Source organism: Candidatus Methylomirabilota bacterium (assembly GCA_035764725.1).
Taxonomy (GTDB): Bacteria; Methylomirabilota; Methylomirabilia; order Rokubacteriales; family CSP1-6; genus DASRWT01.
Genome location: DASTYT010000043.1, coordinates 1 through 40,722, shown reverse-complemented (window position 1 = coordinate 40,722; position 40,722 = coordinate 1). Strand labels below are relative to the sequence as shown.

At 70.7% G+C, this 40,722-nt stretch carries 46 protein-coding genes and 2 pseudogenes; 33 read left to right on the top strand and 15 right to left on the bottom strand.

Annotated elements, in window-relative coordinates; translation table 11 throughout:
- Positions 1-103 precede the first annotated feature (103 nt).
- Complete coding sequence (locus tag VFX14_05990; protein HEU5189222.1) at positions 104-307, top strand: hypothetical protein; 204 nt, start codon at positions 104-106, stop codon at positions 305-307.
- Complete coding sequence (locus tag VFX14_05985; protein HEU5189221.1) at positions 304-1,398, top strand: hypothetical protein; 1,095 nt, start codon at positions 304-306, stop codon at positions 1,396-1,398. Before VFX14_05990 ends, VFX14_05985 begins: the two co-directional genes overlap by 4 nt.
- A gap of 57 nt (positions 1,399-1,455) precedes the next feature.
- Here the strand turns inward: VFX14_05985 and VFX14_05980 are convergent, their stop codons facing one another.
- Genes VFX14_05980 through VFX14_05970 form a run of 3 tightly spaced genes read right to left on the bottom strand, consistent with a single transcriptional unit; the run spans position 1,456 to position 4,511 of the window.
- Positions 1,456-2,301 (bottom strand): carbohydrate ABC transporter permease, encoded by an 846-nt coding sequence (locus VFX14_05980; GenBank protein ID HEU5189220.1) that lies wholly within the window; start codon positions 2,299-2,301, stop codon positions 1,456-1,458.
- Positions 2,301-3,233: a sugar ABC transporter permease gene (locus tag VFX14_05975; protein HEU5189219.1), complete on the bottom strand. Its 933-nt coding sequence runs from the start codon at positions 3,231-3,233 to the stop codon at positions 2,301-2,303. The genes VFX14_05980 and VFX14_05975 overlap by 1 nt, the downstream gene beginning before the upstream one ends.
- Before the next feature lie 3 nt (positions 3,234-3,236).
- Positions 3,237-4,511: an extracellular solute-binding protein gene (locus VFX14_05970; GenBank protein ID HEU5189218.1), complete on the bottom strand. Its 1,275-nt coding sequence runs from the start codon at positions 4,509-4,511 to the stop codon at positions 3,237-3,239.
- A gap of 312 nt (positions 4,512-4,823) precedes the next feature.
- Here VFX14_05970 and VFX14_05965 point away from each other — a divergent pair, with 312 nt between their 5' ends.
- The 7 genes from VFX14_05965 (at position 4,824) to VFX14_05935 (ending at position 11,099) form a co-directional block, all read left to right on the top strand.
- Positions 4,824-5,030: a YMGG-like glycine zipper-containing protein gene (locus VFX14_05965; GenBank protein ID HEU5189217.1), complete on the top strand. Its 207-nt coding sequence runs from the start codon at positions 4,824-4,826 to the stop codon at positions 5,028-5,030.
- Between the two features lie 26 nt (positions 5,031-5,056).
- Positions 5,057-5,350: a hypothetical protein gene (locus VFX14_05960; GenBank protein ID HEU5189216.1), complete on the top strand. Its 294-nt coding sequence runs from the start codon at positions 5,057-5,059 to the stop codon at positions 5,348-5,350.
- A 94-nt stretch (positions 5,351-5,444) separates the two neighbouring features.
- Positions 5,445-6,644: a Gfo/Idh/MocA family oxidoreductase gene (locus tag VFX14_05955; protein ID HEU5189215.1), complete on the top strand. Its 1,200-nt coding sequence runs from the start codon at positions 5,445-5,447 to the stop codon at positions 6,642-6,644.
- Positions 6,645-6,674: 30 nt separating this feature from the next.
- Positions 6,675-8,426, top strand: a complete 1,752-nt coding sequence (locus VFX14_05950) for a PHP domain-containing protein (GenBank protein ID HEU5189214.1) — start codon at positions 6,675-6,677, stop codon at positions 8,424-8,426.
- A complete protein-coding gene (locus tag VFX14_05945) occupies positions 8,423-9,037 on the top strand; it encodes a hypothetical protein (protein HEU5189213.1) in 615 nt (204 codons plus the stop codon). Before VFX14_05950 ends, VFX14_05945 begins: the two co-directional genes overlap by 4 nt.
- A complete protein-coding gene (gene ligD / locus VFX14_05940) occupies positions 9,034-9,996 on the top strand; it encodes a non-homologous end-joining DNA ligase (GenBank protein HEU5189212.1) in 963 nt (320 codons plus the stop codon). Before VFX14_05945 ends, ligD begins: the two co-directional genes overlap by 4 nt.
- A 29-nt stretch (positions 9,997-10,025) precedes the next feature.
- Positions 10,026-11,099 carry an ATP-dependent DNA ligase gene (locus VFX14_05935; GenBank protein HEU5189211.1) on the top strand — a complete coding sequence of 358 codons (1,074 nt, stop codon included), beginning with the start codon at positions 10,026-10,028 and terminating at the stop codon, positions 11,097-11,099.
- Here the strand turns inward: VFX14_05935 and VFX14_05930 are convergent.
- Positions 11,044-11,928, bottom strand: coding sequence for a TAXI family TRAP transporter solute-binding subunit (locus VFX14_05930; GenBank protein HEU5189210.1), 885 nt, complete (start codon positions 11,926-11,928; stop codon positions 11,044-11,046). The genes VFX14_05935 and VFX14_05930 overlap by 56 nt on opposite strands.
- Positions 11,929-12,104: 176 nt before the next feature.
- Between VFX14_05930 and VFX14_05925 the strand changes: the two genes are divergently transcribed.
- Complete coding sequence (locus VFX14_05925; protein HEU5189209.1) at positions 12,105-13,136, top strand: rod shape-determining protein; 1,032 nt, start codon at positions 12,105-12,107, stop codon at positions 13,134-13,136.
- A gap of 12 nt (positions 13,137-13,148) precedes the next feature.
- Here VFX14_05925 and VFX14_05920 read toward each other — a convergent pair whose 3' ends face one another.
- The gene (locus VFX14_05920; GenBank protein HEU5189208.1) at positions 13,149-14,195 is read right to left on the bottom strand and encodes a hypothetical protein; all 1,047 of its coding nucleotides are present in this window, start codon (positions 14,193-14,195) and stop codon (positions 13,149-13,151) included.
- A gap of 41 nt (positions 14,196-14,236) precedes the next feature.
- Here VFX14_05920 and VFX14_05915 point away from each other — a divergent pair, with 41 nt between their 5' ends.
- The 4 genes from VFX14_05915 (at position 14,237) to VFX14_05900 (ending at position 19,187) form a co-directional block, all read left to right on the top strand.
- Positions 14,237-15,688, top strand: coding sequence for an amidase (locus tag VFX14_05915; protein ID HEU5189207.1), 1,452 nt, complete (start codon positions 14,237-14,239; stop codon positions 15,686-15,688).
- An 86-nt stretch (positions 15,689-15,774) separates the two neighbouring features.
- A complete protein-coding gene (locus VFX14_05910) occupies positions 15,775-17,340 on the top strand; it encodes an ABC transporter substrate-binding protein (GenBank protein ID HEU5189206.1) in 1,566 nt (521 codons plus the stop codon).
- 64 nt (positions 17,341-17,404) lie between these two features.
- Positions 17,405-18,349: an ABC transporter permease gene (locus VFX14_05905; GenBank protein ID HEU5189205.1), complete on the top strand. Its 945-nt coding sequence runs from the start codon at positions 17,405-17,407 to the stop codon at positions 18,347-18,349.
- The gene (locus tag VFX14_05900; GenBank protein HEU5189204.1) at positions 18,342-19,187 is read left to right on the top strand and encodes an ABC transporter permease; all 846 of its coding nucleotides are present in this window, start codon (positions 18,342-18,344) and stop codon (positions 19,185-19,187) included. The genes VFX14_05905 and VFX14_05900 overlap by 8 nt, the downstream gene beginning before the upstream one ends.
- 9 nt (positions 19,188-19,196) lie before the next feature.
- Here the strand turns inward: VFX14_05900 and VFX14_05895 are convergent, their stop codons facing one another.
- Positions 19,197-19,946 (bottom strand): inositol oxygenase family protein, encoded by a 750-nt coding sequence (locus tag VFX14_05895; protein HEU5189203.1) that lies wholly within the window; start codon positions 19,944-19,946, stop codon positions 19,197-19,199.
- A 91-nt stretch (positions 19,947-20,037) separates the two neighbouring features.
- Here VFX14_05895 and VFX14_05890 point away from each other — a divergent pair, with 91 nt between their 5' ends.
- The 5 genes and pseudogenes from VFX14_05890 (at position 20,038) to VFX14_05870 (ending at position 24,672) form a co-directional block, all read left to right on the top strand.
- Positions 20,038-20,970, top strand: coding sequence for an ABC transporter substrate-binding protein (locus VFX14_05890; protein HEU5189202.1), 933 nt, complete (start codon positions 20,038-20,040; stop codon positions 20,968-20,970).
- Positions 20,971-21,197: 227 nt separating this feature from the next.
- Positions 21,198-21,491, top strand: a pseudogene (locus VFX14_05885) (thioesterase domain-containing protein).
- A gap of 14 nt (positions 21,492-21,505) precedes the next feature.
- On the top strand, positions 21,506-22,402 hold the full coding sequence (locus VFX14_05880) for an alpha/beta hydrolase (GenBank protein HEU5189201.1): 897 nt from the start codon (positions 21,506-21,508) through the stop codon (positions 22,400-22,402).
- Positions 22,399-23,568, top strand: coding sequence for a CaiB/BaiF CoA-transferase family protein (locus VFX14_05875; protein ID HEU5189200.1), 1,170 nt, complete (start codon positions 22,399-22,401; stop codon positions 23,566-23,568). The genes VFX14_05880 and VFX14_05875 overlap by 4 nt, the downstream gene beginning before the upstream one ends.
- A 249-nt stretch (positions 23,569-23,817) precedes the next feature.
- The gene (locus VFX14_05870; GenBank protein ID HEU5189199.1) at positions 23,818-24,672 is read left to right on the top strand and encodes a PEP-CTERM sorting domain-containing protein; all 855 of its coding nucleotides are present in this window, start codon (positions 23,818-23,820) and stop codon (positions 24,670-24,672) included.
- Here VFX14_05870 and VFX14_05865 read toward each other — a convergent pair.
- Positions 24,657-25,109, bottom strand: a complete 453-nt coding sequence (locus tag VFX14_05865) for a DUF3237 family protein (GenBank protein HEU5189198.1) — start codon at positions 25,107-25,109, stop codon at positions 24,657-24,659. The two genes, VFX14_05870 and VFX14_05865, sit on opposite strands and share 16 nt — an antisense overlap.
- Positions 25,110-25,113: 4 nt before the next feature.
- On the bottom strand, positions 25,114-26,118 hold the full coding sequence (locus tag VFX14_05860; protein ID HEU5189197.1) for an LLM class flavin-dependent oxidoreductase: 1,005 nt from the start codon (positions 26,116-26,118) through the stop codon (positions 25,114-25,116).
- A gap of 79 nt (positions 26,119-26,197) precedes the next feature.
- Between VFX14_05860 and VFX14_05855 the strand changes: the two genes are divergently transcribed.
- Genes VFX14_05855 through VFX14_05845 form a run of 3 tightly spaced genes read left to right on the top strand, consistent with a single transcriptional unit; the run spans position 26,198 to position 28,349 of the window.
- Complete coding sequence (locus VFX14_05855) at positions 26,198-27,277, top strand: UDP-N-acetylmuramate dehydrogenase (protein ID HEU5189196.1); 1,080 nt, start codon at positions 26,198-26,200, stop codon at positions 27,275-27,277.
- On the top strand, positions 27,274-27,834 hold the full coding sequence (locus VFX14_05850; GenBank protein ID HEU5189195.1) for a chromate transporter: 561 nt from the start codon (positions 27,274-27,276) through the stop codon (positions 27,832-27,834). Before VFX14_05855 ends, VFX14_05850 begins: the two co-directional genes overlap by 4 nt.
- Positions 27,834-28,349, top strand: coding sequence for a chromate transporter (locus tag VFX14_05845; protein ID HEU5189194.1), 516 nt, complete (start codon positions 27,834-27,836; stop codon positions 28,347-28,349). Before VFX14_05850 ends, VFX14_05845 begins: the two co-directional genes overlap by 1 nt.
- A gap of 24 nt (positions 28,350-28,373) precedes the next feature.
- Here VFX14_05845 and VFX14_05840 read toward each other — a convergent pair whose 3' ends face one another.
- Positions 28,374-29,108 (bottom strand): DUF1499 domain-containing protein, encoded by a 735-nt coding sequence (locus VFX14_05840; GenBank protein ID HEU5189193.1) that lies wholly within the window; start codon positions 29,106-29,108, stop codon positions 28,374-28,376.
- Positions 29,109-29,207: 99 nt separating this feature from the next.
- On the opposite strand from VFX14_05840, the gene VFX14_05835 reads away from it, so the two are divergent.
- From VFX14_05835 to VFX14_05825, 3 genes are read left to right on the top strand one after another with little or no spacing between them, the layout of a single operon-like run.
- Positions 29,208-29,534: a cupin domain-containing protein gene (locus tag VFX14_05835; GenBank protein HEU5189192.1), complete on the top strand. Its 327-nt coding sequence runs from the start codon at positions 29,208-29,210 to the stop codon at positions 29,532-29,534.
- The gene (locus tag VFX14_05830) at positions 29,534-29,890 is read left to right on the top strand and encodes a hypothetical protein (GenBank protein HEU5189191.1); all 357 of its coding nucleotides are present in this window, start codon (positions 29,534-29,536) and stop codon (positions 29,888-29,890) included. The genes VFX14_05835 and VFX14_05830 overlap by 1 nt, the downstream gene beginning before the upstream one ends.
- Positions 29,862-30,770: a DMT family transporter gene (locus VFX14_05825; protein ID HEU5189190.1), complete on the top strand. Its 909-nt coding sequence runs from the start codon at positions 29,862-29,864 to the stop codon at positions 30,768-30,770. Before VFX14_05830 ends, VFX14_05825 begins: the two co-directional genes overlap by 29 nt.
- A gap of 541 nt (positions 30,771-31,311) precedes the next feature.
- Here the strand turns inward: VFX14_05825 and VFX14_05820 are convergent.
- Positions 31,312-32,349 carry an alpha-hydroxy acid oxidase gene (locus VFX14_05820; protein HEU5189189.1) on the bottom strand — a complete coding sequence of 346 codons (1,038 nt, stop codon included), beginning with the start codon at positions 32,347-32,349 and terminating at the stop codon, positions 31,312-31,314.
- 163 nt (positions 32,350-32,512) lie between these two features.
- On the opposite strand from VFX14_05820, the gene VFX14_05815 reads away from it, so the two are divergent.
- Together VFX14_05815 and VFX14_05810 are read left to right on the top strand one after the other, a co-directional pair.
- Positions 32,513-32,839 carry an NIPSNAP family protein gene (locus VFX14_05815; GenBank protein HEU5189188.1) on the top strand — a complete coding sequence of 109 codons (327 nt, stop codon included), beginning with the start codon at positions 32,513-32,515 and terminating at the stop codon, positions 32,837-32,839.
- 34 nt (positions 32,840-32,873) lie between these two features.
- Positions 32,874-33,203, top strand: a pseudogene (locus VFX14_05810) (FKBP-type peptidyl-prolyl cis-trans isomerase).
- Here the strand turns inward: VFX14_05810 and VFX14_05805 are convergent.
- The 4 genes from VFX14_05805 to VFX14_05790 are packed head-to-tail and all read right to left on the bottom strand — an operon-like array spanning position 33,200 to position 35,579.
- Complete coding sequence (locus VFX14_05805) at positions 33,200-34,003, bottom strand: sugar phosphate isomerase/epimerase family protein (GenBank protein ID HEU5189187.1); 804 nt, start codon at positions 34,001-34,003, stop codon at positions 33,200-33,202. The pseudogene VFX14_05810 and the gene VFX14_05805 sit on opposite strands and share 4 nt — an antisense overlap.
- Before the next feature lie 16 nt (positions 34,004-34,019).
- Positions 34,020-34,220 (bottom strand): hypothetical protein, encoded by a 201-nt coding sequence (locus VFX14_05800; protein HEU5189186.1) that lies wholly within the window; start codon positions 34,218-34,220, stop codon positions 34,020-34,022.
- A 33-nt stretch (positions 34,221-34,253) separates the two neighbouring features.
- A complete protein-coding gene (locus tag VFX14_05795) occupies positions 34,254-34,703 on the bottom strand; it encodes a nitroreductase family deazaflavin-dependent oxidoreductase (protein HEU5189185.1) in 450 nt (149 codons plus the stop codon).
- Between the two features lie 15 nt (positions 34,704-34,718).
- Complete coding sequence (locus VFX14_05790; GenBank protein HEU5189184.1) at positions 34,719-35,579, bottom strand: LLM class F420-dependent oxidoreductase; 861 nt, start codon at positions 35,577-35,579, stop codon at positions 34,719-34,721.
- A gap of 41 nt (positions 35,580-35,620) precedes the next feature.
- Between VFX14_05790 and VFX14_05785 the strand changes: the two genes are divergently transcribed.
- Genes VFX14_05785 through VFX14_05770 form a run of 4 tightly spaced genes read left to right on the top strand, consistent with a single transcriptional unit; the run spans position 35,621 to position 38,265 of the window.
- Positions 35,621-36,253, top strand: coding sequence for a CoA pyrophosphatase (locus VFX14_05785; protein ID HEU5189183.1), 633 nt, complete (start codon positions 35,621-35,623; stop codon positions 36,251-36,253).
- Positions 36,254-36,278: 25 nt separating this feature from the next.
- Positions 36,279-37,361, top strand: a complete 1,083-nt coding sequence (locus VFX14_05780) for a TlpA disulfide reductase family protein (protein HEU5189182.1) — start codon at positions 36,279-36,281, stop codon at positions 37,359-37,361.
- Positions 37,358-37,840: a hypothetical protein gene (locus VFX14_05775; GenBank protein ID HEU5189181.1), complete on the top strand. Its 483-nt coding sequence runs from the start codon at positions 37,358-37,360 to the stop codon at positions 37,838-37,840. The genes VFX14_05780 and VFX14_05775 overlap by 4 nt, the downstream gene beginning before the upstream one ends.
- A complete protein-coding gene (locus tag VFX14_05770; GenBank protein HEU5189180.1) occupies positions 37,837-38,265 on the top strand; it encodes a nuclear transport factor 2 family protein in 429 nt (142 codons plus the stop codon). The genes VFX14_05775 and VFX14_05770 overlap by 4 nt, the downstream gene beginning before the upstream one ends.
- On the opposite strand, the gene VFX14_05765 is transcribed toward VFX14_05770, so the two are convergent.
- Positions 38,262-39,011: a DUF3750 domain-containing protein gene (locus tag VFX14_05765; protein ID HEU5189179.1), complete on the bottom strand. Its 750-nt coding sequence runs from the start codon at positions 39,009-39,011 to the stop codon at positions 38,262-38,264. The genes VFX14_05770 and VFX14_05765 overlap by 4 nt on opposite strands.
- Positions 39,012-39,026: 15 nt before the next feature.
- Here VFX14_05765 and VFX14_05760 point away from each other — a divergent pair, with 15 nt between their 5' ends.
- Complete coding sequence (locus VFX14_05760; protein HEU5189178.1) at positions 39,027-39,896, top strand: MaoC family dehydratase N-terminal domain-containing protein; 870 nt, start codon at positions 39,027-39,029, stop codon at positions 39,894-39,896.
- Positions 39,893-40,722 (top strand): AMP-binding protein (locus VFX14_05755; GenBank protein HEU5189177.1); only part of this gene is annotated, 830 nt, incomplete at its 3' end. The genes VFX14_05760 and VFX14_05755, both read left to right, overlap by 4 nt.

The following is a 40,722-nucleotide window of genomic DNA, read 5'->3' as shown; positions in this document are numbered from 1 at the left end:
GCCGTCGCCCACGATCCTGGAGGCGCTCACGACGTGCGACGTCGCCCTGGTCGGCAGCGCCGACTGAGGGTCGTGCACGTCGTGGAGTATCCACGGCGCCATCGTGCTGGAGCAGAAGGGGATTCCGTCCGTCGTCATGGGCACCCACGAGTTCGAGCAGCTCGCGCGGCTCGAGTCGAAGAACCGCGGCATGGCTGACCTGCCGCTCGCGCTCGTTCCCCATCCGCTCGGGGGCATCCCCGCGGAGGAGGCCGCCGCGAAGGCGGATCTCGTGATCGATGTCGTGGTGAAGGCGCTGACCCGATGACCCTCCATACTGGACCCGCGGCGAAGACGTTCAAGATGGACGAGTCGTACGCCGCCATCAACCGGCTCTATCAGGAGCGGGGCTGGACGGACGGACTCCCGATCGTGCCGCCCACCGAGGAGGCGGTGGCGGCGATGCTGCGCTACACGGACCGCCAGCCGCGCGACGTGATCGCGGTGCTGCCGCCGCGGCAGGGCGAGGCCACGATGGAACGCATGGCCATCAACGCGGTGATGGCGGGCTGCCGCCCGGAGTTCTTCCCGGTGGTGGTGACCGCGATCGAGGCGCTGTCGGATCCCGCCTTCAACCTCGATTCCGTGCAGGCCACCACGCACCCGGTGGCCCCGCTCATGATCGTGAACGGGCCCATCGCCCGCGAGCTCGGCATCAACGGCGGCTACAACGCGTTCGGCCAGGGTTTCGCGCCGAACCTCACCATCGGCCGCGCCGTCCGCCTCATCCTCATGAACGTGGGCGGTGGCCTGCCCGGCACGGGCGACCGTTCCACCCAGGGCAGCCCGGCGAAGATTTCGTACTGCGTGGCGGAGAACGAGGAAGCCAACCCATGGGAGCCGCTGCAGGTGGAGCTGGGCTATCCGCGGGAGACGAGCACCGTCACCGTGTTCGGCTGCGAGGGCCCGCACAACATCCAGGACCACTACAGCTACACCGGCCTCGGTATCTTGAAGGTGGTGGCGGGCGCCATGGGGCAGGCGGGCAGCAACAATCTCCTGTCTGGCGGCGCGCCGCTGCTCACGCTCGGCCCCGAGCACGCGGCGACGATCGCGCGCGACGGGTTCAGCAAGAAGGAAGTGAAGGCCTTCATCTTCGAGCACGCCCGCTACCCGCTGGGGCGGCTCCACCACGAGTTCCGCAAGTTCCTCGTGGAGGGCCGGAAGAATCCCGACCGCGACGACGCCATGGTCCCCATCGTGAAGTCGCCCGAGGACATCACGATCATCGTGGCGGGCGGGGCGGGCAAGCACTCGTGCTGGCAGCCGACGTTCGGCGACCAGACCCGGCCCGCGCACCGGGTGATCCGCCGCCGCGACGACACGCCACTCCAGCGCGTCGCGGATATCGTCCGCTAGACACTTCGAAGCATCGCGGGGGGGCCGCGCCGACGCTCGGCGCGGCCCCCGCGACCTTCAGCTCTTCACCGACCCCGCGGTGAGGCCTTCCACGTAGTACTCCACGAAGAACGAGTAGATCAGCGCCACCGGGATCGAGCCCAGCAGGGCCGCCGCCATGAGCTGCCCCCAGTAAAAGACGTCGCCGCGGATCAGCTCGGTGATGGCGCCCACCGGCACCGTGCGGACGTCCGACTTGGCGAGGAAGATCAGGGCGTAAAGGAACTCGTTCTGTGCCAGCGTGAAGGCGAAGATCCCGGCGGAGAGGAGGCCGGGCACGCAGAGGGGCAGCACCACGCGGGTCATGGCCTGGAGCCGGCTGGCCCCGTCGATGCGCGCCGCCTCCTCCAACTCGCGCGGCACGCTCTTGAAGTATCCCATGAGGAGCCACGCACAGAAGGGGATGAGCAGCGTGGGGTAGGTGAGCATCACCGCGGAGAGCGTGTTCCCGAGGTCGAGCCGGTTGATGATGTCGGCCATGGGGATGAAGAGGAGCGGCTGCGGCACGAGATAGGTCGCGGCCACCCCGATGGCCACGAGGGCCGCGCCGGGGAAGCGCATGCGGGCGAGGGGATACGCCATCATCGTGCCGATCACCAGCGACACCACCGTGGTGACCACCGCGACCAGCATGGTGTTGTAGGTCCAGGTGAGGAAGTTGGTCTCGGTGAGGAGGTCGTAGTAGTGCTTCAGCGTGGGCTGATGCACGATCAGCGGCATGATCTTCGCGTTGTAGAGCTCCCGGTTCGGCTTGATGGACGTGATGGCCATCCAGTAGAACGGAAACAGCATCGCGACCATGCAGACGCCCAGCGGCACGTAGATCTTGAGCGTGCGCGCGCCGAAGCTCTTACCCCCGACCATCACTCGCGCCTCAGGTAGAGCGTCAGTCCCACGATGAGGAGAGCCAGCGCGGGCAGCATGGACAGGGCCACCGCCGCGCCCGAGCCGAGCTGGCCCGCGCTCATCCCCACGTCGAAGGCGTACGTCGCGAAGAGGTGGGTGGCGTTGGCGGGGCCGCCGTGCGTGAGGGCGTACACGAGCTGGAAGTCGGAGAAGGTGAAGATCACCGAGAACATCGTCACGATGATGAGCACCGGCTTGATCACCGGCACCGTGATGTGCCAGAAGCGCTGCCGGGTGGTGGCGCCGTCGATGGCCGCCGCCTCGTAGAGATCGGGCGAGATGGTCTGGAGCCCGGCCAGCAGCGTGATGCCGTAGAAGGGCACGCCGCGCCACACGTTCACCGCGATTATCGACACCATGGCGAGGTGCTTGTTGCCGAGCCACGAGAAGTTGTTGGTGATGAGGCCCGAGTGGAGGAGCGACCAGTTCACCACGCTGAAGGTCGGATCGAGGATCCACATCCACGCCACCGTGCTGAGGATGGTGGGGACGATGAAGGGCAGCAGGAGGAACGCGCGAGCGAGGTTCCGGCCGCGGAAGCGCTGGTTCATCACGAGGGCCATGGCGAGGCCGCCCGCCGCCTTGAAGATGGTCGTGACGACCGTGTAGACGAACGTGTTGCTCGCCACCTGCCAGAACACCGGATCCTGGGAGAGGGCGACGAAGTTCGCGAGGCCCACGAAGGTGCCGGGCTGGGACACCCGGCGGGCCTGCAGGCTCAGATAGATCCCGTAGAAGAACGGGTAGGCAACGAACGCGAGCAGGAAGAGGACGCCGGGGATCAGCAGGAGCCACGAGAAGACGCCCTCGCGCTCCACGAACCCGCGCAAGGTCAGCGGTCGGTCCGCGGCCGGGGCGGGCCGCGCCAGGGACGCCGGGCCGACCGCCATGCGCTACTTCGCTTTGTAGATCTGCTTGAGCTGGGACGCGGCGGTCGCGATGACGTCCTTGGTCGAGTCGCCGCGGCACGCCTTCGCGAACATGTCGACCAGCACGTACTTGGCCACCGCCTCGGACATGGCCGCGCTCGGGGGGCCGGGCCACCCATGCAGCCGCGACGTCTTCAGCGACTCCTTGTACGGGAGGTAGCGCGGCTCCGGTCCCCACATCGGGTGATTGTCGTACTTGGTGAGGAACGGCGCGTAATACGCGTCGCCGGAGGTGAGCCACCGCGACATCTGCTTGTCGTCGTAGAGCCAGGACAGAAACGCCTTGCACGCGGAGATGTCGGGCGCGTGGTTGACGAGGACGTGCGACACCGGGTTCAGGATATGGAAGCGGCCCTTGGTGCCCTGCGGGTTCAGCCCGTGGTCGGTGACCTTGGCGATCTCCGGAAAGTCGCGCTTCGCAACGACCAGGATCGACGAGGCGTTGTTGGTGCAGGAGATCTGCTCGCCGAGGTAGGCCTTGTTGTTGTTCACGTCCGTCCAGCCCAGCACGTCCTCGAGCATCGTCTCCTGGTAGAACTTGCGACAGAAGTCCACCGCCTTCGCCGTCTCGCTGGAGTCGATCAAGACGGTCTTGCCGTCCTTGTCCACCTCGCGGGCGCCGTATGACCAGAAGAGCGGGTAGAGCCAGCCGTGGTTGTCGCCGAAGCCGTGGCCCAGCTCGAACCCGAATGGATGCCCCTTCTTCTTGAGGAGCCGGCCGGCGGCGAGGAGGTCGTCCCACGTATCGGGGAACTTGGTGACTCCGACTTCCTTGAACCAGTCCGTGCGATATACCTCGACCTGGCCGATGTTGCCCCACGGCAGGGCCTTCCACTTCTTGTTCACGACGACCGCGTCGTGGACGTTGTCGTGCCAGGGCCCGATCTGCGTGCCGATCTTGTCGGCGACGTCGGTGAGATCCACGAGGCTCGAGTCGAAAAGGTAGGGCTGGTTCAGGCCGGTCATCGCGATCTCCGGCCCCGACTTGGTCTCGATGATGGTGGTGAGGCGCGTGAGCATGCCCCCCACGCTGACCGCCTCGTAGCTCATCTTGATGCCGGTCAGCTTCTCGTACTCCGGTAGCAGGGTCTTGGCGAAGTAGTCGTCGAACGGCTTGATGAACGAGCTCTCGCGCACGACCGTCATCGCTTTCGGCGCGGCGGCGGCGCGACGGGGGACGAGGGCAGTGCCGGCGGCGCCGGCGAGGGTGGTGGCGAGGAACTCGCGACGAGTGGTCATCGATTGGCCTCCACGACAGTGTTGAAGTGGGCCAGCGAGCGGACCGGAATGTGCCCGGAAATGTAGGCCAGGGTTTTCACACTGTCAAGACCGCCCCGGGGAAATCGCGCCTTGGGGGCCGGTAGGAACTACCGTGTTCCCCGGCTCGAGCCGTCGCCGCCGCCCGCCGCCCTCTGAAATCGAGCCATTGCAGGTGGCCGGCACGGCCAGCCTTCCTTCGCCCCGTGGCATGCCCCTTGCCCCTGACGCACCAGAGGCACGCGAGTGCCTCAGCGATGTCCCACTTTAGGAGGGAGGAACACTATGAGTGGCGTGAAGAAGGTTACGGCGGTGCTCTCGCTCTCGGCTCTGGCGCTTGCGCCGGCAGGCTGTGGAACGGCCACCGGGACGGCGGTCGGCGCCGGAGCGGGCGCGGCGATCGGGGCGGGCACCGGCTACGGCGCGGGTAAGGGCGCGCTGATCGGCGCCGGCGTGGGCGCGGTGGGCGGCGCCATCTACGACATCACCAAGAAGAACTAGATCTGAGCGGAACGGAGGATCATTCCATGAAGGCGTTTGTCCTCACCATGCTCTCGGTGTCACTGGCCGGCCTCGTCGCGGCCGGCCCGCTCGCCGCACAGTCGAACACCAATACCGGCGCGCCGAAGTGCCAGCCCGCGAAGGCGCCAGAGAAGGTCTCGGGCCAGGTCGTCGAGATCAGCTCGACGGGCGACCGGATCAAGATCCGCGACGCCGCGGGCGGCCAGCACGAGTTCCAGACCAACCAGGAGACGACGCGAGACCTGAAGATTGGGGACCGCATCGAAGCCTCGCTCCGTCCGCTCCCGAAGTGTCCGTGAGCCTCGCCGCCGGCGAGGTCTCCAGGTAGACTTGGGCCCGGCTCGTGCCGGGCCCAAGTCATGTCACCCCGTCGTAGCATCTGGAGGATCCCGCATGGCGGACCGTCGGCATCTGGGAGTGGGCGTGGTAGGCGCGGGGTTCGTGGCCCGCCTCCACGCCGAGGCCTATCACCACGTGCGCGGCGTCGACGTGGAGCTGGTTGCGGTCGCGTCGGCGCGCCGCGAGCGCGCGGAGGGCTTCGCGCGGGATTTCGGCGTGAGCCGCGCCGTCGCCGACTTTCGCGCCGTCCTCGACGACCGTGAGGTCGAGCTGGTGGACCTCTGCGTGCCTTCGCATCTTCACGCCGCGATGGCGGTGGAGGCGGCGCGCGCCGGTAAGCACGTGGTCGTGGAGAAGCCGCTCACCGGCTTCTTCGGCGACGCGGCGACGCCGCGGACCGAGATGCTGGGGCGGGCTCTCGCCAGCGCCGACGAGGTGCTGGAGGCTTGCGCGAAGGCGAGCGTCCGCCTCTGCTATGCGGAGAACTGGGTGTACGCGCCCCCGATCCAGAAGGCGCGGCGCCTTCTCGCCGCCGCGGGAGGCCCCATCCTGAGATTGGTCGGCGAGGAAAGCCACGGCGGCACCCACGCGCCGGTCAACAAGCGGTGGATCACCGGCGGCGGTGGCTCGCTCATCGGGAAGGCCTGCCATCCGCTGGGCGCCGCGCTGTATCTCAAGAGCGATGAGGGCACGCGACTGCGCGGGCGGCCCATCCGGCCGGTGTCGGTGAGCGCCGAGACGGCGAACCTCGCCGCCACCGAGACCTTTCGGGCGACCTCGCCGCGCTTCCTCAACACGGTGGAGGGCGCCGACGTCGAGGACTGGGGCACCATGCTGGTCGGTTTCGACGACGGCACGGTGGCGCAGATCTCCGCGGCCGACACCGTGCTGGGCGGCATCCGCAACCAGATGATCATCTATGGCGCCAAGGCGGTGGTGATCTGCAACATCAACCCCAACGACACCGTGCAGGCCTACGCCCCCGACCCCGCCGTCTTCGGCTCGGAGTACCTCGTGGAGAAGCTAGAGACCAAGGCCGGTTGGTCGAGCCCGCAGCCGGACGAGGACTGGACCTCGGGCTATCCACAGGAGATCCAGGACTTCGTCGAGTGCGTCGCCCTCGGCCGGGAGCCGCTCTCCGGCGGCGCGCTCGCGCGCGACGTCACTGCCGTGATCTATGGCGCATATCTATCCGCCGCGGAGGGCCGGCGCGTGGATCTCCGGCCGCATCTCGGGGAGCGCCGCCGCGCTTAGCGGCACGGCCCTTGCTGCGGCAGTTCCTCGATGGAGGGCCGTGACCGACTCGGCATCGCGCGGGCGCTGAAGGAGATGGCGCGCCTGCTGGACCTCGCCCGCGAGGATACGTTCAAGGCGCGCGCGTACGCGCGTGGCGCCGCGGTGCTCGAAGGCATCGACGACGCGACATTCGAGCGCCTCGTCGCAGAGGACCGGCTCACTGCCTTGTCGGGCATCGGCGTGGGACTCGCCGCTCGTATCATCGAGCTTCACCGCACCGGGCGCGCCGAGGCGCTCGACACGCTGCGAGCTCAGCTCCCGCCCGGTGCGAGCGAGCTGGGCCGGCTCGGTCTGCCGCTCGCGAAGATTGTCGCGATCCACCAGGCGCTCGGCGTGGAGACGCTCGCGGGCCTGCGGACGGCCGCCGAAGCGGGCCGCGTCCGCAACGTTAAGGGCATCGGCCCAAAGACCGAGGCGCGCATCCTCGAGGCGATCCAGCGGCTCGAGGCGCCGGGCCCGGCCCCCACGGGGACGCGCGCGCTGCTCGCCCAGGCGCTCGAAGCAGCCGAGCCGGTCCTGGCGCATCTGCGCCGGGCGCCCGGCGTCACCGCAGCCGAGATCGCGGGCGACCTGCGCCGGGGCCTGGAGATGGTGGACGGCATCGAGGTGGTGGTTGCCTCGACTACGCCGGCGGCGGCGCGCGCGCACGCGCTGGCCCTGCCCGGCGTGCTCTCGGTGAGCGAGAGCGGGCCGGCGGCCTACCGCGCGGTGCTCGACAACGGTCTCCCCCTGGAAGTGCGCGTCGGGCTGCCCGATCACCACGCGACCACGCTGCTCCACGCCACCGGCTCGTCCGCGCACCTCACGCATCTGGCGCGGCTCGCCGAGGGGCGCGGCCTGCACCTCACCCGCGGGGGACTCACCCGGTCCCCGAGCGGTCCCCCGCTCACCGCGCGCGACGAGGAGGACCTCTACGGCTACCTCGGCCTGCCGTTCATCCCGCCCGAGCTGCGCGAGGACGAGGGCGAGATCGAGGCCGCGCTGGAGGGCCGCCTGCCCGACGATCTGGTCGAGGAGGGTGACATCCGCGGCCTGGTGCACTGCCACACCGTATACTCGGACGGCCGCCACACCGTGGCCGAGATGGCGGCGGCGGCGGACGCGCTCGGCATGGCCTATCTCACGGTCACCGATCACTCGCCCACCGCGTCGTACGCCGGTGGCCTGTCCGTGGACCGCTTGCGCGCGCAGTGGGACGAGATCGCGCGGGTGCAGGAGTCGGCCTCGGTGCGCCTGCTGCGCGGGACGGAATGCGACATCCTCGCCGACGGCGCCCTCGACTACCCCGACGCGATCCTCGAGCAGCTCGACGTGATCATCGCGAGCGTCCATCAGCGCCACCGCCTCGGCCCCGAGGAGATGGCGCGCCGGCTCACTCGCGCGATGAGGCATCCCTGCTTCAAGATATGGGGGCACGCGCTCGGACGCCTCATTCCCTCCCGCCCACCCATCGACGTGGACGTGGAGCGGGTGCTGGACGTGGCCGCGGCCTCGCGCGTGGCCATCGAGATCAACGGGGATCCCCATCGCCTCGACCTGGCCCCGCAGTGGCTGCGCGCGGCGCGCGAGCGTAAGCTATCCTTCGTGATCTCGACGGACGCGCATGCCGTGAGCGAGCTGGGGAATCTGCGCTACGGTGTGACGATGGCGCGCCGGGGATGGGTGCGCCGGGTCGAGGTGCTGAACACCCTCGACGCCTCGGGCTTCGCCCGGGCGGTGGCGCCGGCAGGAACGCGGTGAGGCGGCGCATCTTCCTCCTCTCGCCCGCGCACTGCGGGGGCGAGCGGGCCCGCCTCGTGTTCAACCCCGACGCGCGCTTCGACCTCGCCCAGCGCCTGCGCGCCGCCTCCGGCGCGCCGCTCGGCGAGGTGTTCTCGTTCCTGAGCGGCCTCTATTTCCGCGGCAAGCTGGCCTACGCCCAGGCCTTCGCGCGCCCGCCGGCCGGGCGGCCCGGCGTGCTCGTGATCACGCCGACGGACGGGCTCGTGCTCGCGGAGGAGCCGGTAGGCTTCGAGCGCCTGCGCCGCTTCGCCGAGGTGGACATCGCCGTCGCCAACGCGCGCTACATGGAGCCGCTGCTGCGCGACGCGCGGCGCCTCGCCGAAGGGCTCGACGCCCGCTGCGACGTGGTGCTGCTCGGCAGCATCGCCACCGGCAAGTATCTCGAGCCGCTGCTCGCCACCTTCGGCGAGCGCCTGCGCTTTCCCGCGGACTTCGTGGGGCGCGGCGACATGAGTCGGGGCGGTCTCCTGCTCCGCTGCGCCCGCGCCGGCGCCGAGCTCGAGTACATTAGCGTGACCGGCGCGGTGCGCCGGGGGCCGCGCCCACCCCGCCTGGCGTCCTCGCGATGAGCCCGCGCGCCGAGGCCGCGACGCTGCCGCTGCCCGCCGCCGAGATGATCCCCGCCGACCGCGACACCGTGGAGCTGCGGCTGGGCGCCCGCGCCGTCACCCTCACGAACTTGCGCAAGCCCTTCTGGACGCGGCCCACGATCACCAAGGGGGATCTCCTCCGTTACTATGCGAATGTTTCGCCGTACCTTCTGCCGCATCTCCACGATCGCGCGATGGTGATGAAGCGGTACCCCAACGGGGCCGCCGGGGACTTCTTCTTCATGAAGCGCGCGCCCGCGCCGCGTCCCGACTGGATCGAGACGTGCGCCATCCGCCACGCGTCCGGCAACGTCATCGACTTCCTGATCGTGCAGGACCTCCTCTCCCTCCTCTGGGTGGTGAACCTCGGCTGCATCGACCTGAACCAGTGGTACGCACGCTGCGACGACGTGCAGCGGCCAGACTATATCCACTTCGATCTCGATCCCGTGCCCGCCGCCGGCTTTGCGAGGGTGCGGGAGACCGCGCTGGTTCTGCGCGAGGCCCTGGACGGGCTCGGCATGCCCAGCTATCCCAAGTCCACCGGCTCGCGCGGTATCCACGTCTACGTGCCGATCGTGCGGGGGCCGGACCAGAAGACCGTATGGGGCGTGGCCAAGTCCATCGCCTTAGCGCTGGCCAAGGCGCGGCCGGCCCTGGTGACGGCGGAGTACCGTGTCGCGAAGCGGCCGGCCGGCCGCGTGCTCGTGGACTACAACCAGAACGCCTGGGGGCGCACGCTCGCCTCGGTGTACTCCGTGCGGCCGCGCCCGCGCGCGCCGGTGTCCACGCCGCTCGCATGGAGCGAGGTGGCGGCCGATTTCGCCATCGAGGACTTCCGCATGGACAACGTGCCGGCCCGGCTCGCGAAGCTCGGCGACCTCTATGCACCGCTGCTCGCGAAGCGCGGCCGCTTCAACCTGGAGCGGGTGGCATGACCCTCCCGCTCCGCGCCGACTATGCGCCGATGGAGGCGCGGCTGGTGGACGCGATCCCCACCGGACCGGAGTGGCAGTACGAGCCCAAGTGGGACGGCTTTCGCTGCCTGGCCTTCCGGGACGGCGACTCCGTCGTGCTGCGCTCCCGCTCCGGCAAGCCGCTCGAGCGCTACTTCCCCGACGTGGTCGAGGCGGTGCAGGCGGTGCCGGCCTCGCGCTTCGTGCTCGACGGCGAGCTGGTCGTGCCGGTGGGGGCGCATCTGGCCTTCGACGAGCTGCTCCAGCGCATCCATCCCGCGGCGAGCCGCGTGCGGCGCCTGGCCGCCGAACGGCCGGCCATGTACATCGTGTTCGATCTCCTCGCGGACGACGAGGGCCGGTCGCTAGTGGCACAGCCGCTCGCGGAGCGGCGCCGCCGGCTCGAGGCCTTCGCCCGGAAGCATCTCGCGCGCGCGGGCGCGATCCGCCTCTCGCCCGCGACGGACGATCTCGAGGCGGCGCGGGCGTGGCTCGCGCGGGCCGGTGGCAACCTCGATGGCATCGTGGCCAAGGTGCGCGGCGTGCCGTATCTCTCCGGCACGCGGGACGGCATGGTGAAGGTCAAGCGCGGCCGCACCGCCGACTGCGTGGTGGGCGGCTTCCGCTACGCCACGAATGCGAAGGTGGTGGGCTCGCTCCTGCTGGGGCTCTACGACGACGCCGGGAAGCTCCACCATGTTGGCTTCACTTCGGGGTTTGCCGCCGCTGAGCGCAAGGCCCTGCTCACGCGCCTGCGGCCGCTCATGAGCGGAGCGGGGTTCACCGGCAACGCCCCCGGCGGGCCAAGCCGCTGGAGTACCGAGCGCACCGGCGAATGGGAGCCCGTCGAGCCGAAGCTCGTGGTGGAGGTCGGCTACGACCAGGTCACCGCCGGCCGCTTTCGCCACGGCACGCGCTTCCTCCGCTGGCGCCCCGACAAGGCGCCGCGGCAGTGCATGCTGGAGCAGCTGGACTCCGGCGCGCGCCCTCGGCTTGCCGCGCTGCTCGACGGCATGGCGCCGGCGGCGCCTAGTCGGGCGAGAGCCCGATCTCGCGCAGATAGCGCCGCGCGCCGGCGTGGATGAGGCCGGGCCGCGGCGCCGCCGCCACGGTGTTGGCGGCGGTGGTCTCGCGCGCCTGCGCGAGCCGCCGGCCGAGGGCGGCCTCGGCCCCGTGCACCGCGCGCGCGAGGCGGTAGGCGATCTCCTCGTCGAGTGAGGGACGCGCCATGACGAAGCTCCACGACCCCACCGACGCGATCGGCGCGCTCTGCCCCGGATAGGAGCCGGCGGGCACGGTCAGCGGCTTGAGGAAGGCGTGCCGGGCGAGGATGCGGCGGATGCCCTCCGCGTCGGGGACGATGAAGCGCGCGCCCGCCGGGCCGCGGGCCACCGCGACGAAGCCCGGCCAGCCGATGCCGCCGCCCCAGAGCGCGGCCACCCGGCCGTCCAGCACCATGGCGGGTCCGTCGCCGGCGGCGTCCAGGAACACCGCGTGAAAGTCGCGCTGCTGATCCAGCGCGAGGCCGTCCAGCACATAGCGGGCGAGGATGACGAGGCCGGAGCCCCGCGCCCCGAAGGCCACGTGGCGCCCGGTGAGGTCGGCGATCGTGCGGTACTCGGAGTCGCCACGCACCACGAACATGCCGGGCGTGGAGTACATGGCACAGAGGATGCGGAGATCGGCGCGGGGCCGACCGATGCCTTCCAGCGCCTCGTAGGCCACCTCGCCCTGCACGAGGCCCAGGTCGAGCTGGCCGGACTCGAGCAGCGGTACGTTCTCCGTGCTGCCTTTGGTGTGGCGGGTGACGACGGTGAGCGTCGGGTCGGCCTCGTTGACGCTCTCCGCGAAGGCCTGGCCATAGACGGGAAAGCCCCCGCCGGGCGTGGCGGTGCCGAGGGTCACGGTATCCACGCCGGGAGTGTAATCCCTACACGAACTCTGTGTAAGACTGCCGAGAGCGCGCCGGTCGCGTCGGGCGCGTCGTCCCCCTCCGCGAGCCGATCGAACCTGCTCTCGCGTATAGACATTCCCGAGCCCGACGGCCGGCCTCCGCGCCGCTGGCACATCCGTTGCCTTGGAACTCGCGGATGCTCCTTCGCTTCCTCAGCCACTTCTTCCCCAGCGACATGGCCGTCGATCTCGGCACGGCGAACACGCTCGTGTACGCGCCGGGGGAAGGCATCGTGCTCAACGAGCCCTCGATCGTCGCTCTGAGTACCGCAGACCGATCGGTGATCGCTGTGGGCGCGCAGGCCAAGGCGATGCTGGGCCGCGCGCCCGGCACCATCGAGGTGGTGCGGCCGCTGCGGCACGGCGTCATCGCCGACTACGACACCACCGAGAAGATGCTCTATCACTTCATCCGCCGGGCCCACCGGCGGCGGAGCCCCGTGCATCCGCGGGTGGTTATCTCAGTCCCCTCTGGGATTACCCAGGTGGAGCGGCGCGCGGTGCAGGAGTCGGCGAGCCACGCGGGCGCGCGCAGGGTGTTCCTGATCGCCGAGCCCACCGCCGCCGCCATCGGCGCGGGGCTGCCGATCTCGGAGCCCGGCGCGAGCATGATCGTCGACATCGGCGGCGGCACCACCGAGGTCGCGGTGATCTCGCTGTCCGGCATCGTCTTCTCGAGCTCGCTGCGTATCGCGGGCGATGACATGAACGACGCCATCGCCTCCCACGTGCGGAAGAGTCACAGCCTGCTCATCGGCGAGCGCCGCTCGGAGGAGATCAAGCTCTCCCTGGGCTCGGCCTATCCCGGCGCACGCGACAACGAGACCATCGCGGTGAAGGGGCGCGACCTCACCGCGGGGATCCCGAAGACGATCTACGTAAGCGGCGCCGAGGTGCGCGAGGCCTTGCGCGAGCCCATCGAGGCTATCGTGGAGGCGGTGCACGGCTGCCTCGAGAAGACTCCGCCCGAGCTAGCCGCCGACATCGTGGACAACGGCATCACCCTCACCGGGGGCGGCGCGCTCCTGCCCGGGCTCGATCTCCTGCTCCATCAGCAAACCGATCTGCCCATCACGATCAGCGAGGACCCGCTCACCTGCGTGGTGCGCGGCGCCGGCCGGCTCCTCGACGAGCCGGACGTCCTCGCGCGCGTCTCAATCCCGGTCTAGCGCCCCCGGGCCCTACGGGCTCTGCGGCAGCGGGGTGGGTCTCGCCAGTCCCGCGCGGACGCGGTCAAGACGGCCCGAGAGGTCACCGCGGAGCTGCCGCCGGCCCAGCGAGCGCTTCATGTCGCCGCCCAGCCCCGCGACCAGATCGGTGGAGACGCGGGCCACCACGAATACCAGGGAGCCGTTGCCCCACGGCAGCGCGCCGGTGAGCGTCTGGCTCGAGTTGTACGCGTGGCCCACGAAGAAATGCCGCTCCACGTGGAGGGCGAGCTCGGGGCGCACGTCGACCAACTGGTGGACCAGCACCGGATCCACGCGCCCCTGGAGCCGGCGCTCCACCCAGTAGAGCTGGCTGCCGCGCCCCGCGTGCTGGAGCGCGGGGTAGTGGAGCAGCGCGTCGACCAGGGAGGGCAAGACCGTCGTCAGCGGGCGCGCGTCCTCGGCGGCCAGGCGCAGCTCGGCGGCGGGATCCGTCGTGGTGCCGCCGCGGCGCGCGTAGGGCTCGACGGCGTCGAGCCCCCCGGCGCGATAGGCCTGGGTGCGCCGGAGCAGGATGGCGCGGTACTGGGTGCTCACGGATTCGGCCTGGAGGGCCCGCGAGGCGACGGGGAGCATCGCGCGCATTGCCCGCAGCCCGTCCATCTCCCTGCTCGAGAGATTCCACACCGAGCCCGGTCGCGCGTCGAGCAGCTCGTCGGCCTCCGCCGGACCGAGCCGCAGCTTGGCGAGCGAGGTGGCCTCGGCGCGTTCGGGTAGCGCGCCCCAGCTGACGACGCCGGGATCGCGCACCGCCAGCTCCGCCTCCGCCAGGTAGTCACCGACCCGCGGCACGGGAAGCGGCAGGAACATCATGAGGCCGGCGGCGAGATCGCGGTCCGTGCGCTCGGCGACGGCGAAGGGCACGATCTCGCCGCCGATGACGCGGCGCCGCTCATCCGCGGACATCTGCCGCAGATCCCAGGCATCGGCCGCGGGCGCGCGCGCCGCCGCCGGGGGGAGGAGCGACACGGTGAACATGCCGAGCATCAGCAGCGCGGTGGCCGGCCCCGGTCGCCTCATCGTTCCCGCCGCATGATACATTGTTGCCCCGGAGGTGCGTCATGGACGTCGTATTCGAGTCGGCCAAATCCCTCGCGTCGCTCATCCGGCGGCGGAAGATCGGCTGCCTGGAGCTGCTGGACCTCTACATCGCGAGGATGGAGAAGTACAACCCGCGCATCAACGCGATCATCACCACCGACCTCGACGCCGCCCGCAAGCGCGCCCGCGCCGCCGACGCGGCGCTGCGCAAGAGCCAGCCGTGGGGGCCGCTGCACGGCGTACCCATGACGATCAAGGAGTCCTACGACGTCACCGGCATGCCCACCACGTGGGGCGTGCCCGCGCTCAAGGGGAATCTCCCCGCCAAGAACGCGCTCACGGTGGACCGGCTGCTCGACGCCGGCGTGATCATCTTCGGCAAGACCAACGTGCCGATCTACCTCGCGGACTACCAGAGCTACAACGAGATCTACGGCACCACCAACAATCCCTGGGACGTCACGCGCTCCCCCGGCGGCTCCTCGGGCGGCTCCGCCGCCGCGCTGGCCGCGGGCCTCACCGGGCTCGAGGCGGGCAGCGACATCGGCTCATCGATCCGCAACCCTGCCCACTATTGCGGCGTGTACGGCCACAAGCCGAGCTACGGCGTGGTGCCGCCGCGCGGCCAGGCCCTGCCGGGCAAGATCGCCCAGGGCGACATCAACGTGGTGGGCCCCATGGGCCGCAGCGCAGATGATCTCGCGCTGGGCCTCGCCGCGATGGCCGGTCCGGACGAGATCGACGCGGAGGGCTGGCGGCTCGAGCTGCCGCCGCCGCGGCGCCGCGCGCTGCGCGATTTCAAGGTCGCGATCATGCTCACCGATCCCGTCTCCGAGGTGGACGCGGAGGTGCAGGACCGCATCCAGGCGGTGGCGGACTTCCTCGCGCGGCGCCGCGCCAAGGTGAGCGACCGCGCGCGCCCCGACGTGGACACCGCCGAGTCGCACCGCATCTACATCCAGCTCCTGCGCTCGGCGACCTCGGGGCGTCTCACGCCCGCGGAGTTCGAGGCGGAGCGGGAGGCGGTCGCGCGCCTGGCCCCGGGCGACGAGTCGTACTACGCGCGCATGATCCGCGCCAACACGCTCGCCCACCGCGACTGGCTCGCCACCAACGAGGCCCGCCATCAGCTCCGCTGGAAGTGGGCGGAGTTCTTCCGCGAGTGGGACGTACTGATCTGCCCGGTCGCCGCCACCGCCGCCTTCCCCCACGATCACGTGGGCGAGCGCTACCAGCGGACGATCACCGTCAACGGCCGGCGCGTGCCGACCGTCGACCAGCTCTTCTGGGCGGGCCTCTCGGGCGTGGTGTTTCTCCCCGGCACGTCGGCACCGGCCGGCTTCACGCCGGGCGGCCTGCCCGTGGGCGTGCAGATCGTGGGCCCCCAGTACGGCGACCGCACCACCATCGAGCTGGCGCGGCTGCTGGAGCGGGAGTTCCAGGCCTTCGTGCCGCCGCCCGGCTTCGCGTGAGGCGGCCGGCCTCCCCGTTGACAAGCCGGGCCGGCCTCCAGCACACTCCACGCACCTGACGCGACTCCCACCGCTGGAGGGTTCCCATGAGGGGTTCGGCCGTCGTGCGCAGCGTGTTCCTCGCTCTCGCCTTTGCCGCCGTCGCCGGCCTCGCCGCCGTTCCCGCGGACGCCCAGGTCAAGGGCGGGACGCTCCGCGTGGGCAATCTCGGCGAGCCGCCGTCGCTGGACGCGCATTGGACCACCGCCAGCATCACCGAGACCCTCACCAACCACATTTACGAGGGGCTCTACAGCCTGGACAAGGACAACAAGCCCATCCCGATGCTCGCGGAGAGCCACACCGTGAGCAAGGACGGCCTCGTCTACACGTTCAAGCTCCGCCAGGGTGTGAAGTTCCACAACGGCAAGGAGATGACGTCGGAGGACGTCGTGCCCTCGCTCACCCGCTGGGGCAAGCAGTCGATCTACGGCAAGGCGCTGTTCGCTCAGGTCGACACGTGGAAGGCGATCGACAAGTACACGGTGGAGATGAAGCTCAAGGAGAAGTCGGCCATCGTGCTCATCTCGCTGGCCGTGCCCAACAACTTCGGCGCCATCTACCCCAAGGAGATCGCGGAGAAGTTCGAGCCGGCGGTGAAAGCCACCGAGTACATCGGCACCGGCCCCTACAAGCTCGCGGAGTGGAAGCCCGACCAGTACATCCGCATGGTTCGCTTCGACGACTACAAGTCGCGTAACGAGAAGCCCAACGGCTACGGCGGGGGGAAGACCGCCTACCTCGACGAGATCCGTTGGGTGCCGGTGCCCGAGGTGGCCACGCGCGTCGCCCAGGTCGAGACGGGCGAGCTCGACTTCGCCGACGATCTGAACCTGGACGCCTTCGATCGCATCAAGCGGAATCCCGCGGCGCGGCCCATCGTGGCCAAGCCCTACTACTGGCTAGTAGCCGTCTTCAACAAGAAGGAAGGCCTGATGACGAATCAGAAGCTGCGTCAGGCCTGGCAGGCGGCGATCGACATCGAGCCGATCATGAAGACGGTGGCGGGCGGGAAGTCGGAGTTCTACAGGATGGACAACAGCCTGGTGCCCCTCGAGATCAGCGCCTGGCACACCAAGCTGTCGGGCCTGCCGTGGAACGAGCGCAACAAGGACAAGGCGAAGAAGCTCCTCCAGGAGGCGGGCTACAAGAAGGAGCCGATCCGCTTCATGACCACGCAGGAGTACAAGTGGATGTACGACTTCGCGCTGGTCACCAAGCAGCAGCTCGAGGACGTGGGCTTCAACATCGACTTGCAGGTGGTGGACTGGGCGACCCTGGTGAAGCGGCGGAACAACCCCAAGGAGTACGACGCCTTCACCACGGGCATCGGCACCGCCTACGACCCCACGCATTCCGTCTACCTCACGCCGAGCTGGCCGGGCTGGACCAGCGACGAGGACATCCTGAGCATCCAGGCGGAGCTGGCGCGGGAGACGGATCCCAAGAAGCGTATGGCGCTCTGGGAGAAGCAGACCCGCCAGTTCTACGAGAAGGTGCCGGTGATCCGCTACGGCGATCTGTTCGGCCTGCGGGCGGCCCGCAACACCGTCAAGGGCTTCAACGAGAGCACCGAGCGGGTCCGCTTCTACAACGTGTGGCTCGAGAAGTAGCCGGCTGAGGGGGGCGGGAGCCGCCACCGCGGCGGCCCCCGCCCCCCTGGCGTGCCGTCCCTCCGTGACCGCTTACATCGTCCGCCGCATCGTCGCCGTGATCCCCGTCATGGCGGTCGTGGTCACCATCGTCTTCCTCCTGATCCATCTGATTCCCGGCGACCCCGTCAGCGTCATGCTGGGGCCCGACGCGAGCCCCGCGCAGATAGGGGCCACCCGGGCGGCGCTGGGGCTGGACCGGCCCATTCACGAGCAGCTCTTCACGTTCTACGGCCGCGTGCTGCGCGGCGACCTCGGGCACTCGTACTACCTGGATCGGCCGGTGACGCGGGCGCTCGCCGAGCGGGCGGAGCCGACCATCGTGCTCACGCTCTGCGCGTTGCTGGTCGCGATGGTCATCGGCGTGCCTTCGGGCATCGTGGCGGCGGCGCACCGTGGATCCTGGTGGGACCGCGGCCTCATGCTCGTCTCGCTGCTCGGCGTGTGCATCCCCGGCTTCTGGCTGAGCCTCAACTTCATCTTCCTGTTCGCGGTGCGCCTGGGCTGGCTGCCCGCGGCGGGCTACGCCTCGATCCTCAGCGAGCCCCGGGCCGCCCTGACCTACATGGTGCTTCCCGCGGTGTCGCTGGGCTTCAACCAGTCCGCCCTCATCGCGCGCATCGCGCGCTCGTGCATGCTGGACGTGCTGGGGCAGGACTACATCCGCACCGCGCGCGCCAAGGGACTGCACCCCCGGGCCGTGACCTACGTCCATGCCTTCCGCAACGCCCTGGTGCCGGTGGTGGCGGTGATCGGCATCACCACCGCCATCCTCATCGGCGGCGCCGTCGTCACCGAGATCGTGTTCAACATCCCCGGGCTCGGCCGCCTCGTCATCTCCGCCATCCTGCGGCGCGACTATCCCGTCGTGCAGGGGGTGGTCCTCGTCACCGCGGCGGCGTACGTGCTGATCAACTTGATGGTGGACCTCCTCTACGCGTTCATCGACCCGCGGATCCGCTATGAGTGAGCGCGCGCGGCCGACCTGGTGGCGGCGGCTCCTGCGGCACCCCGGCGTGCTCACGGGCGCGGCCATTCTCCTCGTGTTCGTCCTCGCGGCGTTCCTCGCCGACGTGGTGTCCACGCACAACCCAACGCGCCTGGTACCGGGCAGCCGGCTCCTGCCGCCCGGCGCCGGTCACGTGCTGGGCACGGACGAGTTCGGCCGCGACGTCTACAGCCTCGTCCTCCACGGGAGCCGTGTCTCCCTCCTGGTGGGCGTGACCACGATGCTGCTGACCACGCTGGGCGGAGTGCTGGTGGGGCTGCTCGCCGGGTTCAACCGGCGGCTGGACACGCTCATCATGCGCGTGATGGACGGGATGATGGCCTTTCCCGCCATCCTGCTCGCCATCGCCCTCATGGCGGCGCGCGGCCCGGGCGTGTGGAACGTGATCGTGGCGCTCTCGGTCGTCTACATGCCGCGCACCGCCATCTTGATCCGGAGCACCGTGCTCGGCATCCGCGATCTCGACTACGTGCAGGCCGCCCGCGCCCTGGGCCGGCGCGACCTCGCCATCGCCTTCCGCCACATCCTGCCCAACTGCGTGGGGCCGATGCTGGTGCAGGGGAGCTTCATCTTCGCGTACGCCATCCTGGCCGAGGCCATTTTGGGCTTCCTCGGCGTGGGCGTGCCGCCCTACGTGCCGTCGTGGGGCAACGTGATCGCGAGCGGGAAGAACGTGATCCGCGAGGCCTTCTGGGTGAGCCTGTGCCCCGGGGTGGCCCTCACCCTCGCGGGGCTGTCGCTGAATCTCCTCGGCGACGGGCTCCGCGACGTGCTGGACCCGCGCCTGCGCGTGCAGTAGCGCGCCGGCTCACACCACCAGGGTGGCGGGCAGGAGGCGAGCGGCGAGGGGGCGGTAGTCAGCCAGGCGCTTCGGCGGAAGCGCGAACGGCGACTTGAAGCTCTGGTCGTAGTGCCGGAACGCCGTGAGGTAGCGCGCCACGTACGCGCGGTCGCGGTCGTCGAAAAGCGGCGCGCAGCGCTCGGGCACCATGCCCTGATAGCGAACCAGCCAGGCCACCGGCTCGTCCACGTCGTCCTTGATCCGGCTGTAGGCGAACTCACCATGATTCCACTGGAGCCAGGCGGCGTCGAGCCCGCCGCCGTGCTCGTTCGCACCGATGGGCGCGCGGGAGCCCACCACGTGCTCCGGCGCTTCGCCGGCGAGGAGCAGGAGCTTGCCCACGTCGTGGAGCATGGCGGCGGCGAGGAGCACGGGGTCCTCGACGTGGGCCGCCTCCATCGCCGCCAGGATTTGCAGCATGTGGAGCTGCTGGCTCGCGCCGTAGAGCAGGACGTCGGTGGGATCGACGCAGGCGGCCAGCCCCTCGAGGAGATCCCACGTGTTCACGAGGCCGTAGAGCGGCCGCGCGTACTTGGCCCGGAGGGCCGCGACCTGCTCGCGGGTCTGCGCCCGATGGCGACGCTGGATCTCGCCGGCCGCCTTGACGAAGGCGACGCGCTCGGGGACGTCGGGCGTGACGGGCGGGATCGCGCGGATCTCGTAGCCCCGCCGGGCGAGGGCATCCTGGATGAAGCGCTTCGGCGAGAGCGACGCCACGGGCCTCACGGTACCACGGCCCGGGGGGGCCGACATTCCGCGCGCGGGCCCGCGCGGCGCTGCTATACTCCGCGCCACCCGCGAGGTGCCCATGCGCCGCCTGACCGTGCCGATGCCGTTCCACACCCCGTTCTACGCGCTCCTTCCCGCCGGAGTCGCCCTCGGCCACTTCGCCGAGGAGGGCCTCGACGTCAGCGTGGTGCCCGCCTCCCGCTATCCGCGCGGGACGATGCAGGCGCTCCTCGACGGAGAGCTCGAGATCTGCCTCGGCGGCCTCATGCGAAGCTTCGAGCTGGCCGATCGCGAGGGCATTCACGTGGCGCACTTCGCCGAGGCGTGCAGCCGCAACGCCTTCTTTCTCCTCTCGCGCCGGCCCCAGCCGCGCTTCCGCTTCGCCGATCTCATCGGCAAGACGGTGCTCGGCTTCCTCGAGGCGCCGACACCATGGCAATGCCTCCTCACGGTCCTGCGGCGCCACGCGGTGGATCCCGCGCGGGTGCGCATCGAGCGCCACCGGCCCATGGCGGACGCGGCGGCGGCGTTCCGCGCCGGCGAGGGCGACTACCTGGAGACGACGCAGCCCATCGTCGAGACGCTGCTGCGGGAGGGCGCCGCGCACATCGCGGTGTCGATGGGCGAGGCGACCGGTCCACTGCCCTTCACCTCCTACATGGCGGCCCCCGCGCTGCTCTCGCGCGAGCCCGAGACCGTGCGGCACTTCACACGCGCCGTCTACCGCACCCAGCACTGGCTCGCCGGGCGCGCCGCCGCCGAGATCGCGAAGGTGGTCGCCCGCGAATACGCCGAGGTGTCGGCGCCCGTGCTGGAGGCCGCCATCGCGCGATATCAGCGTCAGGACACCTGGGCACGCGATCCCTTGCTTCGGCGCTCGGGCTACGACGTCCTGCAGCACATTCTCTCCAGCGGCGGCTTCATCCGGCGCTATCACCGCTACGCCGATCTCGTCGACACCGCCTTCGCGACCAGCGCCATGGACGCCCTGTCGGAGAAGTTGACGAAGTGAAGCGCCTCCCCGGAACCCCACCGGGCAACTAGCTATTATTACTAAGGGTTCCGGCCAGTACAGGAGTTGCTCTGATGGCTATTGCCTAGCCCTTGCGGGCCATCTCGGCAAGGATCAGCCCGTGCACGCCTTCGCCCCGCCCCGCGTGAAGCGCACGCCGCTGCCGACAACGGTGAGGCGATGGTGGGAGAGCCGCTGGCCGCCCTGCGCCGGCTACGCCGCACGGCCCCTATCGCATCGCCGGGTACTGCAACGGCGCGCTCGTCGCGTACGAGATCGCGCGCGCGCTCGTGGCCGACAACGAGCGCGTCGAGCGGCTGATCCTCATCGCCCCGGCGCTGCCTGCCGCCGTGCCGCCGCCCACGCGCTGGACGCCGCGGCGGATCTGGGGCGGCGTCTGGTGGCGCGCCGCGCCGCGGGCCCGGATGCGGCGCATCCCGGGCGCGCATCTGAGCACGATCACGACCCATGTCGCCGAGCTGGCCCAGCAGATGCGCGCTTGCCTCCACGGCGAGGATTGACGTATGAAAGGGGCATGCCCACTGCGCGCGTCGACGGGATCGGTCTTTTCTACGAGGAGGTAGGCGGGGGAGTCCCCCTCGTCTTCGTCCACGAGTTCGCGGGCGACTATCAGAGCTGGCATCTGCAGGTGCGCTTCTTCGCGCGCCGCTACCGGACCATCGCGTACAACGCCCGCGGCTATCCGCCGTCGGAGGTGCCGAAGGATCCCGCCGCGTACTCGCAGGAGCGCGCCGCCGAGGACATCCGGGGGCTGCTCGATGCGCTGGGCATCAGGAAGGCGCACATCTGCGGGCTCTCCATGGGCGGCTACGCCACGCTCCACTTCGGCCTCCGTCATCCCGACCGCGCGCTGTCGCTGGTGGTGGCGGGCGCGGGCTACGGCAGCATGGCCGGCGAGCGTGAGCGCTTCAAGAAGGACGTCGAGGAGACGGCGCGGCGCTTCGTGGACGACGGAATCGTCGCGGTGGCGGATTTCTACACCAAGGGCCCCACGCGCGTGCAGCTCATGGACAAGGACCCCAAGGGCTGGCGGGAGCTCTACGATCAGTTCGTCGCCCAGTCCGCCGAGGGCCACGCGCTGACCATGCGCGGCGTGCAGATGAATCGGCCCTCGGTGTACGAGCTCGAGAAGGGCCTCGAGCGGCTCGAGGTGCCTACCTTGATCGTCACCGGCGACGAGGACGAGCCCTGCCTCGAGCCTGCCCTCTATCTCAAGCGCAAGATCCGCTCGTCCGGCCTGCTCGTCCTGCCCAAGTCCGGCCACACCGTCAACCTCGAGGAGCCCGAAGCGTTCAATCGCGCCGTCCTCGATTTCCTGACCGCCGTCGACGCCGGCCGCTGGCCTCTGCGGAACCCGCGCTCGATCAGCCAGTCCGCCATACTGCCGCCCGACCAAGGAGCCCGGACATGAGCAGCCTGCCGCTGTCGCCCTACACCGTGATCGATCTCACCCGCGCGCGCTCGGGTCCCACGTGCGTGCGCCAGCTCGCCGACATGGGGGCGCAGGTGATACAGATCTCCGCCCGTGAGGACGAGCAGGGCGACTTTCCCCGGCGCGGATTCGACAGCCAGAACCTCCACCGGAACAAGCGGTCGATCACGCTCGACCTCAAGTCGCCCAAGGGCATCGACATCCTCAAGCGGCTCATCGCCAAGGCCGACGTCGTCGTGGAGAACTTCCGCCCCGACGTGAAGCGCCGCCTCGGCATCGACTACGAGACGTTGGCTCAAGACAACCCCCGGCTCATCTACGGCAGCATCTCGGGCTTCGGGCAGAGCGGGCCCTATCGGGACCGGCCGGGCTACGACCAGATCGCGCAGGGGATGGGCGGACTCATGTCCATCACCGGCCTGCCGGGGCAGGGGCCGGTGCGCGTGGGCATCCCCGTCGCGGACCTCACCGCCGGCATCTTTCTCGCCCAGGGGATTCTCGCGGCCTTGCTCGAGCGCGAGCGCTCGGGCCGCGGCCAGTGGGTGCACACCTCGCTGCTCCAGGCCATGATCACCATGCTCGACTTCCAGGCGGCGCGCTGGCTCATCGCCGGCGAGATCCCGCCCCAGGCGGGCAACGATCACCCGACGGCGATCCCCACCGGCGTGTTCAAGACCAAGGACGGGCACATCAACATCGCCGCGTCCGGCCAGAACATGTTCCGTCGGCTCTGCGAGGCGCTGGGCACCGAGCCCTTGCTCGAGGATCCGCGCTTCAAGACCGCGCCCGATCGCTCCAAGCATCGCAAGGCGCTGGCGCCGGAGCTCGAGAAGGCCTTTGCGACGAAGACCAGCGCGGAGTGGGTGGAGGTCCTCAATGTCAAGGGCGTGCCCTCGGGGCCCATCCTCGACGTGAAGCAGGTGTTCGAGAACGAGCAGGTGAAGCATCTGCAGATGGCGGTGCCCGTGAAGCACCCGGCTCTCGGCGAGGTCATGGTGCAGGCGCCGCCCGTCACGCTCTCGCGCACGCCCGCCTCGGTGCGCCGGCACTCGCCGGACACCGGCGAGCACACGGATGAGATCCTGAGCGAGCTAGGGTTTTCTCAGGCGGAGATCAGGGATTTGCGCGCCGAGAAGGTCGTGTAGGAACCCTGACAGTCCGTAACAGAGCGCGCCGCCCGCGATTCGTCAACCCTGGCAGGAAGTTTCGGGCCCGCACCTCGCATGGTGTAGAACCATCGGTCGGTAGTGTCACGCTGCCGGCCTGCCATCGGTTTACAGACCCGCCTCGTTTCAAATTGAAATCACATGCGCCATGGGCATTTGCGCGCCCGGCATGCATCATGCTGTTGCCAGCGATCGGTTCGCATTTTTACGTCGACAAGGAGGCACCCGATGCGTATCGGTCGATTCCTCGTGGCCGCACTCGTCATGACGCTCACTGGCGCGCCCGCTGTGAGTCACGCCTTCAGCATCATCCAGGGGATCGGCGCCGCGGGCACCCAGACCGCCGTGGCCGACTTCCGCACCGCCGTGGGCGACCCGAACAACGGAAACGACCCCGGGCCCCTGTCGTCCGGGCGGCGAGAAATCAACTGGGACGGCGGCGGCAACCCGAACGGCTCGCCCGGCGTCACCCCGTTCGAGGTATTCCAGAATCGCGGCGTCATCTTCACGACCCCGGGGTCCGGCTTCCAGCAGGCGCCGATCTCGACCGGTACCGGCAATCTGTCGGACGTGTTCGGCGTTGACTACAGCACGACGTTCCAGACCTTCAGCCCGGTACGCCTTTTCGTCCCCGTCGGAAGCACCGAGACCGTGGGCGTCTTCTCTGCCGCGGGGACGAACGGCCTCATCCCTGGCGGCACGAGCGCCTTCGGCGCCGTGTTCACCGACGTGGATCTGGCCGACTCGACTACCATCGAACTGTTCGGCCTGTCGGGCGACCTACTCGCGTCGGTGCATGTGCCGGCGGCGCCGGGGAACGGCGAGCTCTCCTTCCTCGGCATCATCCTCGATCCCTCCGATGAGCTCGCGCACCGCGTTCGCATCACCACCGGCACGAACGCGCTGGGCGTGGCGGACAATCCCGGCCAGGGCATCGACGTGGTTGCGATGGACGACTTCATCTTCGCCGAACCTCAGGTCGTGCCGGAGCCGAGCGCGCTGCTGCTGGTGGGCGTGGGCCTTCTCGCCCTCGGTGTGGCCGCCCGGACGCGGCGGTGCGGCGCCGGCTACAGCACCCGGTAGACGTCCAGCTCGACCCGGCGCGCGCGGCGGGCGGCGGTGGCGAGGCCGAGCACGCGGTTCAGCCAGCCGAGCCGCGCGTCGCCGGTGGTGAAGCGCAGCGCGGTGCGGAAGTAGTAGGCTGCCGGATCCACGTCTTCCCCGCGCGCGAGCCGCTCCAGCACGTCGGCGGCGCCGGTGCGCAGCCCGCGGCTCCGCACCTCGATCACGGCGCCGCCGCGCTCGCGCAGGGCGTAGTGGGCGTCGATGTCCAGCGTGCCGTCGTCGCGGCGCCACTGCCAGTCAGCGCCACCGCCCAGCACCTCCCCCTCCAGCCCCTCGCCCGTAAAGGTGCCGCCGAGAATGGGCACCACGCGACGCTCTCCCCCGGGAGCCGGCCCCAGCGAGCGCACCTCGCCCACCTCGGCCGACACGTGGAAGAGCGGCGCGAGCCCAATCACGCGCTCAGGCGAAGTGCGGCAGGACCTGCTCGCCGAGCAGGCGGATCGACCGCAGCACCCGCTCCTGGTCCATGCCCGGCCACTGCAGGCGGAACATCATGGCGGTGACTCCCAGGCGCTCGCGGTAACGCGCGATCTCCTCGCGGACCTGCACGGGGTCGCCGATGACAAAGCGGTCGCGCGCCAGCTCCTCGAACGCGTCGCTCCACGTCTCCCCCTGCGGCAACGCCTTGTCCTGCTCCCAGCGCTGATAGGCCTTGTACTTGGGCTCGAGGATGGGCCGGGCCTCCGCGAACGCCGCGGCCCGGCTGTCCGTGACATAGCACTCGCGGAGGAGCGGAATCTCCGCCGCGCGCGGACGCCCGCCGGCGGCGCGCTCGGCGTGGAAGAGGGCGAGCTGGCGCTCGAGCGTCGGCAGCGTGGTGTGGGGGTTGATGAGCCAGGTGTCGGCGAGCCGCGCTGCGCGCTTCACGCCGGCATCGCCGTTGGCGGCGAGCCAGATGGGCGGCCGCGGCCGCTGTAGCGGTGGCATCGAGATGCGCGCGTCGCGGAGCTGGAAATGCTTGCCCTCGAAGGAGGCCGGCTCGCCCGTCCAGAGGCGATCCAGCGCCTGGAGTCCTTCCACCATCCGGCCGACGCGCGCGCTCGGGTCGTGGCCCATCGCGAGATTCTCCACGTCCCGATAGCCGAGGCCGAGGCCCACGATGAGGCGCCCGCCGGTGATGACATCGAGGGTCGCGAGCTGCTCGGCGAGATCCACCGGCTGATGCAGGGGGAGGAGGATCACGCCCGTCCCAAGCGTCATGCCCTCCGCCTCCGCGGCGACGCGGGCCAGGGTGGGAATGGGCTGAAAGTAGGTGAAGGGGTCGGAGAGATAGTGCTGGCTCGACCAGATCGAGTGGAAGCCCACGCGCTTGGCCAGGCGCACCTGCTCGAGGTGCTCCTGGAAGCGGCGGGCCTGCGACTCCTCCGGGCGGTGCTGGACCGAGAGCCCGATGCCGAATTTCATGGAAGCGGCCTCCTCGAGCCTCAAGAAGCCACGCCCGCGCCATCGCTGTCAAGGGCGGCGACCATGCGAGAATGACCGCGTGGATCTCATCGAGAACGCCTCGCTGGCGTCGCGCACGACGCTGCGCGTGGGCGGCCCCGCGCGCTGGCTCGTCAAGGCGCGGGACGAAGCCTCCGTGCTCGACGCGCTCGACTGGGCGGCGGCGCGCGGGGTCACGGTGCGCGTGCTCGGCGGCGGCTCCAACGTGGTCGTGGCGGACGAGGGCGTGAACGCGCTCGTGCTCCAGATCGCGCTCCGCGGAGTGACCGTCGAGGGGCCGGGCCCGGCCACCGCGGGCGCGATCGAGGTGACGGCGGCCGCGGGGGAGCCCTGGGACGACTTCGTGCGCGCCACGGTCGAGCGCGGCTGGGCCGGCCTCGAGTGCCTCTCTGGAATCCCCGGCCTCGTGGGCGCGACGCCGATTCAGAACGTGGGCGCCTACGGTCAGGACGTGAGCCAGACTATCGCGCGCCTGCGGGTGGTGGACCGCCGCACCCGGCGTCCCGTGACCCTCGACGCGGCGGCCTGCCGCTTCGGGTATCGCGACAGTCTCTTTCGCAGCGCGGAGCCCGAGCGCTACGTGGTCCTTGCCGTCACGCTCCGGCTGGCTCCCGGCGGCGCGCCCACAGTCCGCTACGCCGAGCTCGAGCGCCACGTGGCCTCGCGCGGCGCGGGCGCGCCCACCCTCGCCGAGGTGCGCGAGAGCGTGCTCGCGATCCGCCGCGCCAAGTCCATGGTGCTCGAGGAGGGCGACGAGAACCGCCGCTCGTGCGGCTCGTTCTTCGTGAACCCGGTCGTCGGGGCCGGGGAGGCCGCGCGTGTGGCTGCGCTCGCCGCCCCGGGCGGTGGCATGCCGCAGTGGGCCGAGCCCGACGGGCGCGTCAAGCTTTCGGCGGCCTGGCTCATCGAGCGCGCTGGCTTCACGCGGGGCGAGCGCATGGGCGCGGTGGGTCTCTCCACGCGGCACACGCTCGCCATCGTGTGCCACGACGGCGCGCGCGCCGCCGACGTCGCCGCCTTCGCGCGGCGCGTGCGCGGGCGCGTGGCCGAGCGGTTCGGCGTGCGCCTCGCGCCCGAGCCAGTCTTCTGGGGCGCGATCGGGCTGGACGAGCCCGCGTGACCCGACCGAGCCTCGCGCGACTCACTGCGGTGTTCGCATGGATCGGCCTCGCCAGCCTCGGCGGCGGACGCAGCGCCTATTTCCACGACGCGCTGGTGGTGCGCCTGCGGTGGCTGCGCGACGAGGAGTTCCTCCAGGATCTGGCGGTGAGCCAGGTGATGCCCGGTCCCAACTTCTCCAATCTCGCGGTGGCGCTGGGCCATCGTCTGCGGGGCTATCGCGGCGCGGCCTGCGCGCTCCTCGCGCTCGTCCTGCCCGGGGGCCTCCTCTTCCTCGCCCTCGCCCTGCTCCTGCGCAAAGGCGTGGCCCCCGAGGCGGCCCACATGCTCGCCGGCATGGGAGCGGCGGTGGTCGGGCTCATCCTCATCATGACCTGGCGCATCCTGCGCGTGGGCCTTCGCGGGCGCGTGGGTGTGGTCCTCGCGGCGGGCACCTTCTTCGCGGTCGGGCCGCTGCGGCTGCCGACGTACATCGCCATCGCCGCGATGATCGTGCTCGGCCTCTGGCTCAACCGGCCGCGGGCTTCGGAAGCCCTCACGCCGCGCGAGTCGGACTGATGGAGCTCCTCCGCATCGCGTGGACCTTTCTCTGGCTCTCCTTCCTCTGCATCGGCGGCGGCCTCGGCATCGTGCCGGAGATCGAGCGCCAGGCCGTCACTGCGCATCAGTGGATCACCTCGCGCGAGTTCGTGGACGCCTACACCATCGCGCAGCTCACGCCGGGTCCCAACATGAAGATCGCCGCGTTCATCGGCTACGCCGCGCGCGGCCCCCTCGGCGCGCTGGTCGCCGCGGTGGCCATGTTCGTGCCGCCCGCGATCCTCACCGCGCTGGTCTCGCAGCACTGGGGGCGCTTCCGCGGGCGGCCCTGGGCGCTGGCGTCGGAGCGCACGCTCGCCGCGATCGGCATGGGGCTGATGGCCGGCGGCTGCTACACGCTCGCGCGCTCGGCCATTCACGACGTGCACGCCGGCGCGATCGCGGTGGGGGCGGCGCTCGCGTTGATGACGCTTCGGGTGTCCCCGCTGCCCGTCGTGCTCGCGGCCGGGCTCGTGGGCTGGCTGCTGGGCTAAGCGGCGCCCGGCATCCGTCCGGCGTCAGGTCAGGTGGCTACGGAGGTCGGTGAGGAAGGCGCGGATGCGCTTGGCGTTGGTGCCGAGATCGCTGCGCCCGATGCGCGACTTCGAGCGCACGTCCACGCGGCTGCCGGATCCTTCGGGCGTCACGCGGACCACCACATCGTCCTTGAAGCCGAACCACGGCGTGGTCGCGGTGGCTTCCAGCCGGCCCTCCGAGGTCACCACCGCGACGATCTCCCAGCCGAGCGCGCGGGCGGTGGCCTCGGCGGCGGCGAGCGCGCGATCGGGCGGCACGGACACGGTGGCGGGGCCGAGATCCGGGTAGCCGCGCTTCTGCGCGGCCGCCACCTCGGCGCCGTCGTAGTCGGGGGGATTGGGCGCATCGCGCCGCCGCTCGAGGATGGCGACGAACACCGGCGGATGCTCCGTGTCGGTGGTGATGTCGTGGATGCGCGGCACCGTGCGCGCCATCTTCTGGAAGCTCAGAGGCAGCCACGCCACCCCCGCCGCGATGGCGAGCGCCAGGACGGACAGGACCACGCCGGGCCACGCGCGGGCGACCGCGGCGAGGCCGACGCCTACCAGGGCGAGCACGCCCACGCCGATTCCCGCGAAGGCTGCCACACGCAGCACGCTGAATGAGGTCCCCACGCTCCACCAGCCCCAACGATAACCGAACCCGGAGAGGATGACGACGACGGCGCTCACGACGGCGAGGCCGAACGAGGCACGCGGGACCGCCCGGCTGACCATGAGGCCAGGATACCGCGGGAGAGCCATGCGCGCCTGTGCTAGTCTTCCCCCGCTTGAGTCCGCGGCCTGAAGTGTCCCCGCCACCCAAGGAGGTCTCGTATGCCCGAGCCGACCGCGCCGCGCGCGGTTCCCACCGTGCAGATCGACAACGATGCGGTGCGCGTCACTGAGTGGCGCTTCGCGAGGGGCGCTGCCACCGGCCATCACCGCCACGAGTACGCCTATGTCGTCGTGCCGATGTCGACGGGCCGCCTCGCCATCGAGACCAAAGACGGCGTGACCACCAGCGAGCTCGTCACGGGGCAAGCCTATTTCCGCGTCGCCGGCGCCGAGCACGACGTGAAGAACGCCAATCCGCAGGAGTTCGTCTTCGTGGAGATCGAGCTGAAGTCTCTCCCCCTCACCCCGCACGGAGGTGCCCGCTGATGCCCATCAAGACCCGCTATCTCTTCAGCGCCGCCATGGACGTGGAGCCCGCGAAGGACGCGCTCTTCAACGAGGTCTACGACACCGAGCACGTGCCCAACCTCCTCAAGGTGCCCGGCGTGATCGCGGTGGCGCGCTTCAAGACGCAGGAGCTCACGCTGTCGATCGGCGGCGAGAAGAAGCGCATCGTCATCGAGAACGAGCCGCGCTATCAGGCCCTCTACGAGATCGAGAGTCCCGAGGTGCTGGTGTCGGACGCGTGGGCGCGCGCCGTCGAGGAGGGGCGCTGGCCCGGCCAGGTGCGCCAGTACACCAAGAACCGGCGGCATGTCCTCTACGGCCGCCTCGGCAGCTGAGCCGGCTCCTTCCCCTTCTTCCCGCCGGGGAGAAGGTCGGGGTGACGGTCTCGCTCTCGTCGCGGCGGCCGCGCTCTTCTGGAGCCTGGGCGGGCTCCTCGCGCGGCTGGTCGCCACCGACGCGTGGACGACCGTCTTCTGGCGGTCCGTCTTCGCGGCACTGTTCCTGCTCGGCGTCACCGCGATGCAGGAGCGGGGGGCGACCTGGGCGCGGATCCGGGGGCTGGGAGCCGCGGGCGTCGGGATGGCGCTCTGCTTCGCCACCGCCTCCACGTGCTTCATCAACGCGCTCGCCTACACGACCGTGGCCAACGCCCTCGTCATCCAGAGCACGTCGCCGTTCATCGCGGCGCTCCTGGGCTGGGCGTGGATGGGTGAGCGCGTTCGCCGGCGGAGCTGGCTCGCCATGGCGGCAGCCCTCGGCGGCGCTGCGGTCATGGCTTCGCACTCGTGGGGTGCGGGCTCCATCCGTGGTGACGGCCTCGCGCTCGTGACGGCGATGGCCTTCGCGACGGCCATCGTGATCGTCCGGCAGCATCGCCACGTGCGCATGACGGCGGCGGCCGCCCTGGCCAACGTGTTCTCCGCGCTGTTCGCGCTGGGCCCCGCCCGGCCGACGCAGGCGAGCGCGCCGGACCTGGCCTTGCTCGCGCTCTTCGGCGCGGCGCAGCTCGGCTTCGGGCTCGTCCTCTTCACCGCGGGCGCGCGCCTGATCCCCGTCGCGGAAGCCTCGCTCATCGGGATGCTGGAGAACGTGCTGGGTCCGTTGTGGGTCTGGCTCGCGCTGGGCGAGACGCCGGCCGCCGCCACCTTGCTGGGCGGCGGGGTGATTCTCGGCGCGCTCGTCGTCCACACCGCACTCGACTGGCGTGAGGGCTAAGCGGGCGCGCCGCCGCGCCATTCTCACCTGGAAGTTCCTACCCGCTCCGGCCCGGCTCCGGTCCTCTCCGCGCCGAACTACGCGAATCCGCACCCCTCTGCGCCTGGGAACGCCCGTTGCAAAAGGGAACGTGCAGGGGGTGAGGACATGAACAACATCTTCTACATCATCGGCGTGGTCGTGGTGATCCTGTTCATCCTCGGCTATCTAGGGCTCCGTTGACGGGGAGGCGCGGCAGGGCCCGGCCGAGGAGGCTAGGGGTCCGGGTGGTGCGAGCCGCGTCATTCTCACCTAGAAGTTCTTACACGCTCTCGTCGTCGTCTCGCGCCCCAAGACGGCGTCGAAGTATATGAATTGCCGCTGGTTTGGGGCCAATCTCGGCCTTGGGAACGCCAGTTGCAATGTGACCGGGCAGTAAGGACAACAGGGGGTGGCGAGATGAATGTCCTCTACATCATGGGCGTTGCGTCCGTGGTTCTCTTCATCCTCGGGTTTCTGGGACTGGAGTGACGACGGCTGCCGGGGTGACGAGCCGTAGTCGTCAGTCCACCCGCATCACGTAGTCGGGCTCGAGCCCCTTCACGGTCGTCTGACCGGAGAGGGCGAGCGCAGTCGACATCTCCTCGCGCATGATCGCGCATGTGCGGGCCACACCCGCCGCGCCCTCGGCCGCGAGGCCCCAGAGCATGGTGCGGCCCACCGCGACGAGATCGGCGCCCCGGGCCAGGGCCTTGAGGACGTCGGTGCCGCGGTTGAAGCCGCCGTCAACCACGATGCTCGCCGCGCCGCCCACCGCGTCGACGATGGGAGGCAGCGCGTCGATCGTCGATTGCGTCTGATCGAGCTGGCGGCCGCCGTGGTTCGACACCCACACGATGTCGACCCCGTGCTCTACCGCGCGGCGCGCGTCCTCCGGCGTCATGATTCCCTTCACGCCGATCGGGAGCCGCACCGTTTTGCGCAGCCAGTCCACGTCGTCCCAGGTGAGCCGCGCCTGGTAGGACTGGTCCGGTCCGCGCGGGTTCGGCGCCTTCGCCATCGCGTCGCGCGGCACGTAGCGATTGACGATGTCGCGCTCGCGCCGACCGTACCATTGCACGTCCACCGTGAGACAAACCGAAAGATAACCGGAGGCCTCCACGCGCTTCATCAGCTCGCCCACCCAGCCGCGGTCGCCGTGGTGGTAGAGCTGGAACATCTTCGGCCCCGCGCCCGCCTTCGCCACGTCCTCCACCGGCCAGCCGGTGGCGCCGGAGAGGAATTGCAGCGTGTCGCCCTCGCCGGCGCCGCGCGCCATCTCGCAGTCGCCATCGGGATGGAAGAGGATGAGCCCGCCCATCGGCGCCACCGCCACCGGCCAGGACAGCGGGCGGCCGAGGAAGGTGGTGCCCAGATCGACCGTGCGCACGTCGACCAGCACGTTCTGGCGGATCGCAAGGCGATCGAGATGCGCGCGGTTGCGGCGCAGCGTGGTCTCGGTCTCGGCGCCGCCGTCGCCGAAGTTCCACTCGTCACGGGGGAGCTTGGCGCGGGCCGCATCGCGAATCTCGGGCAGGGTCACGTACTTGGGTGTCGTCATGGGGGTGACGATACGACGAACGGGTAGCGACGCACAACCGCCTCGCTTCGCTCGGACCATCTTGATATCCGCTCGCCTTCGGCTGCGGCTCGCCAAGCCACCCGCCTTGACAGGCGCCGCCGCCGGCGCCTAGCATCGGCCCGCGCCAAGGAGGGCGTCTTTCATGCTCTACGAGCTCCGGACCTATCACGCGATGCCGGGCCGCCTGCCCGATCTCAACCGCCGCTTCGCCGAGATCACCATGGACTTCTTCAAGAAGCACGGGATCCAGGTGGTCGGCTTCTGGACCAACGAATTGGGGGGGCCGTCCGATCAGCTCCTCTACATCCTGGCCTGGGAGAGCCTCGCCGATCGGGAGAAGAAGTGGAGCGGGTTCTTCAGCGACAAGGAGCGCCTCGCCAAGTTCGCCGAGACGGAGAAGAACGGTCCGCTGGTGCGCAAGCTCACCGCGCACATCCTCCGTCCCACCGCGTATTCCCCCATGCAGTAGGCGCGCCGCCATGGGCGACGAGCAGATCTCGCGCAGCGCGTCCGGGCTCGGCTGGGTCGAGCTCCGCGAGGGGACCGGAGTCAGCCCCTCGCCGGGCCAGACGGTGAGCGTGCACTATACCGGGTGGCTCGAAAACGGCACCAAGTTCGACTCGTCCCTCGACCGCGGCCAGCCCCTCGAGTTCCCCGTCGGGCGCGGCCGCGTGATCCGCGGCTGGGACGAGGGTGTGGGCAGCATGAAGGTGGGCGGCAAGCGCAAGCTCATCATCCCGGCCGCGCTCGGCTACGGCGATCGCGGCGCGGGCGGTGTGATCCCGCCGGGGGCGACGCTGATCTTCGAGGTGGAGCTGCTGGGCGTGCGCTAGGGCAGGACGGCGCGCGCCGCGGCCAGCCCTTCGCGCGCGACGTCTTCGGCGGGCCGCGCCCATGCGGCGGGATTGGGCGCCTCATAGCTCAGCGGCCCGCGATAGCCCTTCCCCGCGAAGGCCGCGAAGAGCTCGCGGATCGGCGCCACCCCCCGACCCGCGGGCAGGCGGTTCAGCATATCCTTGGGATCGAGCGCACCGCGAGGCACGTCGCTGAACTGCACGTAGACGATCTCCTCGGGTGTCACGTCGTCGACGTCCTTCACGCTGCCCCCGCTGCGCTGGATGTGATAGGTGTCCAGCAGGAGCCCGCACGCGGGATGGCCCGCGCGCGCCACCAGCTCGCGCATGCGCGCGATCGTGTTGAGCTGGGCCGCGCCGTAGCTGAACTCGAAGGCGAGGCGCACGCCGTGGGATGCGGCGATGGCCGCGGCCTCCCGCACGCGCTCGGCCATCGTGGGCAGGGCGCCCTGGCCGGGCCCCACCGCGCTCATCACGCGGGGACAGCCCAGCGCGGCGGCGGCGCGGCACGACTCGTTGAACACCCCCAGCAGGCGCGTGAGCTCGGCGCCGTCCGCGTACACCCAGCCTAGTTCCACGCCGACGCACGCGACGCCGAGACCCGAGGCCCGCACCCAGCCGAGCACCTCTTCGTCGGTCTTGCCGGCCTCGCGCGCGCGCAGGAAGTCCACCCGGCGCAGCTCGACCGCGTCCCAGCCCGTGCGGCGGGCGATCGCGAGGACGTCGGCGAGCGGCGTCGAGTCGAGCGTCCAGGTGTGGAGCGCGAGCGGGAGGCTCACCTGGCCGCCGCGGGGGTCAGGACAGCGGGTAGCGGAAGGGGGCCCAGCCGATTCCCGTGACGGGCTGCGGCGTGTAGGTCCCGGCGGACGCCTTCGACGGCGTGGCCGCCTTCGACGGCGTCGCCGTCTTGGCCTTGGCCGGCGCCTTCTTCGCCGCCGGCTTCTTCGGCTGCGACTTCTTCGAGACTGCCTTCTTGGCGGGCTTCTTCTTTTTCATGGCGCGGAATCTACACCAATTCCCGCGCGGCGGTCAACGCGTGTCGGGCGGGGCGGATCCCAGGAGGAACACGGGATGCCGCGGCGCCTCCGCGACGAACGCCTCGAGGGGCGAATCGGGACGCACGTCGAAGTAGGGCCGTGTGATGGGCACGTCCTTGATGTAGCGCCGCAGCACCGGCGCGCTCTCCTCCGGGCTCAGGGGGCGCGCCGTCACCGCCTCCACCCGTTGGCCCCGCGCGAGCGTCGCGCGCCCCGCCGCTCGCAGGTTGCGCACCCACGCCACCTCGCCGTACGGCGCGACCAGCCAGCGATGCCCTTCCATCTCGACGAGGGTCACCGGCGTGGAGAGCGGTCGGCCGGTCTTGCGACCGGCGACGGTCAGGAGATAGGTGCGCGGCGGCCCGAGCCCCAGGCGCAACAGGCCACGGACGAGGGTGTTGGCGAGGCGCCGCGCGGCGCCGAGGCGATACGTCGCGGCCACGGTGCGTCGCCGCGCTCAGACCTTGCCGACCAGCTCGGTCCCGGCCCGCCGCACGAAGGCCTCCAGGCCGGCGACGTCGAGATCTTTGGGGGGCCGGATGATCAGGCGGTGGAAGCCGAGCGCGGCAAATTCCCTGGCCGCGGCCAGATCGAGGCCGTAGCCGCGAGGCGTGAGGGAGAGCTCGAGGGGGCCGAGCGCGGGCGGGCGCGGGACGCGCGCGGCGGCCTCGCGAAGGCCGGCCAGCGCGGTGGCGGCGCCGGCCGCGTCGAGCCCGAAGCCGTACCAGCCATGCCCCCGCGTGACGGCGCGGCGAAACGCGGAGGCGCTGCGCCCGCCCACCACGATGGGCGGGCCCGGGCGCTGCACCGGCTGGGGATGCGCCTGGACGTCCGAGAATGCCGCGAAGCGGCCCTTGTAGGCCGGCCGGTCCTGGCCCCAGATCGCCTGCATCGCCTCGACGTACTCGTCGGTCACGGCGCCGCGCTGGGCGTAGTTCGCGCCGATGGCACGGAACTCGGGCTCGAGATAGCCGACGCCGATGCCGAGGATGAGGCGGCCGCCGGAGAGCACGTCGAGGCTGGCCAGCTCCTTGGCGAGCACCAGCGGATTCCGCTGCGGCATGATGATGATGCCCGTGCCGAGGCGCAGGCGCCCGGTGTGGGCGGCGAGCCAGGTGAGCGCGACGATCGGGTCCAGAATGTGGTCCCGCGGGGCCATCGGCGACGGCGGCGCCTGCGGGTCCGGCAGCACCACGTGCTCCCCGCACCAGAGCGACTCGAAGCCGGCGGCCTCGGCGGCACGCGCCACGCGGGCAGCCCCTTCCGGATGACTGCACGCGTCCTGATTCATCGAGAAGAGCCCGAGCTTGATGGCCATGACCTTGACACTACTCCGCTTCTGCGGTGTCGTGCAGGGGTATGTCCTCCATCACCCACCGGTTCGACGAGGCGCTGCGCGCGCGCGCGCGCCGCCACCTCGACGCCTTCGAGCGGCGCGGCGCCGAGGCCGACGGGCTGCGCCCGGCGGCGGTGGCGGTGGTGCTGCTGCCCGACGCGGAGGGGCGCGCCTGCTTCCTGATCACCCGGCGCGCCGCGGGGCTGCGCGCGCACGCTCGTCAGTGGGCGCTGCCGGGCGGCCGGCTCGACCGGGGCGAGCGCGCGGTCGATGCCGCCTTGCGCGAGCTGCGCGAGGAGGTCGGGCTCACGCTCGGGCCCGAGACGGTGCTGGGCACGCTGGACGACTACGGCACGCGTTCTGGCTTCCTCATCACCCCGGTGGTGGTATGGGGCGGCGCGGAGGCGGCGCTGGCGCCGAACCCCGCCGAGGTGGCGAGCGCGCACCTCGTGGCCTTCGACGAGCTGGAGCGGCCCGACGTGCCGCGCCTCGTCTCGATTCCCGAGAGCGACCGGCCGGTCATCCAGCTCCCGATCCTCGACACCTTGGTGCACGCGCCCACCGCCGCCGTCGTCTACCAGACGCGCGAGGTCGCCATCCACGGCCGGCCGACGCGCGTGTATCATTTCGAGCAGCCGGTGTGGGCGTGGCGTTGACGCGCCCCCGGCAAGGAGCCCGCGCATGACCGACACTCGCTTCACGATCATCGACGACGGCCGGCCCGCGGAGGTGCCCGCGCGCGTGCGCGACGACCAGGTGCGCCTCACGCCCCAGGCGCTCGAGCAGGCGCTGGGGTGGACGCTCAAGCCCGAGGGCCTGTGCCGCGCGAACGTGTGCGTGCCGCTCCGTGCGCGGGCCTCGGTGGAGACGGCGGAGGGCGTGGATCTGGCCGGCGTGGCGAGCGCGCTGGGCCGTCCGCTTGCGGTGGACGTGGAGGCGCGCGCGGCGTATCTCGGCGTGAGCGCCCAGGAGCGCGGGCAGCGCCTGGAGTCCCTCGAGGCGCCCGACTTCACGCTGCCCGACCTCGAGGGACGGCTCCACTCGCTGCGCGAGCAGCGAGGCAAGAAGGTACTGCTGGTCGCCTACGCCTCCTGGTGAGGGTGCCGCCTCGACCTGCCGGTCTGGCAGGCGGTGCAGGAAGAGCTGGGGAGCCGGGGCTTCGCCGTGATCACGGTTGCGCTCGACAAGTCGGCGGAGGCCGCGCGGCCGTGGATCGAGGCGTCGAAGCCGTCCTCGCCCGCGGCCATGCACGTGGCGCTGATCGACACCGAGCATCGCCTGGCCGATCTCTACAACATCGTCAACGTGCCCACGGTGTTCTGGATCGACGAGCGGGGGCGTATCGTGCGGCCCAATGACGTCGCCTTCGGCACCGACACCTTCACGCACATCACCGGGCTCGAGTCGGCGCGGCACCTGGGCGCGCTCCGCGCGTGGGTGAAGGGCGAGGCGCCCGCGCTGCCCGCCGGCCCCTCCGCGCGCGAGCTCCTGCCGGGCGTCACCGCCGAGCATCAGCAGGCGCGGGCGGAGTTCGGCCTGGGCGAGTGGTTGCATCGCCAGGGGCAGGTGGAGGCGGCGGCGCGCCACTTCGTGCGCGGCGGCGAGCTAGCGCCGCACGACTTCACGATCCGCCGCGGCACCATGCCGATGCGCGGCATCGATCCCATGGGGCCGGAGTTCCGCGCCATGCTGACGGACTGGGTGGGGAAGGGGAACGCCTACTATCTCCCGCTCGCCGACACCAAGGGCGCCGCCCCGCAGTGAGAAAAAACCTCTTGGTGGTCTGCCATGCCAACACCGCGCGGAGCGTGATGGCCCAGGTGCTGCTGGAGAAGATGCTGGCGGAGCGTGACGCCGATCACGGCTACCGGATCCGCTCCGGCGGCATCGCCACCTACGCCCGCGACGGTATGCTGCCCTCGCTGGATGCCCGGCTCGCGCTGAAGGAGATCGGCGTGCACCTCGCCGAGGACGATATGACCTCAACCGATCTCAAGCGCCACCGGCACCTCATCGCCGAGGCGGACCTGATCGTCACGATGACGACCCTGCAGAAGCAGATGCTCGCCGCCTTCGAGGAGGCCCGCGGCCGCACCATCGTCACGCTCCGCGAGCTGATCGACGAGGAGGGCGACATCGAGGACCCGGCGGGCCAGGGCGAGGAGGCCTTCCGCATCAGCCGCGACGAGATCCTGCGCTGCCTGGAGAAGGCGGTGCCTCGTCTGCTCGAGGAGATGCCATGAGCATCGTGCGCCAGTTCGCCGACGCCTTCAATGGAGGTGACGTGAAGGCCCTCGTCGGGCTCTTCACCGAGTCCGGCTCGTACGATGACCTCTTCTTCGGCCCGCACAAGGGGCACGCCGCGCTCCGCGAGATGTTCGAGCGCATGTTCCACGAGGGCAAGGGCTATCACTGGCAGTTCGACATCGTGGTCGAGGACGGCCGCCGCGCGGCAGGGGAGTGGCGCTTCTCCTACACGGTGTCGGACGCGATTCCCCGCAGCGCCGGCCGTCCCGTGCGTTTTAAGGGGATGAGCGTGTTCGACCTCGAGGGCGGAAAGATCGCCGCCTACCGCGAGTACGCCGACACGGGCGTGGCGCTGCTCCAGCTCGGGTTCAAGCCCGAGGGTCTCGCCAAGGTGCTCGCCAAGCGCGTCCCCGCCGCCTAGGGGAAGCCCAGGCGCCCCACCGCGGGCAATCGGAGGGCGGGGCGGTTCCAGTCGAGGCCGAACGAGAGGCCCAGCATGTTCACCTCGACGCCCTCCTCCCAGCCGACGAGCAGACCTCCGAGCCCGAGGAGCGAGAGCTGCACGCCGGTGCCGCTCGGCGAGCGGCCCACCACGTGGCCCCCGATGAGGAAGTCCTTGCCGATGGCGGTGGGCGGCAGATCCAGCCTGAGCTCTGGCACCTCGCGCCCGATGTGGGCGAGAAACGTATTGCTGTTCGGGCCCGGCCAGGAGCGATAGCGATCCGGGTAGGGATAGGCCTTGATCGCCGCCTCCACCTTGTCGATCAGCGCCTCGACCTCGAGCCCGCGACGATCCACCAGGCGATTCGGCCGGCTCCCGAACCAGTAATTGTCCGGCCCCGCGCGGTTGACGCGGATGGCGGGCCGGCCGTACTCCACGCCCCAGCCCATGACCTCGTAGCGGGTGTAGGCGCCCGCGCCGGCGCGCTTCACCGCGATCCACGTGTGCACGGCGACCAGCCCGCGCCAGCCCACGGTGCGCGCGGCATACACCTGGATGACGGGCTCCGGCGTGGTCGCGGGATCGGGCGCCTGGCCGGTGGGCTCGGTGATGAGCGAGCGCCAGTCGCCGCTCGCCCGCTCCAGCGCGGCGCAGCCCGCCCCCGCGAGGAAGAGGGGGAACGCAAGCCCGGCCAGGAGGACGAACGCCGCGAGCCGCCGCGGCATGCTAGTGTTCCGGGCATGGCGAAGACCGAGCTGGACCTCGACAGTCTGAAGACCCACATCGGCCGGCGCCAGGAGTCGACGGACGTCGTCACGCCGGCCCCGGCGAACCTCCTGCGCCTGACCTTCGCCCGGCCCGAGCGCGAGCTGGCGGCAGGCGATCTGCTGCCCCCGGGCTGGCACATTCTCTACTTCCTGCCGCGCTACGGCCCCGACGAGCTCAGGCCGGACGGGAGTCCCCGCGACGCCGGCGTGGTTCCCCCCATGCCGCTGCCGCGCCGCATGTTCGCGGGCGAGCGCTTCCGCTTCCACCGGCCCATCCGGGTGGGCGAGACCCTGCGCCGCGTGACCGAGCTGGCGGACATCTCCGCGAAGGCCGGCGGCACCGGCACGCTCGTGTTCGCCACCGTGCTGAGCCGCATCCTCGGCCCGGACGGGCTGGCCGTGGAGGAGGAACGTCGGACGGTGTTTCGTGAAGAGGTGAAGGCGGGCGAGCGCAATCAGGCGCCACGCCGCGAGGAGGCCCCGACGGACGTGGCGTGGCGCCGGCGCATCGAGCCCGATCCCGTCCTCCTGTTTCGCTTCTCCGCGCTCACGTTCAACAGCCATCGCATCCACTACGACCGCGCGTGGGCGATGGACGTGGAGGGATATCCCGACCTCGTCGTGCACGGCCCGCTCACCTCCACGCTCCTCCTCGACTTCGCGCGCGACTCGAATCCGGGGCGCATCTTCCGCGCTTATACCACGCAGGCACGGGCTCCGCTGTTCGCCGACGCATCGTTCGAGCTGCGCGGCCGGCCCACCGCCGACGGACGCGGCTGCGAGCTCTGGGCGGTCACCCCCGCGGGCACGGTGGCGATGAGCGCGCAGGCCGAGCTCGGGTGAGCGAGGAGACCCCGCTCGGCGCCCTCGTCGGCCGCCTGGCGGCGGCCGCCCCCGTCCGCCCCGCGATCACGTGCGGGTCGGAGACCGTCTCCCGCCGGGACTTCGAGGCACGAACCAACCGGCTGGCGCGCGTGTTCCAGGCGCGCGGGGTCACGCGCGATTCCTTCGTCACCATCGGGCTGCCCAACGGGATCGGCTTTTACGAAGCGGTCGTGGCGACCTGGAAGCTCGGCGCGACGCCCCAACCCATTTCTTCTCGCCTCCCGGCGGTGGAACGGAGCGCGATCATCGAGCTGGCGAATCCGTCCCTGGTCGTCGGTGTGGATCCGCAGGAGGCGCCGGGCCGGGCCACGGTGCCCGCCGGTTTCGTGCCGCCCACCTCCACGTCCGCCGAGCCGCTGCCCCCCGCGATCGCCGCGTCGTTCAAGGCGCCCACGTCGGGCGGGAGCACGGGCCGCCCCAAGCTGATCGTGGCAACCCAGGCCGCGGTGTGGGAGGCAGTGTCGCCCTTCGCGACGCTGCTGCGCATTCCCGCGGACGGTGTGCACCTCGTGACGGGGCCGCTTTACCACAACGGGCCCTTCATCACTTCGCTGCTGGCCCTCCTCCGCGGCAATCACCTGGTGGTGATGCCGCGCTTCGACGCCGCCGAGTGCCTGGACCTCATCGAGCATCATCGCGTCGACTGGATGTACGCGGTGCCGACGATGATGCATCGCATCTGGCGGCTGCCCGAGAACGAGCGCACGGCGTTCGACGTGTCCTCGCTGCGCGTGGTGTTCCACATGGCGGCGCCCTGTCCGCCGTGGCTCAAGCAGGCGTGGAT

What these genes read in the sequence shown, in the direction of transcription:
- VFX14_05985 (HEU5189221.1), top strand. Translation starts at nt 304, where the DNA reads ATGACCCTCCATACTGGACCCGCGGCGAAGACGTTCAAGATGGACGAG.
- VFX14_05980 (HEU5189220.1), bottom strand. Translation starts at nt 2,301, where the DNA reads ATGGTCGGGGGTAAGAGCTTCGGCGCGCGCACGCTCAAGATCTACGTG.
- VFX14_05975 (HEU5189219.1), bottom strand. Translation starts at nt 3,233, where the DNA reads ATGGCGGTCGGCCCGGCGTCCCTGGCGCGGCCCGCCCCGGCCGCGGAC.
- VFX14_05970 (HEU5189218.1), bottom strand. Translation starts at nt 4,511, where the DNA reads ATGACCACTCGTCGCGAGTTCCTCGCCACCACCCTCGCCGGCGCCGCC.
- VFX14_05960 (HEU5189216.1), top strand. Translation starts at nt 5,057, where the DNA reads ATGAAGGCGTTTGTCCTCACCATGCTCTCGGTGTCACTGGCCGGCCTC.
- VFX14_05955 (HEU5189215.1), top strand. Translation starts at nt 5,445, where the DNA reads ATGGCGGACCGTCGGCATCTGGGAGTGGGCGTGGTAGGCGCGGGGTTC.
- VFX14_05950 (HEU5189214.1), top strand. Translation starts at nt 6,675, where the DNA reads ATGGAGGGCCGTGACCGACTCGGCATCGCGCGGGCGCTGAAGGAGATG.
- ligD (HEU5189212.1), top strand. Translation starts at nt 9,034, where the DNA reads ATGAGCCCGCGCGCCGAGGCCGCGACGCTGCCGCTGCCCGCCGCCGAG.
- VFX14_05935 (HEU5189211.1), top strand. Translation starts at nt 10,026, where the DNA reads ATGGAGGCGCGGCTGGTGGACGCGATCCCCACCGGACCGGAGTGGCAG.
- VFX14_05925 (HEU5189209.1), top strand. Translation starts at nt 12,105, where the DNA reads ATGCTCCTTCGCTTCCTCAGCCACTTCTTCCCCAGCGACATGGCCGTC.
- VFX14_05920 (HEU5189208.1), bottom strand. Translation starts at nt 14,195, where the DNA reads ATGAGGCGACCGGGGCCGGCCACCGCGCTGCTGATGCTCGGCATGTTC.
- VFX14_05915 (HEU5189207.1), top strand. Translation starts at nt 14,237, where the DNA reads ATGGACGTCGTATTCGAGTCGGCCAAATCCCTCGCGTCGCTCATCCGG.
- VFX14_05910 (HEU5189206.1), top strand. Translation starts at nt 15,775, where the DNA reads ATGAGGGGTTCGGCCGTCGTGCGCAGCGTGTTCCTCGCTCTCGCCTTT.
- VFX14_05900 (HEU5189204.1), top strand. Translation starts at nt 18,342, where the DNA reads ATGAGTGAGCGCGCGCGGCCGACCTGGTGGCGGCGGCTCCTGCGGCAC.
- VFX14_05890 (HEU5189202.1), top strand. Translation starts at nt 20,038, where the DNA reads ATGCGCCGCCTGACCGTGCCGATGCCGTTCCACACCCCGTTCTACGCG.
- VFX14_05880 (HEU5189201.1), top strand. Translation starts at nt 21,506, where the DNA reads ATGCCCACTGCGCGCGTCGACGGGATCGGTCTTTTCTACGAGGAGGTA.
- VFX14_05875 (HEU5189200.1), top strand. Translation starts at nt 22,399, where the DNA reads ATGAGCAGCCTGCCGCTGTCGCCCTACACCGTGATCGATCTCACCCGC.
- VFX14_05870 (HEU5189199.1), top strand. Translation starts at nt 23,818, where the DNA reads ATGCGTATCGGTCGATTCCTCGTGGCCGCACTCGTCATGACGCTCACT.
- VFX14_05860 (HEU5189197.1), bottom strand. Translation starts at nt 26,118, where the DNA reads ATGAAATTCGGCATCGGGCTCTCGGTCCAGCACCGCCCGGAGGAGTCG.
- VFX14_05845 (HEU5189194.1), top strand. Translation starts at nt 27,834, where the DNA reads ATGGAGCTCCTCCGCATCGCGTGGACCTTTCTCTGGCTCTCCTTCCTC.
- VFX14_05840 (HEU5189193.1), bottom strand. Translation starts at nt 29,108, where the DNA reads ATGGTCAGCCGGGCGGTCCCGCGTGCCTCGTTCGGCCTCGCCGTCGTG.
- VFX14_05835 (HEU5189192.1), top strand. Translation starts at nt 29,208, where the DNA reads ATGCCCGAGCCGACCGCGCCGCGCGCGGTTCCCACCGTGCAGATCGAC.
- VFX14_05830 (HEU5189191.1), top strand. Translation starts at nt 29,534, where the DNA reads ATGCCCATCAAGACCCGCTATCTCTTCAGCGCCGCCATGGACGTGGAG.
- VFX14_05825 (HEU5189190.1), top strand. Translation starts at nt 29,862, where the DNA reads ATGTCCTCTACGGCCGCCTCGGCAGCTGAGCCGGCTCCTTCCCCTTCT.
- VFX14_05820 (HEU5189189.1), bottom strand. Translation starts at nt 32,349, where the DNA reads ATGACGACACCCAAGTACGTGACCCTGCCCGAGATTCGCGATGCGGCC.
- VFX14_05815 (HEU5189188.1), top strand. Translation starts at nt 32,513, where the DNA reads ATGCTCTACGAGCTCCGGACCTATCACGCGATGCCGGGCCGCCTGCCC.
- VFX14_05800 (HEU5189186.1), bottom strand. Translation starts at nt 34,220, where the DNA reads ATGAAAAAGAAGAAGCCCGCCAAGAAGGCAGTCTCGAAGAAGTCGCAG.
- VFX14_05790 (HEU5189184.1), bottom strand. Translation starts at nt 35,579, where the DNA reads ATGGCCATCAAGCTCGGGCTCTTCTCGATGAATCAGGACGCGTGCAGT.
- VFX14_05785 (HEU5189183.1), top strand. Translation starts at nt 35,621, where the DNA reads ATGTCCTCCATCACCCACCGGTTCGACGAGGCGCTGCGCGCGCGCGCG.
- VFX14_05770 (HEU5189180.1), top strand. Translation starts at nt 37,837, where the DNA reads ATGAGCATCGTGCGCCAGTTCGCCGACGCCTTCAATGGAGGTGACGTG.
- VFX14_05765 (HEU5189179.1), bottom strand. Translation starts at nt 39,011, where the DNA reads ATGCCGCGGCGGCTCGCGGCGTTCGTCCTCCTGGCCGGGCTTGCGTTC.
- VFX14_05760 (HEU5189178.1), top strand. Translation starts at nt 39,027, where the DNA reads ATGGCGAAGACCGAGCTGGACCTCGACAGTCTGAAGACCCACATCGGC.